The organism is Ruegeria sp. H7 (assembly GCF_056532945.1).
Genome location: NZ_JBQFNZ010000001.1, coordinates 1 through 57,425, shown reverse-complemented (window position 1 = coordinate 57,425; position 57,425 = coordinate 1). Strand labels below are relative to the sequence as shown.

General features: G+C 59.0%; 54 protein-coding genes and 1 tRNA gene (1 of these 55 running past the window's edge). 32 read left to right on the top strand and 23 right to left on the bottom strand.

The window, feature by feature from the left end; genetic code table 11:
- Window positions 1-278 carry the start of a hypothetical protein gene (locus ACR0AC_RS00275; RefSeq protein ID WP_170451213.1) on the bottom strand. It extends 1,240 nt beyond the left edge of the window, so the window shows 278 of its 1,518 coding nt (coding positions 1-278); the start codon lies at window positions 276-278; the stop codon falls past the left edge of the window.
- Entirely contained in the window at window positions 268-417 is a 150-nt protein-coding gene (locus ACR0AC_RS00270) for a hypothetical protein (protein WP_170451211.1), read from the bottom strand. Before ACR0AC_RS00270 ends, ACR0AC_RS00275 begins: the two co-directional genes overlap by 11 nt.
- 79 nt (window positions 418-496) lie before the next feature.
- Here ACR0AC_RS00270 and ACR0AC_RS00265 point away from each other — a divergent pair, with 79 nt between their 5' ends.
- Together ACR0AC_RS00265 and aroB are read left to right on the top strand one after the other, a co-directional pair.
- Entirely contained in the window at window positions 497-1,084 is a 588-nt protein-coding gene (locus ACR0AC_RS00265) for a shikimate kinase (protein ID WP_170451209.1), read from the top strand.
- Window positions 1,085-2,197 (top strand): 3-dehydroquinate synthase, encoded by a 1,113-nt coding sequence (aroB, locus tag ACR0AC_RS00260; RefSeq protein WP_480871611.1) that lies wholly within the window; start codon window positions 1,085-1,087, stop codon window positions 2,195-2,197.
- Between the two features lie 106 nt (window positions 2,198-2,303).
- Here aroB and ACR0AC_RS00255 read toward each other — a convergent pair whose 3' ends face one another.
- Window positions 2,304-3,374 carry a site-2 protease family protein gene (locus ACR0AC_RS00255; RefSeq protein WP_480871610.1) on the bottom strand — a complete coding sequence of 357 codons (1,071 nt, stop codon included), beginning with the start codon at window positions 3,372-3,374 and terminating at the stop codon, window positions 2,304-2,306.
- A gap of 18 nt (window positions 3,375-3,392) precedes the next feature.
- Window positions 3,393-3,902, bottom strand: a complete 510-nt coding sequence (ssb, locus tag ACR0AC_RS00250; RefSeq protein ID WP_480871609.1) for a single-stranded DNA-binding protein — start codon at window positions 3,900-3,902, stop codon at window positions 3,393-3,395.
- 205 nt (window positions 3,903-4,107) lie between these two features.
- On the opposite strand from ssb, the gene ACR0AC_RS00245 reads away from it, so the two are divergent.
- From ACR0AC_RS00245 to ACR0AC_RS00235, 3 genes are all read left to right on the top strand, one after another.
- Window positions 4,108-4,686, top strand: a complete 579-nt coding sequence (locus tag ACR0AC_RS00245; protein ID WP_480871608.1) for a lytic transglycosylase domain-containing protein — start codon at window positions 4,108-4,110, stop codon at window positions 4,684-4,686.
- Window positions 4,687-4,783: 97 nt separating this feature from the next.
- Window positions 4,784-5,746, top strand: a complete 963-nt coding sequence (locus ACR0AC_RS00240) for a helix-turn-helix transcriptional regulator (protein WP_480871607.1) — start codon at window positions 4,784-4,786, stop codon at window positions 5,744-5,746.
- A 126-nt stretch (window positions 5,747-5,872) separates the two neighbouring features.
- Entirely contained in the window at window positions 5,873-6,853 is a 981-nt protein-coding gene (locus tag ACR0AC_RS00235; protein ID WP_480871606.1) for an MBL fold metallo-hydrolase, read from the top strand.
- 125 nt (window positions 6,854-6,978) lie between these two features.
- Here the strand turns inward: ACR0AC_RS00235 and ACR0AC_RS00230 are convergent, their stop codons facing one another.
- The 5 genes from ACR0AC_RS00230 to miaA form a co-directional block, all read right to left on the bottom strand.
- Window positions 6,979-9,066 carry an ABC transporter ATP-binding protein gene (locus ACR0AC_RS00230; protein ID WP_170451195.1) on the bottom strand — a complete coding sequence of 696 codons (2,088 nt, stop codon included), beginning with the start codon at window positions 9,064-9,066 and terminating at the stop codon, window positions 6,979-6,981.
- 91 nt (window positions 9,067-9,157) lie between these two features.
- On the bottom strand, window positions 9,158-10,621 hold the full coding sequence (locus ACR0AC_RS00225) for an ABC transporter permease (protein WP_170451193.1): 1,464 nt from the start codon (window positions 10,619-10,621) through the stop codon (window positions 9,158-9,160).
- A 13-nt stretch (window positions 10,622-10,634) separates the two neighbouring features.
- On the bottom strand, window positions 10,635-11,681 hold the full coding sequence (locus ACR0AC_RS00220; RefSeq protein WP_170451191.1) for an ABC transporter permease: 1,047 nt from the start codon (window positions 11,679-11,681) through the stop codon (window positions 10,635-10,637).
- A 121-nt stretch (window positions 11,682-11,802) separates the two neighbouring features.
- Window positions 11,803-13,473 carry an ABC transporter substrate-binding protein gene (locus ACR0AC_RS00215; protein WP_480871605.1) on the bottom strand — a complete coding sequence of 557 codons (1,671 nt, stop codon included), beginning with the start codon at window positions 13,471-13,473 and terminating at the stop codon, window positions 11,803-11,805.
- A gap of 358 nt (window positions 13,474-13,831) precedes the next feature.
- Complete coding sequence (miaA, locus tag ACR0AC_RS00210; protein WP_480871604.1) at window positions 13,832-14,725, bottom strand: tRNA (adenosine(37)-N6)-dimethylallyltransferase MiaA; 894 nt, start codon at window positions 14,723-14,725, stop codon at window positions 13,832-13,834.
- Between the two features lie 101 nt (window positions 14,726-14,826).
- Between miaA and pyrH the strand changes: the two genes are divergently transcribed.
- From pyrH to ACR0AC_RS00145, 13 genes are all read left to right on the top strand, one after another.
- Window positions 14,827-15,564: a UMP kinase gene (pyrH, locus tag ACR0AC_RS00205; protein ID WP_480582223.1), complete on the top strand. Its 738-nt coding sequence runs from the start codon at window positions 14,827-14,829 to the stop codon at window positions 15,562-15,564.
- Between the two features lie 39 nt (window positions 15,565-15,603).
- A complete protein-coding gene (locus ACR0AC_RS00200; RefSeq protein ID WP_480871603.1) occupies window positions 15,604-16,830 on the top strand; it encodes an aminotransferase class V-fold PLP-dependent enzyme in 1,227 nt (408 codons plus the stop codon).
- A gap of 48 nt (window positions 16,831-16,878) precedes the next feature.
- Window positions 16,879-18,303, top strand: a complete 1,425-nt coding sequence (locus ACR0AC_RS00195) for a cryptochrome/photolyase family protein (protein WP_480871602.1) — start codon at window positions 16,879-16,881, stop codon at window positions 18,301-18,303.
- Window positions 18,304-18,372: 69 nt separating this feature from the next.
- On the top strand, window positions 18,373-19,581 hold the full coding sequence (locus ACR0AC_RS00190; RefSeq protein ID WP_170451178.1) for an SAM-dependent methyltransferase: 1,209 nt from the start codon (window positions 18,373-18,375) through the stop codon (window positions 19,579-19,581).
- 16 nt (window positions 19,582-19,597) lie between these two features.
- The gene (locus tag ACR0AC_RS00185) at window positions 19,598-20,038 is read left to right on the top strand and encodes a TrgA family protein (protein ID WP_170451176.1); all 441 of its coding nucleotides are present in this window, start codon (window positions 19,598-19,600) and stop codon (window positions 20,036-20,038) included.
- Between the two features lie 32 nt (window positions 20,039-20,070).
- Window positions 20,071-21,186 carry an NUDIX domain-containing protein gene (locus tag ACR0AC_RS00180; protein ID WP_480625937.1) on the top strand — a complete coding sequence of 372 codons (1,116 nt, stop codon included), beginning with the start codon at window positions 20,071-20,073 and terminating at the stop codon, window positions 21,184-21,186.
- 68 nt (window positions 21,187-21,254) lie between these two features.
- Window positions 21,255-22,289, top strand: a complete 1,035-nt coding sequence (locus ACR0AC_RS00175; protein ID WP_480625938.1) for a cysteine synthase A — start codon at window positions 21,255-21,257, stop codon at window positions 22,287-22,289.
- Window positions 22,289-24,724, top strand: a complete 2,436-nt coding sequence (locus ACR0AC_RS00170; protein WP_480871601.1) for a DUF3772 domain-containing protein — start codon at window positions 22,289-22,291, stop codon at window positions 24,722-24,724. The genes ACR0AC_RS00175 and ACR0AC_RS00170 overlap by 1 nt, the downstream gene beginning before the upstream one ends.
- A gap of 113 nt (window positions 24,725-24,837) precedes the next feature.
- Window positions 24,838-24,927 (top strand) — tRNA-Ser (locus tag ACR0AC_RS00165).
- A gap of 253 nt (window positions 24,928-25,180) precedes the next feature.
- Entirely contained in the window at window positions 25,181-25,771 is a 591-nt protein-coding gene (locus ACR0AC_RS00160; protein WP_480871600.1) for a YrbL family protein, read from the top strand.
- Between the two features lie 114 nt (window positions 25,772-25,885).
- Window positions 25,886-26,752: an urea carboxylase-associated family protein gene (locus ACR0AC_RS00155; protein WP_480871599.1), complete on the top strand. Its 867-nt coding sequence runs from the start codon at window positions 25,886-25,888 to the stop codon at window positions 26,750-26,752.
- A 145-nt stretch (window positions 26,753-26,897) separates the two neighbouring features.
- A complete protein-coding gene (locus ACR0AC_RS00150) occupies window positions 26,898-27,266 on the top strand; it encodes a group I truncated hemoglobin (RefSeq protein WP_170451166.1) in 369 nt (122 codons plus the stop codon).
- Complete coding sequence (locus ACR0AC_RS00145; protein WP_170734626.1) at window positions 27,263-28,321, top strand: adenylate/guanylate cyclase domain-containing protein; 1,059 nt, start codon at window positions 27,263-27,265, stop codon at window positions 28,319-28,321. Before ACR0AC_RS00150 ends, ACR0AC_RS00145 begins: the two co-directional genes overlap by 4 nt.
- Window positions 28,322-28,327: 6 nt before the next feature.
- On the opposite strand, the gene ACR0AC_RS00140 is transcribed toward ACR0AC_RS00145, so the two are convergent.
- The 9 genes from ACR0AC_RS00140 to guaA form a co-directional block, all read right to left on the bottom strand.
- Complete coding sequence (locus tag ACR0AC_RS00140) at window positions 28,328-28,942, bottom strand: TetR/AcrR family transcriptional regulator (protein WP_170451162.1); 615 nt, start codon at window positions 28,940-28,942, stop codon at window positions 28,328-28,330.
- A gap of 85 nt (window positions 28,943-29,027) precedes the next feature.
- The gene (ppk2, locus tag ACR0AC_RS00135; RefSeq protein ID WP_480871598.1) at window positions 29,028-29,897 is read right to left on the bottom strand and encodes a polyphosphate kinase 2; all 870 of its coding nucleotides are present in this window, start codon (window positions 29,895-29,897) and stop codon (window positions 29,028-29,030) included.
- A 49-nt stretch (window positions 29,898-29,946) separates the two neighbouring features.
- The gene (locus tag ACR0AC_RS00130; RefSeq protein ID WP_480871597.1) at window positions 29,947-30,900 is read right to left on the bottom strand and encodes an alpha/beta fold hydrolase; all 954 of its coding nucleotides are present in this window, start codon (window positions 30,898-30,900) and stop codon (window positions 29,947-29,949) included.
- The gene (gene metA, locus ACR0AC_RS00125) at window positions 30,890-31,807 is read right to left on the bottom strand and encodes a homoserine O-acetyltransferase MetA (protein ID WP_170451156.1); all 918 of its coding nucleotides are present in this window, start codon (window positions 31,805-31,807) and stop codon (window positions 30,890-30,892) included. Before metA ends, ACR0AC_RS00130 begins: the two co-directional genes overlap by 11 nt.
- 38 nt (window positions 31,808-31,845) lie before the next feature.
- A complete protein-coding gene (locus ACR0AC_RS00120; RefSeq protein WP_480780516.1) occupies window positions 31,846-32,718 on the bottom strand; it encodes an ATPase in 873 nt (290 codons plus the stop codon).
- A gap of 50 nt (window positions 32,719-32,768) precedes the next feature.
- Entirely contained in the window at window positions 32,769-33,665 is an 897-nt protein-coding gene (locus tag ACR0AC_RS00115) for a DMT family transporter (RefSeq protein ID WP_480780517.1), read from the bottom strand.
- A gap of 102 nt (window positions 33,666-33,767) precedes the next feature.
- Window positions 33,768-34,898 carry an OmpP1/FadL family transporter gene (locus ACR0AC_RS00110; RefSeq protein WP_480581426.1) on the bottom strand — a complete coding sequence of 377 codons (1,131 nt, stop codon included), beginning with the start codon at window positions 34,896-34,898 and terminating at the stop codon, window positions 33,768-33,770.
- A gap of 133 nt (window positions 34,899-35,031) precedes the next feature.
- Window positions 35,032-35,892, bottom strand: coding sequence for a DMT family transporter (locus ACR0AC_RS00105; RefSeq protein WP_170519742.1), 861 nt, complete (start codon window positions 35,890-35,892; stop codon window positions 35,032-35,034).
- A gap of 263 nt (window positions 35,893-36,155) precedes the next feature.
- On the bottom strand, window positions 36,156-37,715 hold the full coding sequence (gene guaA / locus ACR0AC_RS00100) for a glutamine-hydrolyzing GMP synthase (protein WP_480780518.1): 1,560 nt from the start codon (window positions 37,713-37,715) through the stop codon (window positions 36,156-36,158).
- Between the two features lie 157 nt (window positions 37,716-37,872).
- On the opposite strand from guaA, the gene ACR0AC_RS00095 reads away from it, so the two are divergent.
- Both ACR0AC_RS00095 and ACR0AC_RS00090 read left to right on the top strand, forming a co-directional pair.
- Window positions 37,873-38,568 carry an MgtC/SapB family protein gene (locus ACR0AC_RS00095; protein WP_170734633.1) on the top strand — a complete coding sequence of 232 codons (696 nt, stop codon included), beginning with the start codon at window positions 37,873-37,875 and terminating at the stop codon, window positions 38,566-38,568.
- A gap of 133 nt (window positions 38,569-38,701) precedes the next feature.
- On the top strand, window positions 38,702-40,246 hold the full coding sequence (locus tag ACR0AC_RS00090; RefSeq protein ID WP_170518230.1) for a trimethylamine methyltransferase family protein: 1,545 nt from the start codon (window positions 38,702-38,704) through the stop codon (window positions 40,244-40,246).
- Here ACR0AC_RS00090 and ACR0AC_RS00085 read toward each other — a convergent pair whose 3' ends face one another.
- Window positions 40,247-40,546 (bottom strand): DUF6477 family protein, encoded by a 300-nt coding sequence (locus ACR0AC_RS00085; RefSeq protein ID WP_170518233.1) that lies wholly within the window; start codon window positions 40,544-40,546, stop codon window positions 40,247-40,249.
- A gap of 240 nt (window positions 40,547-40,786) precedes the next feature.
- Between ACR0AC_RS00085 and ACR0AC_RS00080 the strand changes: the two genes are divergently transcribed.
- Complete coding sequence (locus tag ACR0AC_RS00080; RefSeq protein ID WP_480780533.1) at window positions 40,787-41,857, top strand: DUF6456 domain-containing protein; 1,071 nt, start codon at window positions 40,787-40,789, stop codon at window positions 41,855-41,857.
- Window positions 41,858-41,907: 50 nt separating this feature from the next.
- Entirely contained in the window at window positions 41,908-42,831 is a 924-nt protein-coding gene (locus tag ACR0AC_RS00075) for a LysR substrate-binding domain-containing protein (protein WP_480871596.1), read from the top strand.
- 48 nt (window positions 42,832-42,879) lie between these two features.
- Here ACR0AC_RS00075 and ACR0AC_RS00070 read toward each other — a convergent pair whose 3' ends face one another.
- Window positions 42,880-43,428, bottom strand: a complete 549-nt coding sequence (locus ACR0AC_RS00070) for a redoxin family protein (RefSeq protein WP_480581420.1) — start codon at window positions 43,426-43,428, stop codon at window positions 42,880-42,882.
- 261 nt (window positions 43,429-43,689) lie between these two features.
- Between ACR0AC_RS00070 and lipA the strand changes: the two genes are divergently transcribed.
- Window positions 43,690-44,640, top strand: coding sequence for a lipoyl synthase (gene lipA, locus ACR0AC_RS00065; RefSeq protein WP_170518239.1), 951 nt, complete (start codon window positions 43,690-43,692; stop codon window positions 44,638-44,640).
- On the top strand, window positions 44,637-45,779 hold the full coding sequence (locus ACR0AC_RS00060) for an amidohydrolase (RefSeq protein ID WP_480625946.1): 1,143 nt from the start codon (window positions 44,637-44,639) through the stop codon (window positions 45,777-45,779). Before lipA ends, ACR0AC_RS00060 begins: the two co-directional genes overlap by 4 nt.
- Before the next feature lie 9 nt (window positions 45,780-45,788).
- Here ACR0AC_RS00060 and hpt read toward each other — a convergent pair whose 3' ends face one another.
- Window positions 45,789-46,334 (bottom strand): hypoxanthine phosphoribosyltransferase, encoded by a 546-nt coding sequence (gene hpt, locus ACR0AC_RS00055; protein WP_170451130.1) that lies wholly within the window; start codon window positions 46,332-46,334, stop codon window positions 45,789-45,791.
- Window positions 46,335-46,407: 73 nt separating this feature from the next.
- On the opposite strand from hpt, the gene ACR0AC_RS00050 reads away from it, so the two are divergent.
- Both ACR0AC_RS00050 and ACR0AC_RS00045 read left to right on the top strand, forming a co-directional pair.
- Window positions 46,408-46,854: a type II toxin-antitoxin system RatA family toxin gene (locus ACR0AC_RS00050; protein WP_170451128.1), complete on the top strand. Its 447-nt coding sequence runs from the start codon at window positions 46,408-46,410 to the stop codon at window positions 46,852-46,854.
- A gap of 38 nt (window positions 46,855-46,892) precedes the next feature.
- Window positions 46,893-48,188 carry an MmgE/PrpD family protein gene (locus ACR0AC_RS00045; RefSeq protein WP_170451126.1) on the top strand — a complete coding sequence of 432 codons (1,296 nt, stop codon included), beginning with the start codon at window positions 46,893-46,895 and terminating at the stop codon, window positions 48,186-48,188.
- Here the strand turns inward: ACR0AC_RS00045 and pyrC are convergent.
- Window positions 48,185-49,222: a dihydroorotase gene (gene pyrC / locus ACR0AC_RS00040; RefSeq protein ID WP_170451124.1), complete on the bottom strand. Its 1,038-nt coding sequence runs from the start codon at window positions 49,220-49,222 to the stop codon at window positions 48,185-48,187. The two genes, ACR0AC_RS00045 and pyrC, sit on opposite strands and share 4 nt — an antisense overlap.
- 133 nt (window positions 49,223-49,355) lie before the next feature.
- Between pyrC and ACR0AC_RS00035 the strand changes: the two genes are divergently transcribed.
- The gene (locus ACR0AC_RS00035) at window positions 49,356-50,264 is read left to right on the top strand and encodes an AAA family ATPase (RefSeq protein ID WP_170621723.1); all 909 of its coding nucleotides are present in this window, start codon (window positions 49,356-49,358) and stop codon (window positions 50,262-50,264) included.
- A gap of 58 nt (window positions 50,265-50,322) precedes the next feature.
- Entirely contained in the window at window positions 50,323-51,579 is a 1,257-nt protein-coding gene (locus tag ACR0AC_RS00030) for a vWA domain-containing protein (protein WP_480871595.1), read from the top strand.
- Window positions 51,580-51,582: 3 nt separating this feature from the next.
- Here ACR0AC_RS00030 and ACR0AC_RS00025 read toward each other — a convergent pair whose 3' ends face one another.
- The gene (locus tag ACR0AC_RS00025) at window positions 51,583-52,083 is read right to left on the bottom strand and encodes a hypothetical protein (RefSeq protein ID WP_170451001.1); all 501 of its coding nucleotides are present in this window, start codon (window positions 52,081-52,083) and stop codon (window positions 51,583-51,585) included.
- Between the two features lie 218 nt (window positions 52,084-52,301).
- Between ACR0AC_RS00025 and ACR0AC_RS00020 the strand changes: the two genes are divergently transcribed.
- The 4 genes from ACR0AC_RS00020 to ACR0AC_RS00005 all read left to right on the top strand — a co-directional run bounded on the left by ACR0AC_RS00020 (window position 52,302) and on the right by ACR0AC_RS00005 (window position 57,347).
- The gene (locus ACR0AC_RS00020; RefSeq protein WP_480625948.1) at window positions 52,302-53,270 is read left to right on the top strand and encodes an XdhC family protein; all 969 of its coding nucleotides are present in this window, start codon (window positions 52,302-52,304) and stop codon (window positions 53,268-53,270) included.
- A complete protein-coding gene (locus ACR0AC_RS00015; RefSeq protein WP_480871594.1) occupies window positions 53,267-54,268 on the top strand; it encodes a molybdopterin-binding protein in 1,002 nt (333 codons plus the stop codon). Before ACR0AC_RS00020 ends, ACR0AC_RS00015 begins: the two co-directional genes overlap by 4 nt.
- A 153-nt stretch (window positions 54,269-54,421) precedes the next feature.
- Window positions 54,422-54,907, top strand: coding sequence for a (2Fe-2S)-binding protein (locus tag ACR0AC_RS00010; protein WP_170450996.1), 486 nt, complete (start codon window positions 54,422-54,424; stop codon window positions 54,905-54,907).
- Between the two features lie 79 nt (window positions 54,908-54,986).
- The gene (locus ACR0AC_RS00005; RefSeq protein ID WP_170518268.1) at window positions 54,987-57,347 is read left to right on the top strand and encodes a xanthine dehydrogenase family protein molybdopterin-binding subunit; all 2,361 of its coding nucleotides are present in this window, start codon (window positions 54,987-54,989) and stop codon (window positions 57,345-57,347) included.
- The last annotated feature ends 78 nt before the right edge of the window (window positions 57,348-57,425 follow it).

The window sequence follows — 57,425 nt, the reverse complement described above, 5'->3', positions numbered from 1 at the left end:
ATCAGTTCGGACAGACGTTCCGGGTCGCTGCCCTGCCATAGATCAACCGGCAAGCCGGTGACAGTGGATGACACCAGACCCAGCGGCTGCGACAGCGCCTCAAGCGGTGTGACCTCGACCTGAGGCTGCACCCCGTTCTGGGTGACAGGCGGCTCCAGCAGGACGGTTCCGGGCAGGTTTTCCGGCGGCTCGGTCAGCCATTCGATAGCCGACAGCGGCTCTTGCGCCTGCGCGGCCCCGGCCAGCAGCAATGCCACCGCAATGTGCTTAGTCGACATCCAGAGTGACCGGTTCACGGATTTCAGTTTGCGGGGCCGAGAAATCCGCCCCGAAATAGGGGCCGATATAGGCATAGGCCACCAGCCCGATGAAACTCAGGCAAATTAAGTAAATCAGGAACTTGATCAGACGACCCATGGCGCCACGCTGCCTCAATTTTTGATTTTGGCCAAGTTATAACTGGCATTTTTTCCAAGATCACGTCATTCACGGTGAAATGAGCGAAATTAAGCATAACACGCATCCGGCGGATACGGGATCACGATATGATCTGCACAAAACCGTGGTTCTTGTCGGCATGATGGGGGCAGGGAAGACGGCTGTGGGCCGTGCCCTGGCCGCGCGGCTGGGTGTTCCGTTTCTCGACAGCGATGCCGAGATCGAATCGGCGGCCAACATGACCATCCCCGAGATCTTCGAACGGGATGGTGAGCCGTTTTTTCGCCAGAAGGAAACGCAGGTTATTGGCCGTCTGCTGGATGAGGAACGCGGCATCCTGTCCACCGGCGGCGGCGCGTTCATGGCAGAGGGCAACCGCGTGATGATAAGCGAGCGGGGGGCCTCGGTCTGGTTGCGGGCCGATCTGAACGTGCTGTGGAACCGGGTGCGCCATAAGGATACCCGCCCGCTGCTGCGCACTTCCGACCCGTATGCGACGCTCAAGGCCCTGTACGAGGATCGCGTGCCGGTCTATGCCGAGGCTGATCTGATTGCCGAGTCGGATGGTGAGACCTCGATCGACAATATGGTGGACCGCGTGGTCGAGGCCCTGTTGGCCCGCCCGGATGTATTGGAACGGAAGTAAATGCATCAAACCGTACATGTGGAGCTGGGCGAACGCTCGTATGATGTCGAGATTGGCCCCGATCTGCTGGCGCAATCCGGTGCGCGGATTGCCCCGTTGCTGCACCGTCCGAAGGTTGCGGTTCTGACCGATGAAAACGTAGCGGCACTGCATCTGGACGCGCTGCGTGACGGTCTGGCCGCTGCCGGGATCGAGATGTCGGCGCTGGCCCTTCCGGCAGGTGAGGCGACCAAAAGCTGGCCGCATTTCGAACGTGCGGTGGAATGGCTGTTGGCCGAAAAGGTCGAACGGCGCGATGTGGTCGTTGCCTTGGGCGGTGGCGTGATCGGCGATCTGGCTGGCTTTGCCGCTTCCGTGCTGCGGCGCGGGGTGCGGTTTGTGCAAATCCCGACCTCGCTGCTGGCGCAGGTCGACAGTTCGGTGGGCGGCAAAACCGGGATCAACGCACCGCAAGGCAAGAACCTGATTGGCGCGTTTCATCAGCCCTCGCTGGTGCTGGCCGATACCTCGGTACTGGGCACCATGGCGCAGCGGGATTTCTTGTCCGGTTACGGCGAAGTAGTCAAATACGGTCTGCTGGGCGACGCGGAGTTCTTTGAATGGCTAGAGGCCAACGGCCCCGACGTTTCATCCGGTGATATGGCCGCACGGGTGCGGGCTGTCACCCGGTCGGTTCAGATGAAGGCCGACATTGTCGCGCGGGATGAGACCGAGCAGGGCGACCGCGCCCTGCTGAACCTCGGCCATACCTTCTGTCACGCGCTGGAGGCCGCGACGGGCTATTCCGACCGCCTGCTGCACGGCGAGGGTGTCGCCATCGGCTGTGCGCTGGCGTTCGAGCTATCGTCCCGACTGGGTCTGTGTTCTCAGGAAGACCCAAGCCGCGTGCGGGCGCATCTGAAAGCGATGGGGATGAAAACCGATCTGGCCGACATTCCCGGACAGCTTCCGGGTGCCGAAGCTTTGGTCGATCTGATGGCGCAGGACAAGAAGGTGATCGACGGTCAGCTGCGTTTTATTCTGGCACGCGGGATCGGTCGGGCCTTTGTCACATCGGATGTGCCGCGCGATGCGGTCGTGTCGGTGCTGCAGGACGCGTTGGCCAAGGCCTGATCCTAGAGCGTGCGATCTTTAGCCTGAAGCATGATGCGACACGAATGGCCCGAAAGCGCCGTAGGCGTAGCAGGGTCTTCGTGTCTCGGGTTCAGGGTCGCGCGCTCTAGCGTCCCCGGATCACCATCAATTCGCCGATGTTTTCCCGAGTGATATAGCCGATCATACGACCCGTGCGGCTGGTGACAGCAATCGCCGGGGCACCCTTGTGCAGCCCTTTCAGAACCGCCTCAAGGCCCGTAGTCAGCCCAACCTGAGGGATGTCGCTCTCCATGATCGAGGTCGCAGGGTCCGACCGGGGATGATCCCCTGCCAGCGCGGCAAACAAACGATCCCGCGCGACAAAGCCAAGCAAGGCCCCGTCGGTATCCAAGACGGGAAACTCGTGCTGCGTCGTGTGAATGACGGCTTGGGCGGCGGTGTTCAAACTGTCCTGCGGCGACAGCGCGTGAAACTCGGTGATCATCGCGTCCCGCGCCAGCACACGGCGCGCGACGGATCGCAGCGCGACGTCCTGATTTTCGGCATTGGCTGCGATGAACACAAAAACGGCAATCAGAACAAGGATCGGATTGCCCGAGCTTAGACCCCAGAACCCAAGCCCAATGGCAACGATCTGCCCGCTGAATGCGGCAATGCGGGTGGCCTGAACCCGGTCCATCCTGAGGCACAACAGGGCGCGGACCACGCGACCCCCATCCATGGGGAAGGCCGGGATCATGTTGAAGGCCGCCAGAAGCAAATTGACATAGGCCAACCGTTGCAAGATCCCGAAACTGGCCGAGTCCAGATCAGTGACTGAACCGAGCGAAATGCCCGCACCCAGCAGAACCAACACCAACCAGATAACGATATTCACCGCAGGCCCGGCCAGCGCCACCCAGACCTCTTGCATCGGTTTTTCCGGCATCCGTTCCAGACGGGCCAGACCGCCGATGGGCAGCAGCGTGATATCGGGGGTTTTGATGCCAAAGCGCCGGGCCATCAGGGCATGGCCAAACTCATGCGCCACGACGCAGGCAAACAGGGCCAGCACAAACAGCAGATTGTCGATGACCGCAGGCCAGCCACCGTTGGAATAGGCGGCAAAGCCGACCCAGGCCAACAAAAGGAAGAAGGTGACATGGACCCTCAGTTCGGACCCGAGGAACCGGCCGAGGGCGAAGGACCATGTCATGTGTTTACTCCGTTTCGCTTAGAACGGAATCTCGTCGTCGTCGATTCCGCCGGATGCGGGGGCAGGGGCGCTGGATTGGCCGCCATAGGGGTCGCCATAGCCGCCGCCGGCCTGACCGCCGCCATAGCCACCCGATTGACCTCCGCCATAGCCGCCACCGCCGCCGCCTTCACCCCCGCGGCTGTCCAGCAGTGTCAGTTCACCGCGATAGGGACGCAGGACAACCTCGGTCGTATAGCGATCCTGCCCCGATTGATCCTGCCATTTGCGCGTTTCCAGCTGGCCTTCGATATAGACCTTGCTGCCTTTGCGCAGATACTGTTCGGCAATGCGGGCCAGCGGTTCCGAGAAGATGGCAACCGAGTGCCATTCCGTCCGTTCCCGGCGTTCACCGGTGTTGCGGTCTTTCCAGTTCTCGGATGTCGCGATGCGCAGGTTGCACACTTTGCCGCCGTTCTGAAATGACCGAACCTCGGGATCGCGGCCAAGATTGCCGACCAGAATGACCTTGTTGACTGAACCCGCCATGTATTTCCCCGTTCTGTATTGATCTGAGTGCGCCGAATCTGGCGCCGGATGTCTTTGCGACCCTATATCGCCTGCGTCTTGGTTAAAACATGATTGATCACGACAACGTTCGGCAAGAATTCTTGCGTCTGTCTTTACCAAGCTTTCATTTTTGACTGGAATACCTATACTCCGACTGATTTTTGAGCGAGCGGGATAGGCTTTCATGCGTTCTGTGTGTGTTGGGTTAACGGTTCTGGGCGTTGTGCTGCTGTCTGGATCTGTGCAGGCGGACACGTTGTCCACGAAAAGCCGGATGGACATATTTCTGAAGCAGTCCAAGGTTTTGGATAACCGCGCAGCGACGCAGTACCGCGGATCCGAGCGTCTGAAACCAAAGACTGATCGCGCCAAGGTAAGCAAGCGCTATACCGGCAGCTACCGAGGCGAATACCTGAGCCTCGCACGCGATGCGGCCCGGTTGCACAACATCCCCGAGGACCTGTTCCTGCGGCTGGTGCAGCAGGAAAGCGGCTGGAACCCGCATGCCAAATCTCACAAGGGGGCGTTGGGGCTGGCGCAGTTGATGCCTCAGACCGCCAAGTTGTTGGGCGTGAACCCGCATGATCCCAAGCAGAACCTTGAAGGCGGCGCGCGCTATCTGTCCTGGCAATACCGCAAGTTCAAATCCTGGCCTTTGGCGCTGGCGGCGTATAACGCTGGCCCGAAAGCGGTTGAAAAGCACGGCGGAATCCCACCTTACAAGGAAACCCAGAACTACGTGAAAGTGATCTGGGGCGGCTGATCGGGTGATGCTGCAAGGCGGCATGATCTGATCCTTGATCCGGCAATGACCGCTGACCTAACCTGTAGGCGATCTTTCAGGACCCGAACAGGTGCCGATGTTGCAAGACCGACCGGAAATCCCCGCTGAAACAAAGGCCAATTGGCAAAGGTTGGTGGACCTTGTTGCCAAGCTTGCCGATGTGCCTGCCAGCCTGATCATGAAAACGGATGCGCCGGATCATACGGTCCTGATCACCTCGGACCACCCTCAGAATCCGTATCCCGTGGGGATGAACTTTCAGTTGAATCCCAAGCTTTATTGTCAGGGCGTGTTGCAAAAGGACAGCGAGTTGGTGGTCGAGGACGCCACCTGTGATCCCGTCTGGAGCGGTAATGACGACATGGAACACGGCATGTCCTTTTACATCGGATTGCCGCTGAAATGGCCGGACGGGGCGGTGTTCGGAACCATCTGCATTCTGGACCGGCACCGCAATCGTCGCGCGCTGTTGTTTCGCGAAGGGCTGGCACAATTCGCGCGTATGGTCGAATCCGATCTCGCTTTGATTCAAGAGGTTTATCTGCGTCGCGCGCTGGAAGAAAAGCTGAATCAAACATTGGCGCAACTGGAAAGCCGGGTGCAGGCTCGCACCCGTGAATTGCAAGAAACAAACACCGCCCTGCGCGTTCTGCTGACCAGCGTCGATGATGACCGCAAAGACCATGACCAGGATATTGTCGAGCGGGTGCGCCTGATGGTCTTGCCCTATCTGGACAAGCTGCGCGGACACCTGCCCGAGGGCGACGCGGCCCATGCTTATCTGGATCTGGCCGAAAGCAACCTTAGGGATATGACCTCGATGCTGTCGGACAAACTGTCCGATGCGTTCTCGATCATGACACCGACCGAGATCGAAATTGCGCAGTTGGTGATGTCCGGGAAAACGACGAAAGACATTGCGCGGGCCTTGTCGCGTGAGACGTCGACCATCGATTTCCATCGCAACAACATTCGTCGGAAACTGGGCTTGGACGGGCGCGATCAGAATCTGCGCAGTCATCTGCTGTCTATTTCCTGAGTATCGAATATGGGGAATGCCCCCATATTCCCCCCAGATTTTTCTGATCTGAGCCTGTTGTTCCCCCGTTGTTACCCTTCCGATCAGGTGCGACGCACGCGCGCCTGACCAACAAGGAGGTACAAGATGGATCGCAAAGATCTGAAGCCCACAATCCTGAACGGACAGAAAGACAGATTGGCCAAGGGTCTGTCGCGCCGGTCTTTCTTTATGGCGGCAGGCGCGGCCGGAGTCGGCGCATCGCTGCTGAACGGAAAACCGGCAGAGGCGCAATCGCAAGCCTGGCTTCAGCCGGGCAACAATAACCACGTTATCGACCTGCAAGGCGCGACCGGTCAGGCCAGTACAGGCACGGTCGGGATCGACTATTACGGGCATTGCGCGATCAAGATCACCTCGCCAAACGGTGCGACCGTGCTGTTCGACCCGTGGCGCGATGATCCGTCGGGCGCGTGGGGCCTGTGGTTCCGCAACGAATTCCCTCAGATCCCTGTGGACATCACCCTTTCGACCCACGCCCATTTTGACCATGACGCGATCGAGCGCCCAAGCTCGACCATGGTTTTGGACAGGATGGTCGGCCATTTCGAATTTGCCGATGTCAAAATCACCGGCTTTGCAGACAAACACGCCTGTGTGGCACCGGGTTGGTACGAATGGACCAATGCGCTGGCCGAGTTTGGCGTGGAAGCCTGTCCGCCCAACAACGTGGGTCACATGGATATGGTGGTCTATCTGGTCGAAACCGGCGGCATCCGCACGCTGATCTGGGGCGACAACCGCCACAACCCGCCGCAGGAATTCTGGGATGCAATCGGGCAGGTGGATGTGCTGACCCTTCCGGTTGACGGATCTGAGCATATCCTCAGCTACCAGCAGGGCAATGACATCGTCTCAAAGCTGAAGCCGAAGGTTGTCATTCCGACCCACTATCTGAACGAGGTCACGTCTTACACGCTGACCACGCTGCAATCGGCAGATGACTGGGTGAAAGCCCAGCCCAGCTACAAAATGCTCGAAAGCGCGAGCCTGACGCTTGAGGCCGGAGAGATTGGCGGCATGACTCAGGAATTCATGCATTTCGGCAACAACGTGATGACCGGTTGATACAAGGACCGGCAAAACCACCACTCGCAAATCAAGTGCGCCGGTAATCTGACGGTTTTCCCGCCTCAGGGCGCAAAAGAAAGGGCCGGTCCTTGAACCGGCCCTTTTTTCCAGTGTTGCAGGGTTTATTCCGCTGCGATTTTGATCACCGGTTCCATACGGGCCAGAACCTCGTCGGCCAGATGGCACTTCACCTGATGCCCATCAGCCAGTGTCTTGACCGGTGGCACATCCGACTCGCATCGCCCGTCCGGAACTTCGGACTTCCAGCGGCAGCGGGTCTGGAACGGGCAACCCGGCGGCGGGTTCATGGCCGAGGGGATATCGCCCTCCAGAACGATATGCTCTTTCTCGATCGAAGTATCCGCAATCGGAACCGCGCTCAGCAAGGCCTCGGTATAGGGGTGATAGGGCGGCGAGAAGACCTGATCGGTTGTCCCCAACTCGACCACATGGCCCAGATACATTACCATCACCCGGTCGCTGAGGTATCGGACAATCGACAGATCGTGGCTGATGAACAGCAAGGTGGTCTTGTGTTCGCGCTGAATCTCCATCAGCAGATCGGTCACTGCGGCCTGTACTGACACGTCCAGCGCAGATACGGGTTCATCCGCAACCACGATCCGTGCATCGCCTGCAAAGGCGCGTGCGATACCGACGCGTTGCTTTTGGCCGCCCGACAATTGCCGTGGCATTCGGTCGGCGAAGGCACGCGGCAGTTTCACCAGATCCAGCAGTTCCAGCATCCGTTGCTTTCGCTCGGCCTCGGAATTGCCGACACCGAAGATTTCCAGCGCCCGGATGATCTGTCGCCCAACCGTCATCGACGGGTTCAGCGTGTCAAACGGGTTCTGGAACACCATCTGAACCTCGCCCACGGTCTTGGCATCGCGCTCCTCAATAGGCACCGCTTCGATATTGCGGTTGTCCAGAAGGATCTGACCGTCCGTTGCCGTCTCAAGCCCCATCAACACCTTGGCAAAGGTGGACTTGCCGCATCCGGATTCACCCACAATGGCGAGGGTCTCGGATTCATGCGCCTCAAAGCTCAGCGTCTCATTGGCTTTCACAACTTTGGTTTCACCGCCCCCGAACAGGGCGTTGGCCGCCACCTCATAGTATTTCTTGAGGTTGTCCATTTTCAGGACCGTGCGCCCGATCTCGGCCTTTTCTTTCTGTTCGCCGACGGTAATGGGCGCATTCCAGTCAATTTCCTTGAACTTCAGACAGCGCGTGTGGTGGCGATCATTGCCCGGCACAGCCTCCATCAGAATATTCTGCGCGTCACAGCGACCCTCTTCGAAATAGTCGCAGCGCGGGCCAAAGTTACAGCCCGGCGGGCGTTCATGTGGCAGGGGGAAGTTCCCCGGAATGGCCACAAGCGGGCGTGCGTTCTTGTCCGCGCCGGGCAGGGGGATCGAGCGGAACAGCGCCTGCGTATAGGGGTGCTGCATCTCGTCGAACACATCCTTGATCGAGCCACGCTCGACCGCCTCGCCCGAATACATCACGCACAACCGGTCGCAGGTTTCCAGAACCAGCCCCAGGTTGTGCGAAATGAACAGCATCGAGGTGCCGTATTTCTTGCCCAGATCTTTGACCAGTTCCACCACGGCGGCCTCGACCGTCACGTCCAGCGCGGTGGTCGGCTCGTCCAGGATCAGCAGCGCAGGCTTCGACATCAGCGCCATCGCGATCACGATCCGCTGTTGCTGACCGCCCGACAACTGATGCGGGAAGGAATTCAGCATCCGCTCGGGGTCGGGCAGGCGTACGTCGGTGACAACCTCCAGCGCGCGGGCATAGGCCTCTTCGGCACCGACGCCCTCGTGGATCATCGGCACTTCCATCAGTTGCTTGCCGATCTTCATCGCGGGGTTCAGCGATGCCATCGGCTCCTGATAAATCATCGCGATTTCATTGCCGCGAATGTCGCGCAATTCATCCGAGGTCATCTCGGACAGGTCGCGCCCTTTGAACTTGATCGTGCCGCCGACAATCCGGCCGTTCTTGCCAAGATCTTGCATTACGCCAAGGGCCACGGTGGACTTACCGCACCCGGATTCACCAACCAGCCCCACAGCCTCACCGGGCTGTACGCTGACCGAGAAATCCATCACGGCAGGAATTTCACGCAGACGGGTAAAGAACGAAATCGAAAGCTTGTCGATCTCCAGAATTGGACCGTCATAATCCGCCAGTTTATTCATCTTGTATCTCCTCGCGAGAGTCCGGGGATCCCCTTCATCTGGCTAAAAATATCCCGGAGGTCTGGGGGCAGCGCCCCCAGAACAGATCACATCAGTCCTTCAGACTTTCTTCGCGCAAACCATCTGCCAGCAGGTTCAACCCAAGAACCAGCGACAACAACGCCAGCGCGGGCGGCAGGGCCGGGTGCAGATAGATCGACAGAAGCTTACGCCCCTCGTTGATCGTCGACCCCCAATCCGGGCTTTCCGGCGGCAGGCCCAGCCCGAAGAAACCCAAGGTCCCCAGCAGGATGGTGGTGTAGCCAATGCGCAGACAGAAATCGACGATCAGCGGGCCGCGCGCGTTGGGCAGGATTTCCCACAGCATGATGTACCATGGGCCTTCACCACGGGTCTGCGCCGCCGCCACATAATCGCGTGTCTTGATGTCCAGCGCCAGACCGCGCACGATGCGGAACACCGTGGGTGAGTTGACGAAGACCACCGAGACGAACACCACCAGAATCCCGCCCGGAATATCGAACAGGTCCAGATAGGTCGGCAGACCCCAGATGCGATAGGCATCAGTATCGATGATGTAGCCGCCGGATGAGATCAGCGACAGATACAGCCAGATCGTCACCCCCAACACCCCGATCAGCAACGGTGTGCGGAAATTGGGACGCGTGTAGTAGCGCGAGTTCAGCAATACACCCAGGAACAGGATCGGGAACACGAACAGCACGGCAGCCATGTAGTTCGGAACCCCGGTCGCCACGATCTCGGGCGTGACCAGCAGGTAGAATAGCAGGATCACGGGGAAGGCCAGGATCAGGTTGGCCAGGAACGAGATGAACGTGTCCAGACGACCACCGTAATATCCTGCGGGCAGACCCAGCGTAATGCCGACCATGAAGGCAAACATGGTCGCCAGTGGCGCGATCTGAACCACGATCCACGCGCCCTTGACCATACGGCTAAAGACATCGCGGGCAAGGTTGTCGCCGCCCAGCAGATACCAGGAATACGCGCCTTCTTCCGACCCCGGCAGGGGAGTTCCCGGCACCTTGTTCTTCATGCCCGAGACCTGCGCCAGCGGGTCATGGGTGATGATCAGATCAAGCGCTCCGAAGATCCCGGTGAACACCCAGAACATGACCAGCCCAAAGCCGATCATGCCGATGGGGCTGTCGAACAGCTTGCCGTAAAGACCCAGCTTGCGTTTGAACGCGATCGACATTGCATAAAGCAGGATCAGTGACAGCCAAACCGGCAGGAACTGTTGCGATATCGCGCCGATGATACCGGCGCCGGTGCCCATCACGATCCCGAGGACGATATAGGCTACGGCAATCCCGACACTTGCAAGAAAGCTGTAGCGAAGCGCGCCCTGGATCATGTTGCGCAGCCCCGAGCTTGAGGTCAGCGTGCCATCCGGGTTCACGGTCATCTGGTCTTCGGGCAGCACGATGCTGGCCAGCATCCAGACAATGATCGACAGGAACATCAGCCCCAGTGCAAGCACCAGAAGCGGGTTGAGGAAGGCGATAGAGCCGGTCCAGGTAAGTGGTTCCATGATCTATCCCTCCTTATGCGATGCGGATGCGCGGGTTGAGGTAGACATAGCCGATATCCGAGATCAGCTGCGTCACCAGCACCACAAAGACCGACACGACCGAGATCGCCAGCAACAGCTGAATGTCGTTGTTGCCCGCCGCCTGTACCAGCGCCCAGCCAAAACCCTTGTAGTTGAACAGGGTCTCGACGATCACAACGCCGTTCAGCAGCCATGGGAACTGCAACATGATGACGGTAAAGGGCGCGATCAGCGCGTTGCGCAGCGCGTGTTTCATGACGATGTTCGGGAATGAGACACCTTTCAGGCGCGCGGTTCGGATGTATTGCGCCGTCATCACCTCGGTCATCGAGGCGCGGGTCATTCGGGCGATATAGCCCATCCCGTACAGAGCAATGGTCAGAACCGGCAGGAAGAAGTTCTCAAACGTCGGGTTCTCCATCGCCTGTGTTGCCGTCCCCTTGAACCATTTCAATCCAACAGCAGAGGAGGTGAAGATCGCGATGAAGATAACGCCCGAGACGTATTCCGGCGTTGCCGTCGTGGTAATGGCAAAGGTGGACAACGTGCGATCCGTGGCCGACCCTTCTTTCATCCCAGCGAGAATGCCAAGGATCAGCGCCGAAGGGACCATCAGCAGCATGACCCAGAACATCAGCCGTCCAGTCAGCGCCAGACGGGTTCCTACAACCGCCGAGACCTCGTCTTTGAAGACCGTCGAATAACCCCAGTATCCCTGCAGGATGCCGCAGAAATTGGGCGCTTCTTCCGCAGGTTGACCGGGCAGAATGCAGCGGCCTTGGACGGTGCCGTCCTCATTGGTGTGCCGGTACGAGGGTAACACGCCCAGCCATTCGCCGTATTTTATCGGCGTCGCCTGAAGATAGCCGTTCTTTTCCAGGAAACTCTCGACCTGTTCATCCGACATGCGGAAGTTGCCTTGCGTCTTCGCAAGCTTTTCAAGGTTCGGGTAGAGGTTGGTCAGAAAGAAAACCAGGAACGTCAGGCATAATGCTGTCAATAGCATGATGCCGACGCGCCTTAGAATGAATAGTCCCATGTTAGCCCCTGTTGGTAGGCTGGCGTGAATGTCGTCTGGCTTCACGCTTAGCTGTTTTTATGGTCGCCGCATTCAGGACGAAAAGGCCGCGCCAGCGCGGCGCGGCCTTGGGTTTTTCGGCTTAGGACAGAATGCCGAATTTGTAGATCTGCGGCAGGTCCGCGATGTGCTTTTCAACACCCACCATGTTTTCACGATGGTGACGCATCGCCGTGCGCCAGTAGGGTTGGATGACCACACCTTCGTCGATCATGATCGCCTGCAGCTTGCCCATCACTTCGCGACGGCGGTCTACATCGGCAATCGAGTTGGCCTCGGCAAGCAGCGCGTCAAACTCCTCGTTCGCGAAACCGGATTCGTTCCATGCCACGCCCGACTTATAGGCCAGCGCCAGGATTTGAGTTCCCAGCGGACGATGGTTCCAGTTGGTCGACGAATAGGCGTATTTGGTCCAGTCGTTCCAGAAGGTCGAGCCAGGCAACACGGTGTGCTTCGCCTTGATCCCGGCGTCATTCAGCTGAGCAACAACAGCTGCGGTTGTGTTCCGGCGCCAGTCATCGTCGATGGACTGAACTTCATGCTCGAAGTCGCCCATGCCGGCCTCGTCCATAAGGGCTTTGGCCTTTGCAGGATCATAGGGAATACGAGTGACCGCTGAATCATGTTCCGGGTGCATCGGACCGACATGGCAGTTGTCCGCAGCGATGCCGTAGCCGGACATACCAAGCTCCAGACACACTTCGTTGTCCACGGCCATCGCCAGCGCCTGACGCACGCGTTTGTCGCCGTAGATCTTGTTGCCATCGGCGTCTTCGGCCAGTTGGTTCGGACGAATGACGATGGTAAAGCCCGACGGGATTTCCGAGCGGGTCAGGCCGATGCCGTCAAAGATGTCGACAAATTCACCGACCGATTCCCAGTTCATGTCGATTTCTTCGGCTTCGTATGCAGCCAGGAAGGCGGCAGGGTCGGTACCGTAGTCGATGAACTCGATCCGGTCGATATAGCCGCCTTTTCCGGCTTCATAACCCCACCAGTCGAAGCCTTCGTTGCGCACCAGAACGCCTTTGACGCCGACTTCGTGGCTTTCGGGCAGCATAAAGCCGGTTCCGATCGGGTTGCCCAACATGTTGTCGGGGTCGTGGCTGCTGTGAACAATGGCCGCCGGATAGTCAGCCATGCCCGGAATGATGGTGATGTCCGGCGCGTTGCACTTCAGCTTTACGGTGTGCGTGTCAACCACGGTGATCGCACCGTCGGCTGCTTTCTGGGTGCTTTCGTCAACCAGGGACGCCATCCGCGACGCCATCGAGTTGCCCTCGACCGACGAGTCGCACCAGCCGGTGATATTGCGGGCAACATCTTCGGCTGTGAAATCGTCGCCGTTGTTCCACTTAACACCCTTGCGAACGTTCAGAGTGTATTCGGTGGCGTCGTCATTGGCCTCCCAGCTTTCCAGCAGCATGGGCTTGAACGAGCCGTCATTGTTATATTCGACCAGATATTCCAGCCAGCCTGCGGTGAAGGTGGCAATCTGTGTCCAGTCGAAGGTGCGCGGATCTTTCAGCGCGCGCACTTCCATCTGATAGCGGATGGTGCCGCCACGCGGCGGTTCCTGTGCGGCTGCCGGTGCTTGCAAGCCGATCAGGCCATAAGCCGTGGGCACTGCAACGCCCAGCGCCGTGGCGCGGGCAATGAACTCGCGCCGGCTGAGTTTACCGTCGCGGCATTCCTGGGCGTGCATCTCTGCTGCCCAATGAACCGATGCTCCGGTTGGTGTTCGATCTGACATTTACTCTATCTCCCTGAGTAACAGTTTTTTTGATTTGATGAACCAGCTTACCCGGCGCTTTTCGCGCCGACGGGTAAATCTACGGGATTTGTTTTTTGGATTCTCTGCATCCCCATGGGCGTATTCGGCACCAGAATTTGGAACGCGTCAATGTTCGAAATCGTCATTCGAGGCACAAAAACGACATTGGCCGGTCTTGTGTTCGGGATGTTTTCGGTAACAGGTTGCACCGGTCTGTCACGAAATTCGCAGTATTTCCGCCTGTTTTTGGGGAATTGCGCATCGATTCCTTGCGTAACATGGACAAGGATTAAGTTTTCTTCAGGGAAGGGGCCCGCGTCGTAATCTTACCATGTTGTTACTTGGAGAAATCCACATTTGCCCAGCGTTTCATGCGCGCGCGAAACCACGTGCGCTGACGTTTTGCGAATTGGCGCGTCGAAATCGTGGCTCGTTCACGAGCCTCGTCCAGTGTCATTTCACCGTCCAGATAAGACATCAGCTCGGGCACGCCGATAGCCTTGAAGGCGGGCAGCGACGGATCATATCGGTCGCGCATGGCTGCAACCTCGTCCAAGGCTCCCGTCTTCACCATTTGATCAAATCGGAGTGAGATCCGATCCAACAGCCACGCTTTGTCCACATCAAAGACGATCGGAACGCAGTTCTCCAGCTTCAATGCAGGTGGTGGCGTATCCGATTGCCAGGATTGAAGGCTGCGACCCGTCGCGGTCTGAACCTCCCACGCGCGCTGAACGCGGGCGCGATTGTTTATGTCCAATCGGCTCAGCGTTTGACTGTCCACGCCATCGATCAGATCCGGCAGGGACATCTGATCCGCGATCTGCCGAACTTCGGTGGGGGTGGCGGGGATCTCGGCCATCCCTTCGGTCAGGGCGGTGAAATACAACCCGGTGCCGCCGACGATGATCGTGCGTTCCCCAGCGGTCAGCAGAGGCACAGCCTCACGCAGCCAGTGGCCGGTTGAATAGCTATGATCATAGGCGACATGGCCATACAGCTTGTGCGGTGCACGCGCCTCGTCCTGCGGCGAAGGTCTGGCCGAGATCACTTGCCAGCAGTCGTAAACCTGACTGGCATCGGCGTTAACGATGACCCCACCAAAGGTTTCGGCGATCTGCAAAGCCAGGTCCGATTTGCCGGATGCGGTCGGGCCTGCGATTAGCACGGGCTTGCCATCCTCGATAGGTGGCAACCGGTCCCAAATTCGTGTTGCGGGTCGGTCCGCCATCAGGGTCGCTTTCTTCCTAAGCATCCGCATTGAACCTGCGGAACTTTTGCTTCATTTTGCGCCGCAAATAAACCCGTGCCAGCCCGGAGCGCAATATGAGCCTGACCCCATCACCCGAAACAACGAAACCCAAGTATAACCGCGTCATGCTGAAAATCTCAGGCGAGGCGCTGATGGGGGATCAGGGATTCGGACTTCACCCGCCAACCGTGCAACGCATCGCGCAAGAGGTGAAATCGGTTCATGATCTGGGGGTCGAGATTTGCATGGTGATCGGCGGGGGCAACATCTTTCGCGGCCTCAGTGGATCGGCGCAGGGGATGGAACGGACCACCGCTGACTATATGGGAATGCTGGCCACCGTGATGAACGCGCTGGGGATGCAGTCGGCACTGGAAGAGATTGGGGTGTTCACCCGCGTGATCTCGGCCATTCGCATGGATGAAGTGTGCGAGCCCTATATCCGCCGCCGTGCGGTGCGACATCTGGAGAAAAAGCGGGTCTGCATCTTTGCCGCCGGTACCGGCAACCCGTATTTCACAACCGATACCGCCGCGACCCTGCGCGCCAACGAAATGGCCTGTCAGGCGATCTTCATGGGCAAGAACGGCGTTGATGGCGTGTATGACAAGGACCCGAAAGAGCACGCCGATGCGGTACGCTACGACACCGTCTCTTATGATGATGTGCTGGCCAAGCGGCTGCGGGTCATGGACGCCTCGGCCATTGCGCTGGCGCGGGACAACAACCTGCCGCTGATTGTGTTCGGCCTTGATGAGCCCGGAGGCTTCCGCGGCATTCTGGCGGGCGAGGGAACCTATACCAAGGTTCAGGGCTGACGCGGCGCTTTTGAAAGCAATTGGGGAAGGGTACCGGCCATGACGTCTTTGGATATCGATTTCGTTCGGGCTCAGTTCCCGGCCTTTTCCGAGCCCAGCTTGAAAGGGCAGGCTTTTTTCGAAAATGCGGGCGGGTCTTATACGTGCAAGCCGGTGATTGACCGGCTGACGCGGTTCTACGCCCAGCGCAAGGTGCAGCCTTATGCGCCGTTTGAGGCAAGCCAGCTTGCAGGGGCTGAAATGGACGAAGCCCGCGCGCGGCTGGCGGCCATTTTGGGCGTCGACACCGATGAGCTGAGCTTTGGACCCTCGACCACCCAAAACACTTATGTTCTGGCGCAAGCGGTACGGCAATGGATAAAGCCGGGTGAGGCGATTGTCGTAACCAACCAGGATCACGAGGCAAATTCCGGTCCGTGGCGGCGCCTAGCAGATGCGGGGATCGAAATCCGGGAATGGCAGATCGACCCTCAGACAGGCGCGCTGAACCCGCAAGACCTTGAGAATCTGCTGGACGAGAAAACCCGCCTTGTCTGCTTTCCGCATTGCTCGAACGTTGTGGGTGAGATCAATCCGGTGACGGAAATCACCGCCATTGCCCATGCTGCCGGGGCGTTTGTCTGCGTTGACGGCGTGTCTTATGCGCCGCACGGGTTGCCGAATGTCGGGGATCTGGGACCGGATATCTACCTGTTTTCGGCCTACAAGACCTATGGCCCGCATCAGGGCTGCATGGTCATTCGGCGAACGCTAGGAGAGCTGCTGCCGAACCAGGCGCATTATTTCAACGGGGACGTTCTGTATAAGCGCTTTACCCCCGCTGGTCCCGACCACGCGCAGATCGCGGCAAGCGCTGGGATGGCGGATTACATCGAACTGCTGTGTCAGCACCACGGCGGACCGGACACAGGCGCGGCCGCGCAGGGGGCCTTTGTCCATGATCTGATGCGCGCCCATGAAGAGGCGTTGCTGCAACCCGTTCTGGATGCGGTCAAATCGCGCAATGCCGTGCGCCTGATCGGACCTTCTGATGCGGCGCGTCGTGCACCGACGGTCGCTATGGCCTTGGGAAAACCGGCCGAGCCTGTGGCAGCCGAGTTGGCCAAATATGGCATCATGGCGGGTGGCAGTGATTTCTACGCGGTGCGCCCGTTACAAGCCATGGGCGTTGATCCGGCGCAGGGCGTATTGCGGGTCAGCTTCACGCACTACACCTCGCAACAGGAAATTGATCAATTGTTGGAGGCGCTTGACCGCGTTTTGTGATCCACTCAAAGCCCTGTTTCGTAATACGAAGAAAACGCCAGGGCGGTCATGTCATCTACACAGTCCCCAATCATTATCTGGTTCCGACGGGATCTGCGCCTGTCGGACCATCCGGCCTTGTCTGCCGCCGCGCAAACCGGTCGGCCTGTCATTCCGGTGTTCATTCTTGATCCACTGACCGAGGCACTTGGCGCTGCACCCAGATGGCGTCTGGGTTTGGGGCTTGAAGCCTTCGCGCAATCGCTGGGTCAGGCTGGCAGCCAATTGATCCTACGACGCGGCGATGCGTTGGACCAGTTGCTGAAACTGGTGTCCGAGACCGGCGCGACCGAGGTCTACTGGTCTCGGGCCTATGATCCAGAGTCGATTGCGCGGGATATCAAAGTCAAAGCGGCCCTGATCGATGATGGCGTTCAAGCCAGGTCCTTTGCGGGCCATCTGCTGTTCGAACCCTGGACCGTTGCCACGAAAACCGGGCAGCCGTTCCGCGTGTTCACTCCGATGTGGCGCGCAGTGCAGGGGCGAGAGGTGCCCGAGCCATTTCCCAATGTAACCAACCTGACCGCGCCCACCCATTGGCCTGTGTCAGAAACGCTGGTTGACTGGAGTATGGGAAAATCGATGAACCGGGGCGCTCGGGTCGTTCGCCCGCATGTTCGACCCGGTGAGAACGCGGCCTATGACCAACTGAACGCCTTTTTGGATCGCGTTTCACGCTATTCCGAAGACCGGGACCGACTGGATGTCGATGGCACCTCGAACCTCTCGGAATATTTGTCCTTGGGCGAGATCGGCCCTCGGGCGGCGTGGCACCGGGTGCAACAGGCCGCGTTGATGGGAACGACCGGGACCGACGGATTCTTACGGCAGTTGGTCTGGCGCGAGTTCGCCTATCACCTGATGTACCACACGCCGCACCTGCTGACCGGCAACTGGCGGCCCGAATGGGATGCCTTCCCATGGAATACCGACCCGGACCACCCCGAGGTGTTGGCCTGGAAACAGGCCAGAACCGGCATATCTGTAGTCGATGCGGGCCTGCGCGAGATGTATGTGACCGGCCGGATGCACAATCGTGCCCGGATGATTGTCGCAAGCTATCTGACCAAGCACGTGATGACCCATTGGAAAGTCGGGATGAATTGGTTTGAGGACTGCCTGATCGACTGGGACCCGGCCTCGAACGCGATGGGCTGGCAATGGGTGGCGGGATCAGGTCCGGATGCGGCCCCGTTTTTCCGCATCTTCAACCCGCAAACGCAGCAAGAGAAGTTCGATCCCAAGAACCATTATCTGCAGCGTTGGATCGCGGAAGGACGCGCAAACCCAAGCGCTACCGCCTTGGCCTATTTCGACGCGATCCCGAGGTCCTGGGGAATGAACCCGTCCACGCCATACCCGCCACCGGTCGTGGATTTGGCTGACGGGCGCAAGCGCGCTCTGTCTGCGTATGAAAGCCGAAAAACCCAGTAAGGAACTGAAAACTTGCCAGAAACAAAAAGCCGTCCTAGCCTGAACCAAACACCGCAGAGGGGAGAGCGGATGATCCTGACGTCGACCGAGGGGCAGACAGACCTGCCCAGATATTTCGCGCAAGTCTTCAAGATGCTGGGCAAGATGGAGTCCGGGCGGCTGGATATCACTTTGCCGGATGGTCGCGTGTTTCGATCAGAAGGCTCCAAACCCGGCCCGATTGCAGCGGTCGAAATCCACGACCCGGATGTTTTTGCACGTCTTATCCGGGAAGGAGAGCTTGGGTTCTCGGACGCCTATCTGGAAGGACATTGGAGCACGCCCGACCTGCGATCCTTTATGGATCTTGTCCATCTCGGTTCGGAAACGGTTTATGACGGGTTCACCGGCAAGTTCCTGGTGCAGGCCTATGAACGGCTGCGGTTCTGGCTGCATCGCAACAATCGGAAACAGGCCAAGAAGAACATCTCGTACCACTACGATCTGGGCAATGACTTCTATGGCCTGTGGCTTGACGACACGATGACCTATTCCAGCGCACTGTTCGAGACCGGACAGGAGAGCCTGGAAAAGGCGCAGACGGCCAAATACGCCAGCCTCATTGACGAAATGGGCGTCAAACCCGGCGATCATGTGCTTGAGATCGGATGCGGCTGGGGCGGCTTTGCCGAATATGCCGCGAAAGAGCGTGGTTTGCGCGTCACCGGCCTGACCATTAGTCAGGAACAGTTGAACTTTGCGCGACAACGTATGGAAAAAGCTGGACTTTCCGATATGGTCGAGCTGAAGCTTCAGGATTATCGGGACGAGCGCGGATTGTACGACGGCATCGCCTCGATCGAGATGTTCGAGGCTGTAGGACAAAAGTACTGGCCTGTCTATTTCGAGACGGTGCGCGAACGTCTGAAGCCCGGCGCTCAGGCCACGTTGCAGATCATAACCGTGGGCGATCACCGCTGGGATTTTTACAAGAACGGCGTTGATTTCATTCAGAAATACATCTTTCCGGGCGGCATGTTGCCATCGCCCACGATCCTGCGCCAACAGATCGATCTGGCGGGGCTTGATCTGGTGCGTTCGAAAGAGTTTGGCAAAAGCTACGACCTGACGCTGCGCCGCTGGTATGACACGTTCAACGCCAAGTGGGATCAGATCGCTGACATGGGGTTTGATGAGCGTTTCCGCCGCATGTGGAATTATTATTTGACCGCATGTGGCGCGGCCTTTGACACGGGCAATTGCGATGTGACACAGATCACCATAGCAAAGCCCAGTTAAGGAACGGAATTCGTAAATGCCCACAGCCGCGCGATTAGTTGCCGCCCTTTGTCTTGCGGTGGTGGCCTTTCTGGTCTCCAGCATGGTTATCAACAACGGGGAAGAGGGTAAGGATTACGGCTATTTTACCGTGGTGAACCTTGTAATCGCTGTCGCATGTGGCTGGAAAATCATGGGCAAACGGGCAGGGCGCGGCTGGACTGCCGGGATCAACAACGGGCTGACCGGCGTGGCCTCGCTGGTGTTCTGGGCGCTGTTTGTGCAGGGCTGTTACGAGATGTTTCGCCTTGCCATGCGCAACCGCTATGACGGCCCGTTCGAGGCGCTCAAGGCGATCTTCGTGATCGGTGTCGACTATGGGCGGTTGCTGCTGGTTCCGGAAATCCTGATCACTCTGGCCGTCGGGTCGGTTCTGGCCGGTCTGGCCACGGAAATCGCCAGCCGACGCTGGCGCTGATACCCTCAACCCGACAGGAAAGCTGTTCACCCGTGTCTGATTTGTTCTTTTACGGCACCCTGCGCTACGTTCCACTGCTGGAACGCGTGCTGGGTCGGTCCGCTGGGGATGTGTCGCTGACCCCTGCCAGTCTGCCGGATCATGCAGTTCATGCGGTGGTAGGAGAGGACTTTCCGATGATCCAGCCAATGCCGGGGGCTGAGGCCGACGGCCTTTTGGCCCGCGACCTGACCAAGCAGGATCTGGCACGACTGGCCTATTACGAAGGCGGGTTTGACTATGATTTGCAGCCCTTGGCCGTAGCCTTACCCGATGGCAGCACGACGACCGCTCAGGTGTTTTTCCCGGCCCCCGGTGCCTGGGTGCCTGCGGGTCTTTGGTCGCTGGAGCGGTGGGCCGAGAAACTGGGCGAGGTCACCGCGCTGGCCGCCGAAGAGGAGATGGCCTATTTCGGCAAGGTTGATGCCAAAAAGATGACCCGCAGCATCCCGGCAATACAGACTCGCGCCCAGGCCAAGTTGTTTGCCCGGCAGCGCCGCTCGGGTGATCCGCGCGATACGGCAACGGATGTTGTCGTCCACAGTCATACACGCGCCTATGTCGATTACTTCGGCATAGAGGAAATCCAGCTACAGCACCGCCAGCACGACGGTTCGATGGGTCCTGTTCTGAACCGCAACAGCCTGATGCAGGGCAGCGCGGTTGTGGTTCTGCCCTATGACCCGGTGCAGGACACCGTGATGCTGGTCGAGCAGTTCCGCCCCCCGATCTTCCTGATCGAAGACCCCGAGCCCTGGATGTGGGAGCCGGTGGCGGGCATGATCGACGCTGGCGAAACACCGGAACAGGCGGCCCATCGCGAGGCGTTGGAGGAGGCTCAGGTCACGCTCGATGCGCTAGAGTTTGCGGGTGGGGCCTATTCCTCAAGCGGGTCTTCGACCGAGTATGTCTATCTGTATGTCGGTCTTGGAGCTTTGACCGAAACGACCGACGCAGGCGGATTGGACAGCGAAGGCGAGGATATTCGCACCCGAATTCTGCCGTATTCGGAATTCATCAGTCTTGTGGACAGCCATGCCTTCAAGGATTTGCCCTTGCTGTCGCTGGCCCATTGGCTGGCCCGTCACCGGGACCGTTTGCGCCAGTGACTATCGCGCTTGTGGTTGCGGCGGCTCGGCTGTAAATCTTCCCTGATACCAAACGACAAGAGGGCGCCATGCGCATTGCACGAGACCTTGCCGACGCAGTCGGGAAAACACCGCTGATCCGGCTGAAGCGCATCAGTGAAGAGACCGGATGCGAAATCCTCGGCAAGGCCGAGTTCATGAACCCGGGACAGTCGGTCAAGGACCGCGCGGCGCTTTATATCATCCGCGATGCGGTCGCGCGGGGTCAGTTGAAACCCGGTGGCACCATTGTCGAAGGCACGGCGGGCAATACCGGGATCGGCTTGGCGCTGGTTGGTGCCTCAATGGGCTTCAAGACGGTGATCGTGATTCCGGAAACCCAGTCGGAAGAAAAGAAAGACATGCTGCGCCTTGCCGGCGCGCAACTGGTTCAGGTTCCGGCGGCGCCGTATCGCAACCCAAACAACTTTGTGCATTACTCGCGCCGTCTGGCCGAGGAACTGGCGCAAACCGAACCCAATGGCGCGATCTGGGCCAACCAGTTCGACAATATCGCCAACCGTCAGGCCCATGTGGAAACCACCGGCCCCGAGATTTGGGAACAGACCGATGGAAAGGTGGACGGTTTTGTCTGTGCCGTAGGTTCAGGCGGAACGCTGGCCGGTGTGGCCGACGCTTTGCAGCCCAAAGGTGTGAAGATCGGCCTGGTCGATCCGATGGGGGCAGGGCTTTACTCCTACTACACCACCGGTGAGATCGCGATGGAGGGCAGCTCGATCGCCGAAGGCATCGGACAGGTGCGCATCACCAAGAACCTGGAAGGCTTCACGCCGGACTTTTCGTACCAGATGACCGACAATGAGGCGCTGCCCCTGATCTTCGATCTGCTGCGCGAGGAAGGTCTGGTTATGGGCGGTTCAACCGCGATCAACATGGCGGGCGCGGTGCGTCTGGCCAAGGATCTGGGCCCCGGCCATACTATCGTGACCATCCTGTGCGACTATGGCACGCGCTATCAGTCCAAGCTGTTCAACCCGGAATTCCTGCGTGAAAAAGAACTGCCGGTACCGGATTGGATGACCGAAGCACCCCGCAGCATTCCGGGCGTGTTCGAGGACGTATGATGCTGCAGCAGGTCCGCCTGTGCCTTGTTCTGGTTGCCCTGTGTCTGTTCGGGTTTGTCGGCGCGGCCTCCGCGCAACTGACCGACCGGCAGAGCGAATACTATCAGGGCTGGATCAAGACGGCGGACCGGGCCGAAACGGTGATCGAGGCCAACAGGGCCTCGAACGCTGCGTTAGAAAATTTACGTTCTGAAATAAACACTTACCGCGAGGACTTTAATCAGGCGCGCGGGGCAAACACTGACCGCATTCAGACATTGGAAGGCCAGATCAAGGCGCTAGGTCCAAAGCCGGACGGTGATACCGAAGAACCAGAACAACTGGCGATGTTGCGCGCGCATCTGGACGAACAACTCAACAGCCTGCGCGTCCCCCGGATCATCTCGGAAGAGGCCTATAGCAGGGCCAACGGGTTGATCAGCGAGATTGACCGGATCATCCGGGACCGCCAGAAAAAAGAGCTGTTGCAGCGTGGTCCGTCCCCGATCAACCCGATCTATTGGCGGCCGGCCTGGGCGGATGTGACCGAAGCCACCCGCAGCCTGTTCAACGAGACCGCCAAGAACCTGCGTACAGATTCCGTCCGCGAACAAATCCGCGAGCGCGGTCTGGGCATTTTTCTGTTGATGGTTGCCTCGGCGGTTCTGCTGATCTTTGGGCGTTATTGGTCGGAAAGAGGCGGGGACTACCTGCGTAAACTGGGCGGTGGGGGCACCGGGGTCTGGACCTTTGTCGTCTCGCTGTTCCGCATTGCTCTGCCCTGGTTGGGTGTCTGGGCCGCCGTTCAGGCGATCACGCTGACCGGGGTGCTGGGCTTGCGTGGCACCTTTCTGTTGCAAAGCGTTCCGTATTGGGCCGCGATCATTTTCTTCTACGATTGGATCGGTCGGCAGATCTATCTGATCGGAGAGGCGCAGAATTTCCGCCGCCTGTCAGCAAATAAAATCAAGGAATTGCGGGTCTATCTGGATCTGCTGGCCATCATGCTGATTTTGCACGAACTGGCCATTCTGTTCGATCAGATCGAAAATATCTCGGACGCGACGCGGGCTGTTGTCAGCTTCCCGGTTGTTGTCATGACCGCGTTGCTTCTGCTGCGGGTGCGCCATATCCGGACCAATGACGTCCAACAGGATGAGGTCGACCCAAACGCGTCAACCCGCGGCGCAAGCCTGAGCCAACTGATCGAGCTGCTGCGTCGTGTGCTGTTCCTGCTTGGCATCGCGACGCCGGTTCTGGCGATGTTCGGCTATACGAATGCAGCCGAGGCCATTGTTTTTCCGGCGGTCAAGACGCTGATCCTGATTGCGGCGCTGGTGATCGCGCAGCGCTTCCTGACAACGGTTTATGGTTGGATAACGGGGCAGGGCGACGCCGCGCGCGACTCATTATTTTCGGTTCTGCTGGGGTTTGCGCTTGCGATCCTGTCGGTGCCCGTTCTGGCCATCTACTGGGGCGCGCGCGAGACTGATCTGATCGAGGTCTGGACGCGCATTCTGCTGGGCTTCGACATCGGTGGGGTCACAATTTCACCCAGCAATTTCCTGACCTTTGTGGCCGTATTTGCCATCGGCTATACGGTGACGCGGCTGGTTCAAAGCGGGTTGCGCAACTCTTTGTTGCCCAAAACAAAAATTGATCCAGGTGGCCAGAACGCGATTGTGGCTGGGTCCGGCTATGTCGGGATCACCATTGCTGCGCTGATCGCGATTATGGTGGCCGGGTTCGATCTGTCCTCGCTTGCGATTGTGGCCGGGGCGCTGTCTGTCGGGATCGGATTTGGTCTGCAAACCATCGTGTCGAATTTCGTCTCGGGCATTATCCTGCTGGTCGAGCGCCCGATTTCGAAGGGGGATTGGATCGATGTGAACGGGATGATGGGCTATGTGCGCGATATCTCGGTCCGGTCCACGACGATTGAGACCTTCGACCGAACAGATGTGATCGTTCCGAACTCGGACCTGATCAGCGGCGTGGTTACGAACTATACGCGGGGCAATACCATCGGGCGGGTGATCGTGCCGGTGGGCGTGGCCTATGGCACTGACACGCAGCAAGTCGAAACGATTCTGGGTGAGATCGCAAATTCCCATCCGATGGTTCTGGCGAACCCTGCGCCCAGCGTGGTGTTCCAGGGCTTTGGCGCGGATTCGCTGGATTTCGAAATCCGGGCCATCCTGCGCGACGTGAACTGGGTTCTGTCGGTGAAATCCGACATGAACCACGAAATCAACCGCCGCTTTGCCGAGGCCGGGATCGAGATCCCGTTTGCGCAGCGTGATCTGTGGCTGCGCAACCCCGAAGTTCTGCACCCGGCGCCCCAAGGCCCGTCCGAGCCGCCTGAGAAAGAACCCGAGGCCGCGAAAAAGGCGACGTCTGCCCCGATCCAAATGACCGAGGCGGATTTGGACCCTGACGCCGGGGATGAGCTTTGAACCGTCCATAGACGGCATCGGATTTTGACGTCACGGATTTGTTTGAAACCGTTCACTTTCCCTGAATTCGGCCCTTGCAAATCCACCGGCATTGGTCCAAATATCGCCGTCACGGAGAGGTGGCCGAGTGGTCGAAGGCGCACGCCTGGAAAGTGTGTAGGCGGGAAACCGTCTCCAGGGTTCGAATCCCTGTCTCTCCGCCACAGGACTTTCGTGAGAAAGGCCAACCATCTTCTGATCAAAGCGCTGAGCGGCAGTCGTTCCCAAGGAACGATGAGAGCTTGCGAGGTTCGTACAAAGTTCCTTCGTTTCCGCCACTTTCACCCAACTCACAGTCCAATTTCCAAGCCGTCAGCGCCGGTGCGCCAACTGCTTGCATTGTAACGAATTGATGACGGGATTATATTCGCCTCAAGCGGAAAACTCTGCGTATCGGCAGACAGGACAAAAAACAAAATGATTGAGCTGGACGGTAATGCGCCGCTGCGCAAAAGCCAGAATTACGAGATATTCCAACATCCTGAACTGGAAAACGCCTTGTTGAAGGTTCGGGTTGATGAGCCAAAGCGCAACCACCTCATTCCGCGCTATGCCGAATGGCGGTACGGAAATCTGCGTCAGTGGGCGCGTGAGGCGAATGAATACCTGGCGGCCCTAAATCGTGGGTGTCCCGAGATTGAGCGTCTGGCGCGGTTCATGGGCTATGCGCCCACCTCTCGGGGGCCAGCCATAGTGGTTGAAAAAATGACCGGGCCGGACGGAGGCCTCGCGCCCTCACTGCATTCCGAGTTCGTCGCCGCGAAGGGCAAACCTCAGGTGCAGAAAAAGCTGAAGGCCGATTTGCTAGAGCTTTTGGATGATCTGGAACGCGGTCGCATCATCGTGGGCGACATGGGGACCGAGAACATCGTCCGCGCACAGGAACGCGGCGGACGGCTTGTGGTGATCGATGGTCTGGGTGAGCGGGTTCTGTTCCCTTTGACCGTGTTCAGCGATTGGGCCTTTCGGCAATCAATCGCCCGGCGGCGCGCGCGTATGGCGCGCTGACGCGTGTCGGAAAGGGGTGCGCATTTGTGATTCCGGGCCTTGGCGGTTCGGCCTGATTTGCTCTATCCCTTACAGGGTTCGTCAATTTGATTGTCTTTCGCCAAGAGGTGCGCCGTGAAACTTGAAATCCCGAACTCCACGCCACCTGCGGATGCGTCTCAGCGCAAAACCATAAAACCTGTCATCTGCTATCCGCCAGACACGCTGGACCCGCCGGACCTGGCTGGGCTGCGTGCCCTGCGCAACGCAGCCGTCAAATCCGCCGAGATCACTGCGGCCCCTCGGGATGCGGCGTGTATCGACGTCCCCGCAGGCGCGTTTTTTCGAATTGTGTCGGTGCAGGGGTCTCAGGTCGGCGATCTGAACCTGTGGAACAAGCACGATCTGACCGAGCGGTTCTATTCCGGAAAAACCCGCGCGTTGCATGGCACGCATCTGTCGACCGGAGACCGGATGTGGTCGAGTTTCCCTGCCATGCGCCCGATGGCGACCATCATTGACGACACTCTGGACTGGTATGGATTCGATGAGTTCGGCGGCTCGGTCCACGATGTTATCGGGACGCGCTGTGACCCGTATACCGGTCGTCTGTTGTCTGGTGATGACTACCACTATTGCTGCCATTCCAATTTGACACGCGCCTTGTCCCGGCATTGCAGTCTGCCGCTGCACGAGGCCGAGATGCACGTGCATGACGTGTTGAACGTTTTCATGTGCACCGGATTCACGCGGGACACCGGTCAGTATTTCATGAAGGCCAGCCCGGTGCGTCCGGGAGATTACCTTGAGTTTTACGCCGAGATTGATCTGATCGTTGGTCTGTCGGCCTGCCCGGGCGGGGATTGTTCGTCCGAGCATTCCTCGGACACCGCCGCTTGCTACCCGTTGTTGATCGAGGTCTACGACCCCGGTGAAACAGCCCGTGCTGCGCATGAACCACCGGCCGTTTCGGCCTATAGCCGCACACATGGAACGGATTGAGTTTGGATATTTCGCGGCGCTTTCCGGGTTCAAAAAACAGCCCCACAACAGGCGAATAGACCCTTAAGTCTGATAAACGTTAACAAAAATCGGAATTTGTTATAGTCTTGTGGCGTTATTCAATTGGTAACGCCCGGGTATTGGTGTGACACAGACGCTTTATGAGAAATACGGTGGTTTCAAAACGATCAGCCGGGTGGTGATGTCCTTCTACGAAATGGCATTGGATTCCGACGAGATCGGCGACTATTTCGAAGATATCGATATGCCGCGCCTGATCGACCATCAAACCAAATTCGTTTCCTCTCTGATCGGGGGGCCTGCTGCATTCAGTGACGACAGGATCGAGGCGGTTCATCGCCATCTCAACATCAGCCATGAGGATTTCGACGCCATGGCCGTGTTGTTCGGCGAGGCGCTGGAAATGCACGGTATGTCAGAGCCCGACATCAAGACAGCCCTTGGCGCGATTGAAGGAAAACGGTCGATCATCGTCGCCCGGGACGCTGCATGAGCATCCATGCCATCAACGAGCAATTGTTACGCGCTATTGGCGTCGGCGTGGCCGTGGTGCGGGCCGAGGATCTGGAGTTTGTCTTTCACAATGGCTCTTTCGCCGAATGGTTCGGCAAGCCAGAGGAGGGTCAAACGCTGCTGGATCTGGTGCCCGATCTTGATCTGAGAGAGTTGGATGACGTCAAACAATCTGGCCTGCGCTACTCGGTCGAGTTGCAGATCAAGCCCAGACGCCGGACCTTGATCTTTGCGGTCACAGTGTCATTGGCCAATGGCCTGTCCGAGCAGGTTCTGATCATCGAATGCCAGAACATCACGCGCATTCGCGAACTTGAAAGCATGATCGACAGCTACTCGACCATGGTGGAGCGCAACACCCGAGAGTTGGAGCGCGAAAAGGAACGGGTCGAACGTCTGCTGCTGAACGTGATGCCGCGCGCGGTGTACGAAGAGTTCAAGACCTTTGGCGTTGTGACCCCGCAATTGTACGATCAGGTCTCGGTCGTGATGCTGGATTTTGTCGGCTTCACCGACTTTGCCGCGAAAACCGATCCGACAGTGACGCTGAGCGAGTTGAACGACATCTTCACAGCCTTTGACCGGATCGTAGAACAGTTCGGATGCGAGAGGATCAAGACGATCGGTGACGCCTATCTGGCCGTTTCGGGCATGCCCGATGCGACGCCGGATCACGCAACCGCCGTGGCCCATTGTGCCGTGCGGTTTCTGCGCTATCTCGAACGCCGCAATGAAAGCCACCCCCATAAATGGCAGGCACGTGTCGGGTTGGGCATGGGGGCTGCGGTCGGGTCGGTCGTGGGTATCCAGAAATACGTCTATGACGTCTTTGGTCCAGCGGTGAACACCGCCGCGCGTCTGCAAGTCTTTGCAAACCCGATGAATATCGTCGCGCCGGAGGAAATGAAATACGCCCTGATCGACGAATTTCAGGTCTCGGATATCGGTCTTGTCGACATAAAGGGCATGGGGCAGATGAACCTGATCAATGTCACCTCTGGCCTGAGCGTACCGCAAAACAGTCAGCGGGTCTGAACCGGTTCAGTCGTCCTGCGGCACCAACCCCAATCCACGCAGATAGATACCGATACCACTTTCCAGCAGGTCCTCGGGCGGGAAGGGCGACGTTGCGCCCGTGTTGCGGGCGTAGAGTTCGACAACCCCATGGCTCATCGCCCAGATATGTGCGCTGAACATCGAGGCAGGCGGGCGCTTTTCCGGTGGAATATGTTGCGACAGATCGGCTGCGGCCTTTTCCAACACGTTCTTGGCACGATTGGCCGCCAGAGACAGCTCGGGCGTGCGGTTCAGAGACACGCCGCTTTCGAACATCGCGATATAGTGGCCGGGATGTTTGCGGGCAAAAGCCAGATAGGCGCGGCCCGTCGCCTCGAACGCGGCAAGGGCCGAGGGCTGGCCTTTGTCATAGGCGTACTGCATCAGGTCGGCAAACATCTCGAAGCCTTGCTTGGCAGCTTCTGCAATCAGATCTTCACGCCCGTGGTAGTGCCGATAAACAGCCGCTGGCGTGACCCCGGCCGTCTTCGCCGCCTCGGACAGAGTGAACCCCGTTGGGCCTTTTTCCTCGATCAGGGACAACGCAGCCTCAATCAGGGCTTGTTTCAGGTTTCCATGGTGGTAACCGCGTTTCGTCATCCTGGCCTCAGGTCAGTTTTCATTCCTTGGGAAGCAAAGACATAGTCCACCTGTGTCTGAGCGTCCATCACTTGGTGCTGCGTGCCTACGCGTCCCAAATCTCTGGCCCGCCGCAGATCTTTGGGTCGATTTTGCCCACCGCGCCCTTGTCTTTTTCATCATAGTCCAGCGCGCCAAGAACCGTCTGAATCGCTGCGATGCGGGCGCGTTTCTTGTCGTCTGATCGGACGATGGTCCAGGGGCAATGCTCGGTATGGGATCGGGTCAAAGTCTCCGAGATCGACTGAGTGTATTCGTCCCATTTGTTCAATCCCGCCACATCAATGGGGCTGAGTTTCCATTGCTTCAGCGGGTCGGTTTCTCGCGCGAGGAACCGGTTCAGCTGTTCGGCGCGCCCGACATTCAGCCAGAACTTGAACAGGTGGATACCGTCATTCACCAGCCCGGTTTCCAGCGGCAGAACCTGACGAAAGAAACGTTCGCGTTGTTCAGGCTCGCAAAAGCCAAAAACGTTTTCAACCACACCGCGATTGTACCAGCTGCGGTCGAAGAACACGATTTCCCCAGCCGTGGGCAGATGTTGGATATAACGCTGGAAATACCACTGGCTGCGTTCGGCGTCGGACGGTTTGGCCAGTGCCACATTGCGTGCGCCGCGCGGGTTCAGGTTTTCGCGAAAGCGTTTGATCGTGCCGCCTTTGCCCGCCGCGTCGCGGCCTTCGAAGATGATTGCAACCCGCTGACCGGTCTCTTTGACCCAGGATTGCATTTTGACCAGTTCGATCTGCAACGCCTCGATCTGCGCCTCATAGTCCTTGAACTTCATCTTTTCCGCATAGGGGTAGGTCGGGTTCAGGATCTCGCCCTTTTTTGCCTTTTTGATCAGGTCGCGCACATCCTTCGGCGCGCCTTTGCGGAAGTAGTTATCGATGGAGCCTTTTTCGGACCGGGCCATGCATCACCTCGCAATAAAATCCATTTCTTACTATGGATTAGGTGCCCGCCTAACGCAAACCCGCACGCTGCGCAGCCCGGTTGATTGCGGCGGCGACTTCCTCGGCAGCCACGACCTGTGGCATGTGACCGATGCCGGGCAGTTCAATCAATTCGGCGCCTGGTATCTGATCGATCAGGCGATGCGAGTGCCATTCGAGCCCGACCGTATCGTCGGCGGTGCCGTGCAGGATTTCCGTCGGCACCGAAATCTCGGCATAACGGGGTTGTAACGCGGCGACTTCGTCCAGCAGGTTGGCGCGTTGTTTGGCATTGGCGTGCATCGAGGCCCGGCGCATGGTCAGGCCGGGTCCGAAATGCGCGGCGTATCCTTCGGGGGCTGTCTGCGGGGCAAAGACCTTGTCCATCGCCTGTTCGACATACCAACCCGGCACGTAAGACGTGATCAGGGGCAGGGCGAGCGTGTTCCCGACAGGGGTCGAGGCGAGGCGGTTGAACCCATCAAGCGGCGTCTCCCATGGGATGGCGGCCGGGGCGATCAGAACAAGGGCCGAGATATTGTCGGGCCGCGTTACGGCCCAGGCAAGCGAGACGGATCCGCCATAGCTTTGGCCAGCGACGATGGGTTTATCGGCCCCTAGCTGAGCGGCAGCCTTTTGCAGGATGTCAGCCTGTTCGGTGATGGTTTCTCCGTCAGGATTGAAACTGGCGGAATAGCCTAGCCCCGGACGGTCAAACACGATGACACGGTAGGTCTGGGCAAGGATTGGCGCCAACGCAAAGGTCATGTCGCGCGTGTTTCCGCTGGACCCGTGGATCAGTACCACATCGGGGCCTTCGCCCATCACGACAGCGTGGACTGCGATCCCATCGACGTCCAGAATTTGACCTTCCGGTGGAAAGGCAGCTTCGGCCCGCGCTTCGATCTGGGCGCTGCGCCACGCGGTGAACGCGGCAAAGCCAAGAACGAGTACGGCAAATGATATCAGAAGCTTAACGGCCAATTTCGTCCATGTCGAATGGTGTGGTCTGGTATATCTCGTTGATCCAGTTTCCGTACAAAAGATGCGCGTGGCTGCGCCAGCGGTTTTGCGGCGTCCGGGTCGGGTCGTCATCGGGGTAGTAGTTCATCGGCACATTGATCGGCGTGCCATTGGCCACGTCCCGGTCATATTCCTGCTTCAACGTATCGCTGTCATATTCGAAATGGTTGAAGATATAGAGCGCACGATGCCCCGGATCCTCGACCAGACAGGGGCCCACATCGTCGCTGCCCAGCAGGGTGTTCAGCCCCGGTGCGCCGTCAATCTCGGCCTGTTTCATTTCGGTCCAGCGGCTGACCGGAATGACGCAATCATCCGAGAAGCCGCGCAGGAACGGAGACGCCGCGTTCAGGTTCCGGTGTCGGAAACAGCCAAACGCTTTGGCATCCAGCATGTGCTTTTTGACGCCGTGGAAATGGTTGATCATCGCCATCCCGCCCCAACAGACGCCGAAGGTGGAATGCACGTTGGTCTGGGTCCACTCAAACACTTCGCTGATTTCGTCCCAATAGGTGACATCCGGAAATTCCAGATGTTCAATCGGCGCGCCGGTAATGATCAGACCGTCGAATTTCTGATCCTTGACCTCCTGAAAAGGGCGGTAGAACTCGGCCATATGTTCGGCTGCGGTGTTCTTGGTCCGATGCTCGGTCATGCGGATCAGGGACAGATCGATCTGCAGTGGCGTCGCACCGATCAGACGTGCGAACTGGTTTTCCGTCTGAATCTTCTTGGGCATCAGATTCAGCAACCCGATCTTCAGGGGGCGGATATCCTGACGCATTGCCTGATCCTCGGCCATGACCATAACGCCTTCCTTGGTCAGGACGTCAAAGGCAGGCAGGTCTGAGGGGATCTTGATCGGCATCGGTTCAGGCTTTTTTGGGTTTTTACAGAAGCTTGTAGTTAGGCGTTCTTGGGTTGGGTCTCAAGGGCGCGTTCGATCAACTCATCGAAATCGGCCGCGTCGCGCACCTTGCCGATCTCATCGGCGGTGATGGTGATGCCCCAGTTTTTGGCCATGGCCGCATATCTGGGCTGACGATGGGCCAGCGCCTGTGCATAGGTCCAGCGGATGAAGGCATTCGGATCGACCTCGGCCTCGGCGCAGCCGTGCTGGTCCAGATAGTCGGTCCACACGCGAGTCAGGAATTCGGCCTGATAGGACATCGGTTTCGGAGCTTTGTCGAAGCGGCGGACAAGCTCTGCCGTGTGATCCTCGTCCCCCTTCAGCCAGATCATAAGCGTGTGCTTGGACAGTTCGGTCATTACTTGATCAGACGGATCATTGGGATCGACCCATTCGCAGATCGACCCGCCGGTGTCGCAGATGAAATGCGGGTAGTGATACAGACGTTGCGCCCGGTCGATGAAATACTCGGTATCCAGCAAGGCATGAATCTCGGCCAGTCGGAACTGTTCCTGACGGCGGCGGTATTCGGGCATCTCAAGCCCGCCTTTGACCGGATCGCCGGGCTTGCCCAGATAGGCGGCAACGGGTGTCAGGTTCTCGAATGAAATGTTTGAGCCGATATATATCGAATCCGACAAAAGCAGATCGCGCAGAAACGGCACCTTCATCGCCTCGGCCTTGGCATTGTCGGTGATGTATTCACCCATGTAGCGCGTGCCGATCCGGTAATCGATCGAGTAATGAAACCAGTCGCCCGAATCCCGCAGGATGTTCGACACATAGGTTTTGCCCAGGCCCGACATGCCGAAAAACAGCACTTTCTTCCGCGCAGCGCTGCGCCAATCCTTTGCCGAGCCGTAGATCATGTTGTGCTGTCCCTTAGTTTTGCCTTTGCTAGAACGGGCAGGGGACCGCGTCAATCGCGCTTGCCCGAGCGGTTCAGGATTACCAGCCCAAAGGCAAGGATTGCAAAACCGACATAGGCATTGGGCGGCAGCGCTTCGTCCCTTAGCCCCGCGCCAAGGACAATGGCGACGGGCGGGATGACCAAAGTGACCAGCATCAAGTTGCCGCTGCCAGCCATTGCCAGAACCCGGTAATACAGAAGATAGGCCCCCGCCGTTGCGACGATGGCATAGTATCCAATGGCCGCCCATGTTGCCGCCGGAAGGCGCAGGGTTGGCACGCCATCAACCATCAGCGTGATCGGCAGGATCAAGAGCGTCGCGCCGGTCAGCATACCCGCCGCTGCGACGACAGGGGACATGCCGGACAGGTGTTTTCGGCCCCACACGCTGGCGAAGGCATAAGACACCGTGCCCGCCAAAACGGCGAGCTGAGCCAGGCTTTGCAGGTTGAAACCTGCAAAGTTGCCAAGGCCGATGGCGACCGAGACGCCCGCAAACCCAAGAACGACTCCAGTCAGGCGCGATTTTGTCAGCCGTTCATCCACGAAGAATAAGGCCGCAACCAGCACGCCAAAGATCGCCGTTGCCGCATTCAAAATAGCCACAAGCCCGGTGTCGATGTGCAACTGTCCCCACGCCATCAGCGAGAAGGGAACGGCATTGTTCAAAAGACCCATGATCAAGAAGGCCAGCCAGGTTCGTGGGTCCGTGGGCAGCTCAAGGCGCTTGATCCAAACGACCAGCCACAGCGCGGCCATGGCCCAGAACGTGCGGTGCAGGACCGAAGTCATCACCGGGATCGTATCCAGCGCAATGCGAATCGACACAAAGGACGCGCCCCAGATCAGGCCAAGAAGCAACAGTTCGGCCCAGGCGCGGGATGAGAGATGTTTCTGAGGTTCCATAGGGCCAACCTGTCACCACGCGAACGCCGAAGCGACCCGAAACATGCGACAAAAAAGACCCCGCCGAATGGGCGGGGCCTTGTGTTTGCGTGATCGGTCAGATCAGTCCAAAGCGTAGGTGATCTGGAAACCAACACTCCAGGCGCTGTTGCCTGAGAAGTCGGCGCGCGCGTTGGGGCCTGCGCCGTCCACGGTCGCATCGCCGATGTCGGTATAGCGGATGCCTCCCGAGATTTTGGCTTTTTCCAACGAATATGTTCCACCGACACCGATGCTCCAGAAACCGTCGGTCGGACCAAGGTTCGATACTGGTTCACCCTCGTCGGTTTCATAGCCAAGTGTTACCGCACCAGAGAATTCGTCGGAAAACTGATAACCAAGACCGAGCGAATAGGTATAGGTGGCGTTGTCGTAGTCGACAAGTGGGTTAAATGGATAATTCGGCGGCGAAAAGTTGAGCTGAGGCCAGTCAACCCAACGAATAGATCCGAAAAGCAGGGTCTTCGGGGCGACGCCAGTCTGAAAATCCAGATTGACCGATTGCGGTGTTTCGATCTCGGTTCCTGAGTTGAGCGTACCGGTGGAATCAAGTGCCTCGGTTTGCGAGAGATTATGGCTGATCTTTGAGTTATAAGTCAGTGCGACACGAGCAGCAATTTCCGGTTTTTCCCAAGCGACTCCGACAACATATCCGAACGAAATGTCCGCGTCCGTATTGACTTCATACCCGGCTACAAGTGGTACGCTAACCGATGCCTTTACGCGCTGCGCGCGTACGCCACCCAGTGCGCTGAACCCGTTGTCAAATTTGTAACGCAAAAGCGCGGTCACAGCATCTGTGTCTGCGGTTGCATTCAGAGTATCCTGGCGTCCAGCAGGGTTTGGGTTGATCGACAGCGGGTAATCATCGGCATATTCAATGTCCGCGCCGAAAGGTTGATCATACATGATCGCAAAGTCCAACTGTTCAGTCAGAGCAGTCTTGTACCCCAGGTGCGGTGTAAAAAAGTCATTTGCAACGTTGCCCGAATCGACAGGTTGACCAGCATTTGGCCCGATTAACGCAGGCATTGTTCCCGATACACTTGGGTTGGTGTACCCAAGGCGAAACTGAACTACCGATCCCTCCTCAAAGATCAGGTTGATGCCTTGCCCGCTTCGATCCAGGCCACCTGCATGACCAGCTGTCGCCCCAAAGCAAAGCGCACATGTCGTCAGTAGCGCTTTTTTCATTTTGAACCTCCCTTTACAGTCCCTCGCAGGTGCTTTCGGCTACGCGTTGAGTGTGAGTTGCGTACCAACCTGCAAAAATGTGCCCGATACTTTCTTTCCGGTTAGTTTAAGGTCAAGTCGTGACCGTGCGTTACTAGTTACGACTAGAGTCGCGGACTGTTGCCAAACTGTTACGATTCTCGGACCACACGTTCAGGAAAATCCCCGAGAAGATCACGGCAGCCCCCAGCATTGTCCAATGATCGATGGGCTCGTTGTAAAGAAGCATTCCGACCACGGCGATTGTGGGGAGACGCGCGAAGTCAAAGGGGATGACCACAGTGGCCGGAGCGATGGCTAACGCGTTGGTAATACAGAAATGTGCCAGCAATCCGGCCAGCCCGACCAACAGCAAGTAGGGCGCTGTTTGCAGGGTGGGAAGGGCGATCTGACCGTCCAGACCTGCGGCCGCAGCCCCCAGAACGGCCTGCATAACGGCAAGCCAGAACATGATGCATCCGATGCTTGCAAACCGCGTCAGCTTTTTGGTGGTTATCGTTGTAAACGCGAAGAAAATCGCCGAGGCGGCAGCCATCATCAAGCCGGGGCTTAGCGGGGCGGTGCCGGGACGCGTTACGATGAGGATACCTGCAAAACCGATCAGGGCCGCAGTGACCTTGAGTGTTGTCAGACGCTCATTCAAAAACAACGGCGATAGCAGGATGACCCACAGCGGCTGCGTGAACTCCAGCGCGAAGACCTGTGCCAAAGGAATCACCCCGACCGCGTAGAACCACAGATTCTGTCCGGTGAAATGCAGCGCGTTCCGGATCGCATGAAGGCTCAGGCGTTCGGTGGTGACCTGATGCCACCCGCGAATTGCGCTTAGCACAGTCGCGACGACAATGATGCCCACGATGCTGCGATACATCATGATTTCGAACGTGTCGTGATGCAGGCTCAGTTCGCGCCCGGCGACAGCCATCGAGGAAAACGACAGGATCGCGCCGATCATCCAGAAACCGGCCTTGAAGACCTGGACCGATCCTTTCTCCACCCCGCATCCTCCGCGCTTTGTTCCTGTGTCTTACAGGGCTTAAACGGATTCGGGCGGATCGGGCACCCTGAATCCGGTTTTGACGGATCTGCGCTGAATCGCGCAATGGGTCACGCCTGAGTTCAGCAGGGTCCTAAGAACCTAAGGTCGGCGCAGAAGCAGCGCCAGTAAACAAAAAAGCCGGGATGGTGATCACCAATCCCGGCTTTTGCGATGCTCTGTCATTCCCACTCGATCGTTCCGGGGGGTTTTGATGTGATGTCATAGGTGCAGCGGTTGATGCCCTTGACCTCGTTGATGATTCGCGTGGCGGTTTCGCCCAGGAACTCGTGGCTGAACGGATAGTAATCGGCGGTCATACCATCGACCGAGGTCACAGCGCGCAAGGCACAGGCATAGTCATAGGTGCGGCCGTCACCCATAACGCCAACGGTGCGCACGGGCAGAATGGCAACGAAGGCCTGCCAGATGTCGTCGTAAAGGCCGTGTTTGCGGATCTGGTCGATGTAGATGGCATCGGCATCGCGCAGGATCTCCAGCTTTTCGCGGGTGATCTCGCCCGGGCAGCGGATGGCCAGCCCCGGTCCGGGGAAGGGGTGGCGGCCGATGAAGCTGTTTGGCAGGCCCAGTTCGCGGCCCAGTGCCCGGACTTCGTCCTTGAACAATTCGCGCAGGGGTTCGACCAGTTTCAGGCCCATCTTTTCCGGCAGGCCGCCGACATTGTGGTGCGACTTGATTGTCACCGAGGGCCCGCCCGAGAACGAGACGGATTCGATCACGTCGGGGTACAGCGTTCCTTGCGCCAGGAACTCGGCCCCATCGATGGTGTCGGCGTGTTTCTGGAACACGTCGATGAACAGTTTGCCGATGATCTTGCGTTTGGTTTCCGGGTCGCTCTGACCGTCCAACTCGCCAAGGAACAGCTCGCTTTCATCCGCGTGGATCAGCTGAATGTTGTAGTTGTCGCGGAACATGCCCACGACCTCGGCGGCTTCGTTCTTGCGCAGCAGGCCGTGATCGACAAAGACACAGGTCAGCTGGTCGCCGATAGCCTCGTGAATCAGGATCGCCGCGACCGAGCTGTCGACGCCGCCGGACAGACCGCAGATGACCTTTTTGTCGCCAACCTGTTCACGGATATTGCGGATCATCTCTTCGCGATAGGCACCCATGGTCCAATCGCCCTTGAACCCGGCCAGCTTGACGAAGTTTTCGTACAGCTTTGCGCCTTTGGGCGTGTGGTGCACCTCGGGGTGGAATTGCACCGCATAGAAGTGGCGCGCGGGGTCTGCTGTGATCGCGTAGGGCGCGTTGGGCGAGGTGCCGTAGACCTCAAAACCCGGTGCAATTTCGCTGACATGGTCGCCGTGGCTCATCCAGACCTGTTCGTCGCCGTCAGCGAACCAGCCGTCCAGAATGTCTAGCTTGCTTTCCGGTGTAACAAAGGCACGACCGAATTCGGCAGTGCCATGGCCGCTTTCGACCTTGCCGCCAAGCTGGTGCATCATCACCTGCTGACCGTAGCAAATGCCAAGGATCGGCACGCCGTAGTCGAAAATCTCTTGCGGGGCGCGGGGCGATCCCTCGCGCGTGACGCTGTCCGGGCCGCCTGAAAAGATCACGGCGCGCGGCGCCATCCGGCGCACCACATCCATCGTGACATTTTGGTAGGGGTGGATTTCGCAATAGACGTTCAGTTCACGCAGGCGACGGGCAATCAGCTGCGTTACCTGGCTGCCGAAGTCGATGATCAGAAGGCGGTCATGGGTGTCTTGGGTCATATCCGCGCCTTAGGCCAAGCGCACCTGTTTCGCAAGAGCAACCTCTGATTCTCAAAGGGGTTCAGCGATTCAAAAAAAGGAATTGTAAAAGTTTTGTAACGAAATTATGACAACTCGGCTGGGTCGATGTATATACAAATAGAACAAGGGACCGAAATTGCCGATTTCCATCGAGATTGCCGCACTGAATCTGGCATTGGCGCTGTTTTGCGGCGCGCTAATCGGGTCCGAGCGTCAGGTCCGCCAAAGAATGGCCGGGCTGCGGACAAATGCGCTGGTCGCGCTGAGTGCTGCTGCTTTTGTTGTATTCTCGGCGCTGTTTCCGGATGAGGTGAGCCCGACGCGCGTTGCGGCGCAGGTCGTTTCGGGCATCGGCTTTCTGGGGGCCGGTATCATTTTCCGTCATGGCTTCACCATTCATGGCCTGAATACGGCCGCTACCCTGTGGTGCTCGGCTGCCGTCGGAATGATGGCGGGGGCAGGGGCCTGGGTGTTTGCCGTCATGATGACGGGTTTCGTGATTTTTGTGAATCTCGGGCTTAGGCCGTTGGTGAAATGGCTCAAGCGCACCACGCGTGCCGGGGTGCCGCTGACGCAAGAGTTCAAAATCCTTCTTCAATGCTCGGAAGAGACGCAGGCAGATGCGCGTGTCGCTGTTCTCAAGGCATTGGCGCAAAACGATGTTCGAATCGTTGGCTTTGAAAAGGGCGATGCGGTGGAAGGCAAACGAACAATCGCTGTTCTGGTCTCGATGGAAGATCACCCCGAGGAGCTGCAGCACAAGGTTGTCGCCCCTCTGATGCTTGAGCCGAGCATCGACAGCATTGAATGGGATACGGTTTCCGAAGCGTAACGCGACGGTGCAGATCTACGCCAACATAAGGCCCGATGTCGCTTTTCCCCCCAGAGCGCCGTAAACCATATGCTCGATGATGCTCAATCCTGTAACTAAACGGTCAATCTAACCATTCAGACGGGATTTTCTCATGGCAGAGGCAAACACCCGGCGCAGGGCGAGAGGCGGCGGTGGCGCTGCCCGCCGGGCCGAGCGCACCGCGGTTCGCATCGAAACTGCAAAGTATATCGAACGCAACATTCCGAATTTCGAAGTTCTCAACGAAGAAGCGTTGGAGATCATCGAATACAACGCGGAAACCGTGCTGGAAGAGATCGGCGTCAACTTCGTCGACAACCCGGCGGCGCTGGAACGCTGGCGCGATGCGGGCGCGGATATCGATGGTGAGCGTGTGCGCATCCCACGCGGTCTAGCGCGAGAGTTGATCAAGACCGCCCCCAGCCAATTCACGCAACACGCCCGCGACCCCGAGAAATCGGTCGAAATTGGCGGCCGCAATCTGGTGCTTGCCCCGGTCTATGGCCCGCCATTCGTGCGTGACGCGCAGGGCGGTCGCCGTTATGCGACCATGGATGACTTCAACAAATTCGTGAAACTGGCCTATATGTCCAAGTGGCTGCACCACTCGGGCGGGACAGTGTGCGAACCGACCGATATTCCGGTGAACAAGCGTCACCTGGATATGCTCTTGGCGCATATGACCCTGTCGGACAAACCCTTTATGGGATCCGTGACCGACCCCAGTCGCGCGCAGGATTCGGTTGAGATGTGCGAGATCCTGTTCGGCAAAGAGTTCGTGCAGGAAAACACGGTGATGACCTCGCTGACCAACATCAACTCGCCGATGACCTTCGACGATGTGATGATGGGGTCCCTGGAGGTCTATGCACGCAACAATCAGGCCTGCATCATCTCTCCGTTCATCGTCGGCGGCGCGATGGCTCCGGTGTCGGTCGCCGGGACGCTGACGCAGGTTCTGGCCGAGGTTCTGGCCGGTGTCGCCTATAGCCAGATTATTCGCCCCGGCGCACCTGCGATTTTCGGCGCGATGGTGACCTCGATCGACATGAACTCGGGTGCGCCGACATTCGGAACGCCCGAGGCTTCGCACATCACCTATGGCGCGGGCCAGTTGGCGCGGCGTCTGAACCTGCCTTACCGTTCGGCCGGCTCGTTCTGCGGGTCGAAACTGCCGGACGCGCAGGCGGCGTATGAAACAGCCAACTCGTTGAACATGGGTCTGCTGTCGGGTGTGAACTTCATGCTGCATGCCTGCGGCTGGCTTGAAGGCGGTCTGGTCGCTGATTTCGAGAAATTCGTCATGGATGCCGATCAACTGGGCATTCTGCACGGCTTGGCCAAAGGCGTGACCTATGACGAAAACGCGCTGGCCATGGACGCGATCCGCGAAGTCGGGCCGGGCGGTCACTATCTGGGTTGCGCGCATACGCAGGCCAATTTCAAGGACGCGTTCTGGAAAACCGAAATGCTGGACTACAAGCCGTTCGAGACCTGGCAGGAAGAAGGCGCCCGCGATACGCGCGCCCTGGCAACTGCGCGGGTCGAGCATCTGCTGGCAAACTATCAGCAGCCGCAGATGGACCCGGACAAAGCCGCCGCGCTTGAGGCTTATGTAGCGGAAAAGAAAGCCTCTATGCCGGACGCTTTCATCTGATCAAGTAGTGTACGAGGCGCGGCTGGCCTGATACAGCTGCGCCTCGCCCAACAGGGCAATCAGAAGATCCAGATGCCGGACCAGAGAATAGGCAGCATCTTCTTCTTTTCGTTGCTCATTTACCTCTCTCTCAAGCTCTAGCAACCGCATCAGGGCCGCGCCTGTGCCGGGCAGCGAACCATATCCCAGAATGCGTTGCAGGTGCCGGTCCCGATTGTAATCCTGCGCCCCGTGTTTGGCCGCCCGTGCCAGCAGTCGGGGGCGGCGAAGCGTTGTGATCATGGTCATCAGGTCCTGCATGTTCGTGTTCCCTTGTACGAGCTTTGACGGCCTGTTTGTCACACAACCTAAGCGGGTGTTGCCTTAGTTCGGCTCCCCCCGAACGATGGTTTCACGACTGTTTATCTTTTTGAATCAAATCTGGTTCCAGGCCGTTGGGGTTAACGAACGAGTAACGAAAGCACCTCTAGTTAGATTTGGTTAACTCAAATTCCGAGGGCGAAAAGTGGCAGTCTGTTTTGTCGACGAGGGCAAATGAATATGGAAAACAACGTGGCTTTCACCATCCCGGCATGGGTGCCTGAAGGGGCGCAAAGATACCTTGCTCATACCGAGACCGGCCGATCGATACGGGATATCGCGCGATCGGCAGGGTGCCATGCGTCGACCATTCTTCGGCAGATCAGACGCATTGAAATGCGCCGTGACGATCCGCTTGTGGATGCAGCCCTGCAATCGCTGGCCCAAACCCATTTTTCGATTTCCGAAAACCACCGTGCCTTGCCGGACGAGGGGGAAGAGGACGTTTTCGATCAGGAAGCCATGCGCGTTCTGCGCCGTTTGTGCGAAACCGGGTCGGTGCTTGCCGTGGCCGAAGATATGGACAAGGCAGTTGTCGTTCGGGATACGGGCGAGGCCGGTGCGACCCGAACCGCCGTGGTCGAATGCAGGATTGCACAGGCGCTGGCCTTGCAGGACTGGATCACCTGCGACAATCCCGGGCGGATTTCACGGTATAGGATATCGGCATCAGGTCGCACCGCGCTAAGCCGTCTTGTGGCCAAGGCCGAAAACAAAGCCCGCGCGCGCAATGAATTTGGTATGGCCGAGGCGCAAACACCGTTTCAGGCCAAAGCCGCCTCGGACCAAGGCGACCGGGCGCGGCGCATCCGCTATAGCGCTGCAGAAAGCCCGCTGATCGCGCTGGCGCGGCGTCGGGATCGGGACGGTAAACCCTTTCTGGACGAGACCCTTGTCAGTGCAGGAGAGCGCCTGCGCGAAGATTTTGAACTGGCGCAGATCGGCCCTCAGGTGGCGCAGAATTGGGACCGGTTTCTTACAAGCGGTGGCCGGGGCAGTTTCGGCAGCGAGTCGCATGGCGGACGCGGGTCCTCTGATGCGCGCGACCGGGTGGCGCGGGCCTTGTCTGATCTGGGTCCGGGTCTCAGCGATGTTGCCTTGCGGTGTTGCTGCTATCTGGAAGGGCTGGAATTGGCGGAAAAGCGTATGGGATGGTCGGCGCGGTCCGGTAAAATCGTCCTGCGCATCGCTTTGCAGCGCCTGAAACGACACTATGAAGATCAGGCTGAACGGGATCGGATGATCGGTTAGAAGTCATACATAACCCTTGCAGATCACTTGGGTGGTGATAAGCAGGGGTTATGAATTTCACACTCAGACAGCTGCAATATTTTCAGGCCGTGGCCGAGCAGCGCAACTTTGGGCGCGCGGCGCAGGTCTGTAACGTATCGCAGCCTGCTTTGTCCGTTCAGATCAAAGCGCTTGAGGAAACCATGGGCGGTGTGCTGTTCGAACGGCAGGCGCGCGATATACTTCTGACACCGCTTGGCCGGGATGTTCTGGACCGCGCGCGGCTGATCCTTGGTGCCGCAGACCGTTTGGATCAATTTGCGCGCGATCATTCAGGCGGGCATCGGTCGCTGTCGATCGGGATCATCCCGACCATTGCGCCGTATCTGCTGCCCGGCGTTCTGGCCGGGTTAAGGGCCGGCGATGTCTTGCTGCGGGTGCAGATCCGCGAGGCCAGAACCGAACACCTGCTGACCCTGCTGCGTACCGGAGAGATTGACGCCGCTGTTCTGGCCCTGCCTGTCGCGGGGTCGGAGTTCAGGGAGACGCCCCTGTTTCAGGATCAGTTCCTGTTGGCAGGCAGCGCCGCGCGGTTGGAAAAAGTATCCGCAACCCCGGACATGCTGCGCCCGCTGGACCTGCAATCTGCGCAATTGATGCTGTTGGAAGACGGTCATTGCCTGACGGATCAGGCGCTTGAGGTATGTGGTCAGGATCGGGGCAGCGGCCAGATCAACATGGGCGCATCCTCGCTGGCGACCCTGTCGCGCTTGGTGGCCGAAGGGTTTGGCCTGACCCTGATCCCGGAACTTGCCGCACGGGCCGAGGGTGAGGCGGTTCCCGGCCTGAAACTGCTCCGCTTTGGCGCGCCACAACCGGCCCGCACTGTGGGTCTGGTCCGCCGTGCGTCCAGCGGGGATGAAGACTGGTCTGACCGGCTGGCCGAGGTTATCCGCGAGGTCGGAGAATCCATCGTGTCCGCCACGCGAAACTGAAAAGGCCCGCCGAAGGGGCGGGCCAATCCGATAAAGACGGATCGTGCCTCAGGCCAGTTCAGGCTCAGCCACCTGTTGCAGGTGCTGCATCAGGTTTTCCGGCGAGGACACGCCATAGGGATCTTCAGGGCAGTTATCCATCAGGCCGGGCTCTTCGAACCACGCCTCGACCACACCGTCATTGATGATCGCAGCATAGCGCCACGAGCGCATTCCAAAGCCCAGATTGTCCTTGTCGACCAGCATGCCCATCTTGCGGGTGAATTCGCCGGATCCGTCGGGGATGACCTTGACGTTTTTCAGGCCCTGATCCTGCGCCCATTTGTTCATGACAAAGCTGTCATTGACCGACATGCAGTAAATCTCGTCCACACCCTTGGCGACGAAATCTGCGTGGCCTTTTTCGAAACCGGGCAGTTGATATGTCGAGCAGGTCGGCGTGAACGCGCCAGGAAGCGAGAACAAGATGACCCGCTTGCCCGCAAAGTAATCTGCGGTTGTCATATCCTGCCAGCGATAGGGGTTGGGGCCTTCGACAGCCTCGTCGCGGACGCGGGTGTGGAAGGTAACCTGCGGCAGTTTGGTTCCGGTTTTCACGTTCAAGCTCCTGTCATTCACATGTGATCCGGGCGTGATTTAAAACAGGTCTAAACTGCCTTCAATCCAAGAAATGCTGCGATCGCAAAGCGTCGCTTTTGGGTTTGTCCATTGAAATGTATGGCAAAGATATAGTTTAAGGTTAAACTAAATTGCACGACTTGGATGGCTTGCATAGCGGCTATGCGTCGCTGGCGTAACACCTACGACTGCTTTATGTTATGAGAACAGAAAGTTGACCCAAAGTCAGGAAAACTGCCCGTGCGAGATCTGAAAATCCCCGAGCAACGTCACCCCGAAAAGGCGCATCGCCCGGACAATGCACAGCCCAAGAAACCGAAGTGGATCCGGGTCAAGGCCCCCGGTGGGAAAGGCTATGCCGACACGCATAAGATCATGCGTGAAAACAATCTGGTCACCGTCTGCGAAGAGGCCGGGTGCCCGAATGTAGGCGAGTGCTGGAGTCAGGGCCACGCCACCATGATGATCATGGGTGAGATCTGTACGCGCGGCTGCACCTTCTGCAACATCGCCACCGGGCGCCCCGATGCGCTGGACGTGTTCGAGCCCGGCCGCGTGGCACATGCGGTTGAAAAACTGGGTCTGAACCACGTGGTGATTACCTCGGTGGATCGCGATGACCTGACCGATGGCGGGGCCGAGCATTTTGCGCAGACCATCCGCGCGGTCCGTCATCGCTCACCCAAGACGACGATTGAGATTCTGACGCCGGATTTCCTGAAATGCGCGCCCGAAGTGCTTGAGACTGTTGTCGAGGCGAAACCGGACGTGTTCAACCACAATCTTGAGACCGTACCGGGCCTTTACCCCGAGGTCCGTCCCGGCGCGCGGTATTTCCATTCGCTGCGCCTGTTGCAGCGGGTGAAAGAACTGGACCCGTCGATCTTCACCAAGTCCGGCATCATGGTGGGTCTGGGCGAAGACAAACAGTCGGTCGGTCAGGTGATGGACGACATGCGCGCCGCCGATATCGATTTCCTGACCATCGGTCAGTATCTGCAACCGACGCCCAAGCACCACGCGGTGGACCGGTTTGTCACGCCAGAAGAGTTCGAGTCGTACGAAAAAGCGGCCTATGGCAAAGGGTTCCTGATGGTCTCGGCCACGCCGTTGACCCGGTCGTCCTATCACGCAGGCGATGATTTCGCCCGCCTGCGCGCCGCCCGGCAAGAGAAGCTGGGGCAGGCGTGACACCTGACACGCTGGCGCGGCTGATTGGGTTGCGCCATGGCTTGCACAAACAGCCCGAACTGTCCGGAGCCGAGCACGAGACCGCCGCCCGGATTGCGGATGAATTGCGCGGCATCGGCGCGGATTGCGTGTTGACCGGGCTTGGTGGGCACGGCGTCGCCGCTGTGTTCGACAGCGGTCAGGACGGGCCATGCGTTGGTATTCGGTGTGAGCTGGATGGGTTACCGATTCAGGAACTCTCGGATGTTCCTTACGTCTCGCAGAGACCGGGCCGGGGGCATCTGTGCGGGCATGACGGCCATATGTCGATGGTGTTGGGCGTGGCGCTGGCGTTGCAGAAACAGCGCCCCGAACGAGGTCGCGTTGTTTTGATCTTCCAGCCTGCCGAGGAAACCGGGCAGGGGGCCACAGCCTTCCGCGCCGATCCTCAATTCGCTGAAATCGCACCTGATTTCGTGTTTTCGCTGCATAATCTTCCGGGTTTGCAACTTGGCGCGGTCGAGCTGTGTAAAGGCCCCGCCAATTGCGCGTCACGCGGGATGCGTATTGCGTTGACGGGTAAGACGTCGCACGCGGCCGCGCCTCAGGACGGGGTCTCTCCGGCGGGCGCGTTGGCGGCTTTGATCCCGGCGCTGACGGCGCTTGGCGGTGGTGGCGCGCTGAACGCGGATTACGCTCTGACCACGATCACCCATGCCAGTTTGGGCGAACAGACATTCGGCGTCGCCCCCGGACAGGCCGAGCTTTGGGTGACGCTGCGAACGGTATCCGACGACCGGATGTCCAAACTGATTGCGGATGCCGAGACCCTGGTGCAGCAGGTCTCGCAGTCCGAGGGGCTGGGTGCCACGATCACTTACGAAGACGTTTTCGACGCCTGCACCAATCATTCGGATGCGGTGGAGATTTTGGCCCAAGCCTGCGCCGCCCAAAACGTTGCGTGTAAACGGACCAACGCACCACAGCGGTTTTCCGAGGATTTCGGCCAATTCGGCAAAGACGCGAAGACCGCGATGTTCTGGCTCGGGGCCGGGCGCGATCATCCGCAGTTGCACAACCCGGATTACGATTTTCCCGATGCGTTGATCCCGATCGGAACCGGAATCTTTCTGAATGCGGTCCGTCAGGTTTTGGGTTAAGCCAGCCGCTTACGTGTCTTCGGTAAAGCGCACCTTGCCAATAAAGGGCAAATTGCGATTGCGCTGTGCGTAGTCAATTCCGTAACCGACAACAAACTCATCCGGGATCTCAAACCCGATCCAGTCCGAGCGGAAATCAACCTCGCGTCGGCTGGGTTTGTCCAGCAGGGCGATGGATTTCAGACGCTTGGGATTGCGGCTGTGCAGCAGGTTGGTGACGTGGTTCAGCGTGTGGCCAGTGTCGACAATATCCTCGACCACCAATACGTCGCGCCCTTCAATTGCGCCGCGCAAGTCTTTGAGAATACGCACTTCCCGGCTGCTCTCCATGGAATCGCCGTAAGACGACGCCTCAAGAAAATCGACCTCGATGGGCAGGTCCAGCTCGCGCACCAGATCGGCGATGAAGACGAAACTGCCCCGCAATAGGCCCACCACGACCAGCTTGTCGGTATTGCCGAATTCCTCGGAAATCTTGCGACAAAGCTCCTCAATCCGCGCCGCGATGGCCTTGGCCGAGATCATCTCATCTATCACATAAGCGCGGTCAGTCATCGCAGCCCCCTTGATCTTTGGCGCGCAACATACGACATGACGCGCCATTGTCACCTTTAAATGCCTGAATGCCATGCCCATCCACTCGGAAACCCGCCACCTGCCATACACCGCCCAGCAGATGTATGATCTGGTCGCGGATGTGGCGAAATACCCGCAGTTTCTGCCCTGGTGCGCAGCGGCCCGTATCCGCAAGACCTATGCGGCAGGCGAGGCCGAGGTGATGGAGGCCGATCTGGTCATCTCATTCAAAGTGTTTCGCGAACGGTTCGGCAGCCGGGTGACGCTGTTCGCGGATCAGAAGAAGATCGACACCGAATATCTGGACGGTCCGTTCAAATACATGAAATCCGACTGGCAGTTCGAAGACGCGCCGGACGGGGGCTGCAACGTGTCGTTCCATGTGGATTTCGAATTCAAGAACGCCATCCTGCAGGGCATCATTGGCGTGGTCTTCAACGAGGCCATGCAGCGCATCGTTCGCGCGTTTGAGGCTCGTGCCGCCGAGCTTTACAGCTAAGGCTTTACCAACGAACGGCGCACGTTAGACTGCGCCTCATGTCAGATTTCACATCAGCATTGGCGGCTTTTGCCGCGGGCCCGATCTCGACCACTGCGCAGGCACGGATTGTCACGTCGCTATCTGTTCTGGATTGGGTCGCCGTTGGCCGCGCCGGGGCGGATGAACCAGTATCCAATACCGTTCGGGATATGGTGCTAGAGGAGGGGGGCACCGCCCAGGCGCATATGTTCGGCGGGGCGCGCGCGCCCCTTCGCGCGGCGGCTCTGGTCAATGGTACGGTGTCCCATGCCTTGGATTATGACGACACCCATTTCGCCCATATCGGCCACCCTTCGGTCGCGGTTCTGCCTGCAGCGCTGGCGGTGTCGGAATGGGATGATCGTATTCTTGTGGACTTCCTCGAAGCGGCCCTGATCGGGATGGAGGTCTCGATCCGCATCGGCCTGTGGCTGGGGCGCGGCCACTATCAGGCCGGGTTTCACCAAACGGCAACGGCCGGGGCCTTTGGGGCGGCGGTGGCGGTGGGGCGTCTGTTACAGTTCGACGCCGATCAGATGCGTCAGGTGCTGGGCCTGACGGCGACCCGTTCGGCGGGTCTGAAGGCTCAGTTCGGCACGATGGGCAAGCCTTACAACGCGGGTTTGGCAGCCTCGAATGGGGTTGAGGCGGCGCTGCTGGTCAAGCGCGGATTTGAACCCAACGCGGACGCGCTGGAAGGGCCCTATGGCTTTGGCGCGACGCATCAGGGGGCTGCGGATGCTGCGGCCGCTCTGGATGGGTTGGGCGACGAATGGCTGTTCGAATCCGTCAGCCACAAGTTCCACGCCTGCTGCCATGGGTTGCACGCGGCGCTAGAGGCGGCGCTTTCTTTGGATATCGCCGAACCCGAAGTGGCCGAGATCAAGGTAATAACCCACCCGCGCTGGATGAGCGTGTGTAACCAGATATCTCCGACCACCGGATTGGGCGCGAAATTCTCGTATCGCACGGTGATTGCAATGCAGGCGTTGGGATATGACACCGCGTTACCGGGCAGCTACTCTGAGAAGGTCTGTGCCGACCCGCGCATCCGGTCGCTGCAAGATCGTATCACTGTCGAAGCGGATGACTCCCTTTCCGAAACTGAGGCTCGCCTGACCTTGCTGCGGCGCGACGGGGCGCGGCGCGAGGCAACCTATGACCTCATGACCCCAATGTCTCTGTCCGACCGGGAAGACCGGGTACGTGCCAAAGCCTCGAAACTGATCGGAGGGATTGAGGCGGACGCGATCTGGTCGATGCTGCGCACCGGTGGTCGCGCCCGCGATCTGGCTGCAAAACTGGCGGGTTAATCCACGCGCCAGTGCAGGGGAAAACCGGGGTCGAACACGGTTACCGGGCCATCTCCGGTTTCGATCTTGTCGGGGTATTCGACCGGTTCGCCTTTGGTCAGCGTGATCGAACCTTCGTTCACAGGCAGGCCATAGAAGGCAGGCCCGTTCAGGGAAACGAACCCTTCCAGCTTGTCCAACGCCCCTTCGCGGTCGAACATCTCGGCCACCAGCGACATGGTGTTGGTCGCCGTGAAGCACCCCGCGCACCCACAGGCCATTTCCTTGTTGTCATCGGTATGAGGCGCGCTGTCGGTGCCCAGGAAATAGCGTGGATCACCCGAGGTCGCGGCTTTCAGCAGCTCTAACCGATGCTCCTCGCGCTTGGCGACGGGCAGGCAGTAGTAATGCGGTTTGATCCCGCCAACCAGAATGTGGTTGCGGTTGATGATCAGGTGATGCGCCGTGATTGTTGCGCCCAGATCGGTGTCGTTGGCTTTGACGTACTGAACACCGTCACGGGTCGTAATATGCTCCATCACCACCCGCAGGCCCGGCGTGGACTTGCGGATCGGGTCCAGAACGCGGTCGATGAACACCGCCTCGCGGTCGAAAATGTCGATCTCGGCATCTGTCACTTCACCATGCACACACAGGGGCAGGCCAATCTCGGCCATGCGTTCCAGCACAGGGCGCACATTGTCGAAATTCCGCACGCCGGAATGCGAATTCGTCGTGGCCCCCGCCGGATACAACTTGACCGCCTTGACCAGCCCGCTTGCATGGGCAGCGGCCAGATCGTCCGGGTCCGTATCCTCGGTCAGGTACAGGGTCATCAGTGGTTCAAAGGATATCCCCTCGGGCAGCGCGGCCATGATGCGCTCGCGATAGGCGGCGGCATGGGCACCGGTCACCACCGGGGGCACCAGATTGGGCATGATGATCGCACGGCCAAAATGGCGTGCGGTTTCGGGCAGAACGGCCTGCAGCATCGCGCCATCGCGCAGATGCAGGTGCCAGTCGTCGGGGCGGCGGATCGTGATGCTATCGGTCATGACGCACCCGCTAGCACAGACCCCGCCGCCGGAAAAGACCTTGTCAGCGCGCAGGATCGCCGTACCTCTTCCCCCACCGCAGGCTTGACGAAGACCCCGGCCCATGACCTGTTAGGCCGCAAGGAGAACATGCATGACCCAACCAAGTTCCATTGATGCCGTTCAGCAAACACTGGGCGCGCAAGGTTACGTGTGCGGCCGGGCATTGGCGACGGTGGTTTTTCTGGCGCTCAAGCTGGGCCGCCCGCTGTTTCTGGAAGGTGAGGCAGGCGTTGGAAAGACCGAAATCGCAAAGGCACTGGCCGCGGGTTTGGGGCGCCGCCTGATCCGCCTGCAGTGTTATGAAGGGCTGGATGCCTCCTCAGCCGTCTATGAATGGAACTTTCCGGCGCAAATGGTTGCCATCCGCACGGCTGAGGCCGCTGGCGGTGCGGACCGAACAGCCCTGCAAACCGAGCTGTTCTCGGACGATTACCTGATCGAACGCCCTTTGCTGCAAGCCATGCGACCTGATGAGCACGGCGCGCCGGTGCTGCTCATTGACGAACTCGACCGCACCGATGAACCTTTTGAGGCGTTCCTGCTGGAAGCGCTCAGCGATTTTCAGGTCACAATCCCGGAACTCGGCACCGTCCATGCGCCCGAGCCACCCATCGTCATCGTCACCTCGAACCGCACGCGCGAGGTGCATGACGCCCTCAAACGCCGCTGCCTCTACCACTGGGTCGACTACCCCGATTTCAACCGCGAAATCGAAATCCTGCACGCCCGCGCCCCCGAAGCCGCCGAGACACTCAGCCGCGAGGTTGTCGCCTTTGTTCAACGCCTGCGCACAGAAGACCTGTTCAAAAAGCCCGGCGTGGCCGAAACCATCGACTGGGCCAAATGCCTGCTGGCGCTGGACGTTATCAACCTCAGCCCCGAGGTCATCGGCGACACGCTCGGCGCGATCCTGAAATACCAGGACGACATCCAGAAACTGCAAGGCTCTGAAGCCAAACGCATTCTGGATGAGGCAAAAGCCGACCTCGAACCCGCCTGATGCTTCTTCTGTTCAAAAATACCTCGGGGGTATGGGGGCAGAGCCCCCATGAAAGGTAATGGCCGAACACCTTACGCTCGACACCCCCGCAGATCCGAAACTGGCGCAAAACATCACCCATTTCGCCCGTGCGCTGCGCAAGGCGGGACTGCCCATCGGGACAGGTCGGGTGGTCGACGCAATTCGTGCCGTGCAGGCGGCGGGTTTCACCCAACGGCAGGATTTCTACTGGACCCTGCATGCCTGTTTCGTGAACCGACCTGAACATCGCACCGTCTTTGCACAGGTTTTTCGCCTCTACTGGCGCGACCCGCGCTATCTGGAACACATGATGTCCATGATGCTGCCCGCCATTCGGGGCGTGCAGGAAGAACGCAAAGCCGACGCCGCCGAAAAGCGCGCAGCCGAGGCGCTGCTGGACGGGGTTGAACGTGATCTGCCCGAGCCTGCGGAAGATGAAGGCGAGACCGCGCTCGACATTGACGCCTCGCAAACTGCGTCTTCCGAGGAAAGGTTGCGCAGTCTGGATTTTGAGCAGATGAGCACGGATGAAATCGCGCAGGCCAAACGCCTTCTGGCGCGTCTTACCTTGCCGGTTCATCCGATTGCCAGCAGGCGGGCGCAGGCCAACCCTCTGGGCCACCGCATCGACCGCGCCAGAACCCTGCGCGCAGCCATGCGTCAGGGTGGTGAGATACGGGACATTGCGCTGCAAAAACCTAGGCCACGCTGGCCCAATCTTGTGGTTCTTTGCGACATCTCGGGTTCAATGAGCCAATACAGCCGCCTGATCCTGCATTTCCTGCACACCGTCTCGAACGCCAAGGGCGCCGGATGGGCCAAGGTCCACGCTTTCACCTTCGGCACACGACTGACCAATATTACTCGCCATCTGCATCAACGCGACGTGGACGCCGCGCTGGCCGCCGCCGGGGCCGAAGCGCAGGATTGGGAGGGTGGCACACGGATCGGGGACTGTCTGCACGCGTTCAACCGCGACTGGTCGCGGCGCGTGATGGGGCAGGGTGCCGTTGTTCTGCTGATCTCGGACGGGCTGGATCGTGGCGACACGGACGCCTTGGCGAAAGAAACCAAACGTCTGCACCTGTCGGCGCGCCGTCTGATCTGGCTCAATCCGTTGCTGCGATGGGATGGGTTCGCACCAAAGGCGCAGGGTGTGGCTGCCATGCTGCCGCACGTGGACAGCTTCCGCGCCGGTCACTCGATTGCATCGCTCGAAGATCTGGCGACCGTCATTTCGGAACCACAGGATGTGGGAGAGAAAGCGCGGCTGATCTCCGCGCTTTCCGGCTAAGCGTCAGCCCAGCTGTTTTTCATTGCACTCGCGCGCCATTTCGATGGCTTTGTAAGTACCAGTCAGATCGACGGTGAATCCAAAGGATTTTTCCGGGAACACGATCATGACCTTCTGTTTGGCCAGATCTTCCGCGAATTGCGGATCGTCCGACAGCACGTAGCCGCCTGAATACCCCTTGGTGATGTTTCCCTTCATCCCCGTGGCCTCACCCAGATACAGGTTGTCGCCCAGAATGATCGCCACGGCTTCTTTCTCACCGCGCTTGATGTCCGTTTCGGCTTTGGTAAATACGCCGACATAGCCCACGGCGCGATCCTCGGTCAGGCCCATTTGAACCACATTTTCCGAGTCATCGATCGCTTCGATCAGGCAGGATTTCTTTTCATTGTCGATGAAGACCTTCCAGCCTTCGACCTCGCCATAGCGTTCAAATGTATCAGCCCAGGCTGCGGTTGACGCCAACAGCCCAAAGGCTGCGCCGAGTGTAAGAATGCGTTTCAACTCTCTGTCTCCGTTTTGAAAATGGGGGCACGTCCGGGATTGGCCCCGAAGGTAGCTGCAGGCTAAAAGCACGGGCGCAGACAATCAATGCTTTGCTTATGTGAATACGAAGGAACCTTTGCCCCCAAGCAAGCTCGTCCCTGAGCGGGGACCGCCCCACATGCTTTTCTTCCCGCTTTTCCTGACTATGTTGAGTCCGATGACCTCAGGAGGCTTCGATGGAGCGATTCGACAACAGCCCGGAAACCGCTTTGGACTGGCACCGCAAAGGACGCGGTGCGGCCCTGGCGACGGTGGTCGAGACCTGGGGCAGTGCACCGCGCCGGGTGGGCGCTCAGTTGGTGATTGGCGGTGATGGGCGGATCGAAGGGTCCGTGTCCGGCGGGTGCGTCGAAGGCGCGGTGATCGTCGAGGCGCTGGAAGCCATTGATGAGGGCGAGGCGCGATTGCTGGAGTTTGGCGTCAGCGACGAAGACGCCTTTGCCGTGGGTCTGGCTTGTGGCGGCACCATCCGGGTTCTGGTTGAGCCGGTTGGCCGCGTCCTGCCTGAATCGATGCTGGCCGAACTGGTCGCCGCGCGGGCGGCGCGCGAGCCGCTGGCTTATGAGGTCAATATTAACAGCGGCCACCGCGCCCTGAGGCGCAACAAATACCCCGACCGACTGCGCATGGACCGGTCAGGGTTTGAAGAGGATGGAGAGACCTTTGTCGCCGTCCATAACCCGCCGTTGCGCCTGATCGTCGTCGGTGCGGTTCACATCGCGCAGGCTCTGGTGCCAATGGCGCGGATTGCGGGATATGACCCGGCCATCGTGGACCCGCGCGATGCCTTCGCGTCGGATGCGCGTTTTCCCGGTGAAAAGATTCTCACCGATTGGCCGGACGAAGCCGTTTTGAAACTGGGACTGGACACGCGCACAGCGGTTGTTCTGCTGACCCATGACCCCAAGCTGGACGACCCCGCGCTGCAAGCCGCGTTGGAGGCGGACGTGTTCTACATCGGCGCGCTGGGGTCAAAGCGAACCCATGCCAAACGGGTCGAGCGTATGGTTGCTGCCGGGTTTACCGATGCGCAGATCGGCAGAATACACGGGCCAATTGGTCTGGACATCGGGGCCGCTGATCCTTCGGAAATTGCCGTTGCGATCCTGGCTCAGATGACGGCTGTTCTGCGAGGCAAAGCATGAAGTTTGGCCCGGTGCCCGTAGCCGATGCAAGCGGGGCGATTCTGGCGCATTCGGTCATGGCCGCGGACGGTAAGCTGCGCAAGGGCCTGAGACTGACCGAAGATCACATCGCACAACTGACACAGGCCGGTTTGACCGAAATTGTCGTGGCCCGTCTGGAACCCGGCGACTGTCACGAGGACGAGGCGGCTACGCTGTTGGCCAAGGCTTTGGTACCTGACCCGTCGGCGGCGAACCTGCGCGTGACCGAAGCATTTACGGGGCGCGTCAACTTGCTGGCCAACGGGCCGGGCGTCGTGGCGCTGGACGTGGCCGCGCTGGAGCAGTTCAATCAGGTCAACCCAATGATCACCGTCGCCACTGTTCCGCAGCATCAGCAGATGAGCGATGGCGGAATGGTCGCGACGATCAAGGTGATTTCCTACGCCGTGCCCGAAGTAGACGTTCAGCGCGCAGCAAGCCTTGCGCAAAGCGCAATTCAACTGATTGCGCCGGTTCACAAGACCGCTGGTCTGATCGTGACGGATATTCCCGGCGGACCACCGAACGAAAAAGGCATCGCGGCCATGCGGGGGCGGGTCGAACTGTTGGGGATGGAGTTGTGCGACGTGCAGATCGTCGCGCATGACACCGATCCCCTTGCGAAGGCCATTGCCGGAACGCAGGGCGACGTTCTGATGATCCTGACCGCCTCGGCCACCTCGGATGTGGATGATGTGGCACCTTCGGCTGTGCGGGCAGCGGGTGGGGCGGTGGATCGGTTCGGCATGCCGGTTGATCCCGGTAATCTGCTGTTTCTGGGTGCGATGGGGGATCGGCCCGTGATTGGCCTGCCGGGTTGCGCACGCTCGCCTGCTTTGAACGGCGCGGATTGGGTTCTGTCCCGCGTTGCCTGCGGTGTCGAGACCACAGGCGCGGATATTGCGGCCATGGGTGTGGGCGGATTGCTCAAGGAAATCCCGACACGACCTCAGCCGCGCGCCCAGCGCAGGCCGTGACGCTACGGCATTTTGACCTCTATCCCCGCCACTTTAGGTTATGAGTGTTAAGCGACGCTCGGAGCGTTGAACGCGACAAGATTTTTGTTCTCAAACGAAAATTCCCGTGTTTAACTCGGTCGCAAGGGAGAAAATCAAAACTGGGAGGAACTCATGACACAGGTCTCAATGACCGTGAACGGTAAATCCGTTAGCGGTGACGTCGAAGGCCGGACCCTGCTGTCCAGCTTTCTGCGCGACCACCTGTCGCTGACGGGCACACATGTAGGCTGCGATACGGCCCAATGCGGCGCCTGTGTGGTGCATGTGAATGGTGAGGCGGTCAAATCCTGCAACATGCTGGCGCTTGAGGCTGATGGGGCCGACGTGGGTACCATCGAAGGTCAGGCCAATCCGGACGGGTCGCTGAACGTCATTCAGCAGGCATTTCAGGATCACCACGGGCTGCAATGCGGGTTCTGCACGCCGGGTATGGTGATGAGTGCCGCGGCCCTGCTGAAAGACAATCCGCGCCCGACCGAGGCCGAGATCCGCAAGTATCTGGAAGGCAACCTGTGCCGCTGCACCGGATACCACAACATCGTCAAGGCGATCATGGCCGCTTCGGGTCAGGACGCCAGCAGCATCGCTGCCGAATGATGCCACTGCGGGCGTAAGGGAGACGCCCGTGGGATGACAGAGGATGCATCCGCATCCGTTTATGGGAGGAGAACAAGCAATGCCCAAAGACAGTGGCATCGGAGCCAGTTCCAAGCGCCGCGAGGACGTGCGCTTTCTGACCGGAGCAGGCAATTACACCGACGACATCAACGTACATAACCAGGCCTATGTGCATTTCCTGCGGTCCGACATCGCGCATGGGCGGATCAAATCCGTCGATACTTCGGCGGCCGAGGGGATGCCGGGTGTGGTCAAGGTTTTCACCGGCAAGGATTTCGAAGGCGTGGGCGGGATGCCTTGCGGCTGGGAAGTGACCGACAAGCACGGCGCGCCCATGCAGGAACCTCCACATCCGATTCTGGCCCAGGGCAAGGTGCGCCATGTGGGCGATCCGATTGCCGCCGTTGTGGCCGATAGTCTGGAACAGGCCCGCGACGCCGCCGAGGCGATTGAGGTCGATATCGAAGAACTGCCTGCCGTGATCGACATGAAGGCCGCCGCACAGGATGGCGCGACGCTGGTCCATGACGATCTGAAAAACAACATCTGCTATGACTGGCAGTTGGGTGAGGCCGACGATGCCAAGGTCAATGAGGTGTTTGCCAACGCGGCGCATGTGACCACTCTGGATCTGGTGAACAACCGATTGGTTGCTAACCCGATGGAGCCGCGCGTTGCCGTCGCTGAATACGCTCGTGCGACCGAGGAATATACGCTTTATACCACCTCGCAGAACCCGCATGTGATCCGTCTGCTGATGTGCGCCTTTGTTCTGGGCCTGCCTGAACACAAGGTCCGCGTGGTCGCGCCGGATGTGGGCGGTGGTTTCGGCACCAAGATCTTCCACTATGCGGAAGAGGCGTTCGTGACCTTTGCCGCCAAAGCTTGCGGCCGTCCGGTCAAATGGTCGTCCAGCCGGTCCGAGGCGTTCATGTCGGATGCTCATGGTCGCGATCATGTCAGTACCATCGAACTGGCGCTGGATGCCGACAATAACTTCATCGGTCTGCGCACGAATACCTTCGCGAATCTTGGGGCGTATCTGTCGACCTTCTCAAGTTCCGTGCCCACATGGCTGCACGGCACGCTGATGGCGGGCAACTACAAGACGCCGGTCATTCAGGTGAACGTGAAGGCGATGTTCACCAATACGGTTCCGGTGGATGCCTATCGCGGTGCGGGTCGGCCCGAGGCGACGTTCCAGTTGGAGCGCGTGGTGGACAAGGCCGCGCGCGAGTTGGGCGTCGATCCGATTGCCCTGCGCCGCCAGAACTTTGTCACCCAGTTCCCCTATGACACGCCGGTGGCGCTGACCTATGACACCGGCAACTACAACGGGACGATGGATAAATTGGAGGCCGCCGCCGATCTGGCGGGCTTTGCCGCGCGCCGGTCGGCCAGTGAAGCCAATGGAAAACTGCGTGGTCTTGGCATCAACTGCTATATCGAGGCGTGCGGGATTGCGCCCTCGAACATCGTTGGCATGTTGGGGGCCCGCGCGGGTCTTTATGACGCGGCGACGGTGCGGGTGAATGCCACCGGTTCGATCAGCGTCATGGTCGGCGCACATAGCCACGGGCAGGGGCACGAGACCGCCTTTCCGCAAGTGGTGGCCGACATGATCGGTATCGACGAGTCGATGGTCGAGATTGTGCATGGGGATACGTCCAAGATTCCGTTTGGGATGGGGACCTATGGGTCTCGGTCTCTGGCGGTCTGTGGCTCGGCCATGGTCAAGGCGACAGAGAAGGTGATCGAGAAGGCCAAGAAGATCGCCGCCCATCTGCTGGAAGCGTCCGAGGCTGATATTGAGCTGAAGGATGGTCAATTCAGCGTGGCAGGCACCGACAAGTCGGTGGCCTGGGGCGATGTGACCCTGACCGCCTATGTGCCGCATAACTATCCGCTGGAGGTGGAGCCCGGGCTGGAAGAGACTGCGTTCTACGATCCGGCCAACTTCACCTTTCCGGCAGGGGCCTATGCGTGTGAGGTCGAGGTCGATCCTGAAACCGGTCAGGTCAGCATCGAAAAGTTCACCGCTGCGGATGACTTCGGCAACATCATCAACCCTATGATCGTTGATGGTCAGGTTCATGGCGGGATCGGGCAGGGGATCGGTCAGGCCCTGCTGGAGAACTGCGCCTATGACGAAAACGGGCAACTGCTGAGCGCGTCTTTCATGGATTACGCGATGCCACGCGCAGATGACGTGCCGTTTTATGGCGTGGATCATTCCAGCCAGACGCCGTGTACGCATAACCCGTTGGGGGTGAAAGGCTGTGGTGAGGCCGGGGCGATTGGCTCTCCGCCTGCGGTGGTCAATGCGGTGCTGGATGCGCTGAATTCGGGCGGCAAGGCGGTCGATCACATCGACATGCCCGTGAGCCCGTCGCGCGTTTGGGCGGCGATGAACAGCTGAGAGGTTGGGGTGCGAGGGCCGGAACACTTCGGCGTAGTGACAGATGTCGCGGCTCGACTGGAACCCGCCGAGCATGAT

Bases quoted from the DNA above. Each gene is read 5' to 3' on its own strand.
- ACR0AC_RS00270 (WP_170451211.1), bottom strand. From the start codon at position 417: ATGGGTCGTCTGATCAAGTTCCTGATTTACTTAATTTGCCTGAGTTTC.
- ACR0AC_RS00265 (WP_170451209.1), top strand. From the start codon at position 497: ATGAGCGAAATTAAGCATAACACGCATCCGGCGGATACGGGATCACGA.
- aroB (WP_480871611.1), top strand. From the start codon at position 1,085: ATGCATCAAACCGTACATGTGGAGCTGGGCGAACGCTCGTATGATGTC.
- ACR0AC_RS00255 (WP_480871610.1), bottom strand. From the start codon at position 3,374: ATGACATGGTCCTTCGCCCTCGGCCGGTTCCTCGGGTCCGAACTGAGG.
- ssb (WP_480871609.1), bottom strand. From the start codon at position 3,902: ATGGCGGGTTCAGTCAACAAGGTCATTCTGGTCGGCAATCTTGGCCGC.
- ACR0AC_RS00245 (WP_480871608.1), top strand. From the start codon at position 4,108: ATGCGTTCTGTGTGTGTTGGGTTAACGGTTCTGGGCGTTGTGCTGCTG.
- ACR0AC_RS00240 (WP_480871607.1), top strand. From the start codon at position 4,784: ATGTTGCAAGACCGACCGGAAATCCCCGCTGAAACAAAGGCCAATTGG.
- ACR0AC_RS00235 (WP_480871606.1), top strand. From the start codon at position 5,873: ATGGATCGCAAAGATCTGAAGCCCACAATCCTGAACGGACAGAAAGAC.
- ACR0AC_RS00230 (WP_170451195.1), bottom strand. From the start codon at position 9,066: ATGAATAAACTGGCGGATTATGACGGTCCAATTCTGGAGATCGACAAG.
- ACR0AC_RS00225 (WP_170451193.1), bottom strand. From the start codon at position 10,621: ATGGAACCACTTACCTGGACCGGCTCTATCGCCTTCCTCAACCCGCTT.
- ACR0AC_RS00220 (WP_170451191.1), bottom strand. From the start codon at position 11,681: ATGGGACTATTCATTCTAAGGCGCGTCGGCATCATGCTATTGACAGCA.
- ACR0AC_RS00215 (WP_480871605.1), bottom strand. From the start codon at position 13,473: ATGTCAGATCGAACACCAACCGGAGCATCGGTTCATTGGGCAGCAGAG.
- miaA (WP_480871604.1), bottom strand. From the start codon at position 14,725: ATGGCGGACCGACCCGCAACACGAATTTGGGACCGGTTGCCACCTATC.
- ACR0AC_RS00200 (WP_480871603.1), top strand. From the start codon at position 15,604: ATGACGTCTTTGGATATCGATTTCGTTCGGGCTCAGTTCCCGGCCTTT.
- ACR0AC_RS00195 (WP_480871602.1), top strand. From the start codon at position 16,879: ATGTCATCTACACAGTCCCCAATCATTATCTGGTTCCGACGGGATCTG.
- ACR0AC_RS00190 (WP_170451178.1), top strand. From the start codon at position 18,373: ATGATCCTGACGTCGACCGAGGGGCAGACAGACCTGCCCAGATATTTC.
- ACR0AC_RS00185 (WP_170451176.1), top strand. From the start codon at position 19,598: ATGCCCACAGCCGCGCGATTAGTTGCCGCCCTTTGTCTTGCGGTGGTG.
- ACR0AC_RS00175 (WP_480625938.1), top strand. From the start codon at position 21,255: ATGCGCATTGCACGAGACCTTGCCGACGCAGTCGGGAAAACACCGCTG.
- ACR0AC_RS00170 (WP_480871601.1), top strand. From the start codon at position 22,289: ATGCTGCAGCAGGTCCGCCTGTGCCTTGTTCTGGTTGCCCTGTGTCTG.
- ACR0AC_RS00160 (WP_480871600.1), top strand. From the start codon at position 25,181: ATGATTGAGCTGGACGGTAATGCGCCGCTGCGCAAAAGCCAGAATTAC.
- ACR0AC_RS00145 (WP_170734626.1), top strand. From the start codon at position 27,263: ATGAGCATCCATGCCATCAACGAGCAATTGTTACGCGCTATTGGCGTC.
- ACR0AC_RS00140 (WP_170451162.1), bottom strand. From the start codon at position 28,942: ATGACGAAACGCGGTTACCACCATGGAAACCTGAAACAAGCCCTGATT.
- ppk2 (WP_480871598.1), bottom strand. From the start codon at position 29,897: ATGGCCCGGTCCGAAAAAGGCTCCATCGATAACTACTTCCGCAAAGGC.
- metA (WP_170451156.1), bottom strand. From the start codon at position 31,807: ATGCCGATCAAGATCCCCTCAGACCTGCCTGCCTTTGACGTCCTGACC.
- ACR0AC_RS00120 (WP_480780516.1), bottom strand. From the start codon at position 32,718: ATGATCTACGGCTCGGCAAAGGATTGGCGCAGCGCTGCGCGGAAGAAA.
- ACR0AC_RS00115 (WP_480780517.1), bottom strand. From the start codon at position 33,665: ATGGAACCTCAGAAACATCTCTCATCCCGCGCCTGGGCCGAACTGTTG.
- ACR0AC_RS00110 (WP_480581426.1), bottom strand. From the start codon at position 34,898: ATGAAAAAAGCGCTACTGACGACATGTGCGCTTTGCTTTGGGGCGACA.
- ACR0AC_RS00105 (WP_170519742.1), bottom strand. From the start codon at position 35,892: ATGATCGGCGCGATCCTGTCGTTTTCCTCGATGGCTGTCGCCGGGCGC.
- guaA (WP_480780518.1), bottom strand. From the start codon at position 37,715: ATGACCCAAGACACCCATGACCGCCTTCTGATCATCGACTTCGGCAGC.
- ACR0AC_RS00090 (WP_170518230.1), top strand. From the start codon at position 38,702: ATGGCAGAGGCAAACACCCGGCGCAGGGCGAGAGGCGGCGGTGGCGCT.
- ACR0AC_RS00085 (WP_170518233.1), bottom strand. From the start codon at position 40,546: ATGCAGGACCTGATGACCATGATCACAACGCTTCGCCGCCCCCGACTG.
- ACR0AC_RS00080 (WP_480780533.1), top strand. From the start codon at position 40,787: ATGGAAAACAACGTGGCTTTCACCATCCCGGCATGGGTGCCTGAAGGG.
- ACR0AC_RS00075 (WP_480871596.1), top strand. From the start codon at position 41,908: ATGAATTTCACACTCAGACAGCTGCAATATTTTCAGGCCGTGGCCGAG.
- hpt (WP_170451130.1), bottom strand. From the start codon at position 46,334: ATGACTGACCGCGCTTATGTGATAGATGAGATGATCTCGGCCAAGGCC.
- ACR0AC_RS00050 (WP_170451128.1), top strand. From the start codon at position 46,408: ATGCCCATCCACTCGGAAACCCGCCACCTGCCATACACCGCCCAGCAG.
- ACR0AC_RS00045 (WP_170451126.1), top strand. From the start codon at position 46,893: ATGTCAGATTTCACATCAGCATTGGCGGCTTTTGCCGCGGGCCCGATC.
- pyrC (WP_170451124.1), bottom strand. From the start codon at position 49,222: ATGACCGATAGCATCACGATCCGCCGCCCCGACGACTGGCACCTGCAT.
- ACR0AC_RS00035 (WP_170621723.1), top strand. From the start codon at position 49,356: ATGACCCAACCAAGTTCCATTGATGCCGTTCAGCAAACACTGGGCGCG.
- ACR0AC_RS00030 (WP_480871595.1), top strand. From the start codon at position 50,323: ATGGCCGAACACCTTACGCTCGACACCCCCGCAGATCCGAAACTGGCG.
- ACR0AC_RS00020 (WP_480625948.1), top strand. From the start codon at position 52,302: ATGGAGCGATTCGACAACAGCCCGGAAACCGCTTTGGACTGGCACCGC.
- ACR0AC_RS00015 (WP_480871594.1), top strand. From the start codon at position 53,267: ATGAAGTTTGGCCCGGTGCCCGTAGCCGATGCAAGCGGGGCGATTCTG.
- ACR0AC_RS00010 (WP_170450996.1), top strand. From the start codon at position 54,422: ATGACACAGGTCTCAATGACCGTGAACGGTAAATCCGTTAGCGGTGAC.
- ACR0AC_RS00005 (WP_170518268.1), top strand. From the start codon at position 54,987: ATGCCCAAAGACAGTGGCATCGGAGCCAGTTCCAAGCGCCGCGAGGAC.